Origin of the sequence: Paenisporosarcina sp. (assembly GCF_049671445.1) — a bacterium.
Classification (GTDB): domain Bacteria; phylum Bacillota; class Bacilli; order Bacillales_A; family Planococcaceae; genus Paenisporosarcina.
The window spans coordinates 1-55,404 of record NZ_JBATUX010000108.1; the positions used below are offsets into that span (position 1 = coordinate 1).

A 55,404-nucleotide genomic window follows, 5' to 3' on the forward strand; every position below is an offset into this window, starting at 1 on the left:
CTCAAGATGAGATTTCCCATTACGCAAGTAAGTAAGATCCCTCAAAGACGATGAGGTAGATAGGTTCGAGGTGGAAGCGCGGCGACGTGTGCAGCTGACGAATACTAATCGATCGAGGACTTAACCATAAATTTTGAATGGCTTTCAATGGCCCGTTTATCCAGTTTTGAGTGAACAAACACTCAATAAGTCTAGTGATAATGGCAAAGAGGTCACACCCGTTCCCATACCGAACACGGAAGTTAAGCTTTTTAGCGCCGATGGTAGTTGGGGGTCTCCCCCTGCAAGAGTAGGACGTCGCTAGGCAATTAAGAAGCCGGTACCGAAAGGTACTGGTTTTTTTGTATTTATTTTTTCGTTTTAGTCGAAGGTGTGTGAGAAAGAGGAGGAACAAAGAGTTCGAGGAAACAAGGGGGCGAGTCTCGGAGCGTATTTCATACGCGAGAAACGAGAAGCCCGCAGGTGACGAAGAAATCTGCCGTTCATCGTCTTTCGCAGCCCGAACAAGGAAGTTAAGCTCGTGCGCCGATGGTAGTTGGGGGTCTCCCCCTGCAAGAGTAAGACGTCGCTAGGCAAATAGAAACCGGTACCTGTTAAAAGGTATCGGTATTTTTGTGTGGTTTTTTATTGATTCAAAGATGCAACACAATATGAATTGACTGTATTTAGAGGGATCGCCAAAATATTATTCAGATTGTTGTATAATAAAGTCATATTGAAGGTGCGAGGGATTAGTAAATGGATAAAAGGCCAATTGTCGAAGCGATGCAACAGTTTTATGAAAACCAAAATATATCGTTTCATGTGCCAGGTCATAAGCATGGAGCATTATCAGAATTGCCTCGAGCGTTTATAGATGTGATGAAGTTTGATTATACTGAGCTCAGTGGACTCGATGATTATCATCACCCTGAAGGTATTATAGAAGAAGCCCAAGTATTACTAGCGAAAACTTACAGTGCCCAACATAGTTATTTCCTTGTAAATGGTTCTACCGTTGGAAATTTAGCGATGGTGTATGCTACATGTAGCGAGGGGGACCAAGTGTTGGTTCAACGAAATGCTCATAAATCAGTTTTTCATGCGTTAGAATTAGTTGGCGCGCATCCGATATTCTTAACGCCAGAATGGGATGAAGTGACACATACTGCTACACATATCAGCTTGGCAACGGTGACAGCTGCAATTGAACAATATTCTGATGTCAAAGCAATTATATTAACTCATCCAACTTATTATGGGGTTACCAATCCAACTATGTGTGACGTGATTCGTGTAGCACATTCATATGGGATTCCTGTACTTGTCGATGAAGCCCATGGTGCACATTTTATCGGCTCCGCGGAGTTTCCGATGTCTGCGCTTGAAATGGGTGCGGATGTAGTTGTGCAATCTGCGCACAAAACGTTGCCAGCAATGACAATGGGTTCGTATTTACATATTCAATCAAACCTAGTTTCGAAGGATAAAGTGAACCGTTATTTAAGGATGCTTCAATCCAGCAGTCCGTCATATATATTACTGGCATCACTCGATGATGCGAGACATTATATTGAAACATATTCGCGAGAGGATCTTCAGTTATTTCTCAAAACTCGTAAGCAGTTTGTAGATGGTTTAAGAACGATTAAATCTCTTGAAGTAATTGAAGTAGATGATCCATTGAAATTGCTATTAAGAGTGTCTAAATACACTGGCTATAGTTTGCAGAAGGAGATGGAGCACGAAGGTGTGTACGTGGAGCTAGCGGACCCTGTGCAAGTTCTATTGATACTCCCATTGTTAAAGGCGAGACACAAGTTTCCTTTTGCTGAAATACGAATGAAAATTAAATTAGCTGTAGAAAAATGCTTAAAGCTTCAAAGGGACAAAGTAGAGATAGATTACTCCCATGAATTACATGCCATTTCAACTTTAGCTGTTTCCTACCATGATTTACAGAACAAAGAAGATGAATATATTTTATATACAAAAGCTGCTGGACGCATTTGTGTGGGAATGGTTATTCCCTATCCACCGGGAATCCCATTATTCGTTCGTGGAGAACAAATTACAACGAATAAATTGAAAATGCTTGCGGATTATTTAGCAAGTGGAGCAATGATTCAAGGTGAGCATGATTTGGGCAGAAAACACTTGCTCGTTTTGAAGGAGGAAAAAAGATGAATAACCAAGGATTTTTTATTACGATTGAAGGACCAGAAGGCGCGGGAAAGACTACTGTTATGAGTGATGTGGTCGCACAATTGACGTCTGAAGGATATGAAATTGTCTCAACACGTGAGCCCGGTGGTATTCGGATATCAGAACATATACGTGAAGTAATTTTAAATAATACGTATACCGAAATGGATGGTCGTACTGAAGCTCTTTTATATGCTGCAGCCAGACGTCAACATTTAGTTGAGAAGATTGCTCCAGCATTGAAGGATAATAAAATCGTATTATGTGATCGTTTTATTGATGCTTCACTTGCTTATCAAGGATATGCACGCGGACTAGGAATTGATGAAGTACTTTCGATTAATGAATTTGCTATCGGGAAATTAATGCCGAATCTGACGTTATTATTTGATCTGGAGCCATCAATCGGTCTAAATAGAATCGCTCAGCATGATGCAAGGGAAAAGAATCGTCTAGACGCGGAGAGTTTAGCATTTCATGAATCGGTTAGGAAGGGTTATCAAGAGGTAGTAAAGCGTTACCCAAGTCGCATTCACGTAATTGATGCATCGAAATCTCAAAAAGAAGTAACGGATAATGTTCTGAAGGTTCTGAGAAATTCTCTTGATTCATGCATGAAATGATCCTTCTTTTCATGTTATAATAGTAGGAAGAACTTCCGGAAAAGGGGTCGAGCTGATGAAGCTTATCGTGGCTGTTGTTCAAGATCAAGATAGTAGCCGTTTATCGAGTGCACTGACAAAAAGTGATTTTCGTGCTACTAAATTAGCAAGTACTGGTGGGTTTTTACGTTCAGGAAACACAACGTTTTTGATAGGTACAGAAGATGAATTAGTATCTAATGCGCTTGATTTAATTCGCGATAATTGTCGTTCTCGTGAGCAAATGGTAGCTCCTGTATCGCCAATGGGAGGAAATGCGGATTCATATATTCCTTATCCAGTTGAAGTTGAAGTCGGTGGCGCAACAGTGTTCGTGCTTCCGATCGAACAGTTCCATCATTTTTAACAGATTTAATATGAAATAATTTTAGCCATACACGAAAATCCCGTGTCTCCCGGATACCTGGAGCACGGTTTTTTTTTGAAAGAAAGGGTGAGCAACGAAATGAATGCAAACCTCAAGGATGTTAGTAAGTTACAACCTGTTGTTATGAAGCAATTACAAACGGTTTATCAAAAAAACCGAGTTGCTCACGCATATCTTTTTGAAGGTGCAAAAGGTACGGGTAAAGTTGCAGTAATGAGATCTTTTGTGAAGTTATTATTATGCGAACAACCGACTCAAAATGTTTCATGTGAAACATGTCGAGGGTGTAGGAGATTTGAGTCTGGCAATCATCCGAACTTTATTCAAATTGAGCCAGACGGTCAAGACATTAAAAAAGATCAAATGTTACAACTAATTTTTGAAATGAATAAAACGGCCCTAGAAGCGGGTCGTAAAATATATGTGCTATACCGGGCCGACCGATTAAATGCTTCGGCTGCAAATACTTTATTGAAGTTTTTAGAAGAACCTGAAGGATTGGTCACAGCTATATTATTAACGGAGAAAGCACATGCGATTTTACCAACCATACGATCGCGTAGTCAAATTATTACTTTTCCTTCCATTCCTTATGAAGAACGAGTTAAAGTAATGATAGATGAAGGTCTTACGGCATCGATGGCGGCAACTGTTTCTATGGTAACTAATGATTTGGATGAATCTTTATTACTGGCAAAAGATGAGCAATTTGCACAGGTTCGAAAAACAGTGTTAAAATTGGTAGAGGCAGTCGAAACTAATGTACATGAAGCGATGCTAACGGTACATGAGGATTGGTTACCTTTGTTAAAAGAAAAAGAAGAAACAGAACAGGCATTGGATTTACTTTTATTCGCATACCGCGATTTAGTAGCAGTAAAGGCTAATAGTAATGCAACATATACGTATCCGGATTTCTTGCCCTTTTATCAACAACGTGCTCTTCATATATCTTTTGAGCACTTGTCAAATAAAATCGAGGCCATATTAAAAGCGAAGCAACAATTGCATCGTAATATGAATCGGACGCTGTTAATGGAGCAGTTAATGCTGAATTTGCAGGGGGGATATTCGTTTGTATAATGTGGTAGGTGTCCGCTTCAAAAAAGCGGGTAAAATATATTATTTTGATCCGACTGATTTTCCTTTGGAAAAAGATCAGTATGTTATTGTAGAGACAGCAAGAGGAATAGAGTATGGCAAGGTCGTAGTAGCTATTAAACAAGTTGAAGAGCATGATGTGGTTTTACCACTCAAACAAGTCGTGCGTCCCGCTGATGAACGAGATCGTCATCAAGTGAAAGAGAATCAACTTGAATCCCAGCATGCTTTTGAGCTTGGAACAGAAAAGATTGTTGAACACACGTTAGACATGAAGCTGGTAGATGTGGAATATACGTTTGATCGCAACAAAATCATCTTTTATTTTACAGCTGAGGGACGAGTAGATTTCCGCGATTTAGTTAAAGATTTAGCTTCAGTTTTTAGAACACGAATCGAGCTTCGTCAGATTGGTGTAAGAGATGAAGCGAAAATGCTTGGCGGAATTGGTCCTTGCGGACGTATGTTGTGTTGTTCTACATTTTTAGGCGATTTTGAACCAGTTTCAATTAAAATGGCGAAGGATCAAAATTTGTCTCTAAATCCTTCGAAAATCTCAGGTTTATGTGGACGATTAATGTGCTGTCTTAAATACGAAAATGATGAGTATGAAACAGCAAAAGAATTAATGCCTGACATGGGTGCACGTATTTTAACACCTGAAGGTAAAGGCAAAGTAGTAGGAATAAACTTGTTAGAACGTGTGATGCAAGTGGAATTAGCTGAGCAACAACGTGTGCTTGATTATACATTAGAAGAAATTCAACAATATGCAGCAACTCAAGTGTAGTGTAATGGACTGAACAATGAGGTGATTTATGTGAAAGATCGTAATTTTTTGGATACGGTCATGGAATTTGAACAGCAACTAGAATCATTGCAAGGACAGTTCCATGCACTTAAAGAATTCGTAGCTTTTATGATGGAGGAACATCAGTCTTTGCAACAAGAGAACTTTCTACTTCGCCAGCGGTTAGATGAAATTCATGCCGCCGAAGAAGAAGTTTTAAAACAGTCCGAACTGAATGCGAAAAAATTAAGCCGTCTTGATATTGGCGAAGGTTATGATAATTTAGCACGACTATATCAAGAAGGTTTCCATGTGTGCCATGTACATTTTGGAAGCTCACGAAAAGGCGAAGATTGCTTATTTTGCCTTGCCTTTTTAAATAAACAAAACGGGTGATGAAAGACTGATTCCACTGTACGTAAGTGGATGTCGGTCTTTTGTTGCGCTGATGGAAAAAATCAAATATCAAGATAAGAAAAGACATCAGCTTACACCTATGAGGGTGTAAGCTGTGTTTTTCTAGTGTCGGAGGGTAGACAAATGGACTTACAAGACGATGAGCGATTGGACTATTTGCTTGCAGAGGAGCTTCGTATCATTCAAAGTCCTTCGGTTTTTTCTTTTTCACTCGATGCGGTATTGCTTGCTAAGTTTACATATGTACCGATAAAAAAAGGAGCTATCGTGGATTTGTGTTCTGGAAACGGGGTCATCCCGTTATTTTTAAGTGCTCGAACACAGGCGAAAATTATTGGCGTTGAATTGCAACAACGATTAGCTGATATGGCAACTCGAAGTGTGGACTACAATGAATTGCAAGATCAAATTACCATTCTCGAAGGCGATGTTAAAACAATTCCAACACATTTGGGATTTGAAAAATTTGATGTGGTTACCTGTAATCCACCTTATTTCCCTGCTCATGAAGCAAGTAATAAAAATTTAAAAGAACATTTAGCCATTGCTAGGCATGAACTACATTTAACTTTAGATGAAGCGGTTCTATCAGCGAGTCAATTACTGAAGCAGGGTGGAAAAGCAGCATTTGTCCATCGTCCAGGTCGGTTGTTAGATATTGTGACGGCGATGAGAGCCAATCGATTGGAGCCTAAACGTATTCGTTTCGTGTACCCTAAAGAAGGGAAAGAAGCGAATACGTTGTTAATAGAAGGTATTAAAGATGGCAAACCTGATTTAAAGATCCTGCCTCCTTTGTATGTTTATGATGAACATGGGGAATACACAGAAGAAGTGCGAGAGATGTTATATGGAAAGAACTAATGAACATACTTTCTATGTGTTGGAATGTGTAGACGGTTCTTATTATGCTGGCTACACCAATGATTTGAACAACCGTGTGAGTGTTCATAATAGTGGCAAAGGGGCGAAGTATACGAGAGCTAAACGTCCGGTTTCTTGTATATATCAAGAAGTTCATGAAACGAAACAACTCGCAATGAAAGCAGAATATGCCTTTAAACAGTTACCGAAGAATAAAAAAATAGAGTATATAAGAAATGGATTGAGGGGTGAACAATAATGCAGACACAAAAAAGTTTTTCAGGACAATTTCCAACCGGAATCTTGTACTTAGTCGCTACTCCAATCGGTAATTTAGAGGATATGACTGTTCGTGCCATTCGGATGATGAAAGAAGCCGATTACATAGCAGCTGAAGACACCCGAAATACGAAAAAACTGTGTAATTACTTTGAAATTAATACACCGCTCATTAGTTACCATGAACATAATTTAGAGTATGGTGGAGAGAAGCTTCTTGAGCTACTTCGAGCTGGAAAGAATGTTGCTCTTGTTAGCGATGCGGGCTTACCTTGTATTTCTGATCCAGGCGCAGATATTGTAGCTAAAGCTGTGGCAGAAAATTTATCTGTTGTACCAATTCCTGGGGCTAATGCTGCGTTGAGTGCATTGATTTCATCAGGTCTTTCGACATTGGCATTTACTTTTCACGGCTTCTTGCCGAGACAAAAAAAGGACCGAAAAGCTGCACTCGAAGCCATTCAATATCATAAAGAAACCATGATTTTTTACGAAGCACCTCATCGATTAAAGGATACATTGCGAGATGCGCAACAAATTCTTGGGTCTTCTAGAAAAGTAGTGATGGCACGAGAAGTGACGAAAAAGTTTGAGGAATTTGTAAGAGGAACTTTGGAAGAAGCTGTTATATGGGCGGAAAACGAAGAAATCCGAGGCGAATTTGTCTTAGTATTTGCTGGTTCTAGTGAAGAAAATCCACTGGATAGTGAAAAATGGTGGATGGATTTATCGATTATTGATCATGTTGATCAAGTAATCGAAAAACGATCACTAACATCTAAAGAAGCAATTAAAGTGGTTGCTGTCGAGCGAGATTTACCAAAAAGAGATGTTTATCAAGAATATCATATTCAAGATTAAAAAAATCCGGAGTGACAAATAGTCGCTCCGGATTTTGAAATTATTTATTTTGGTTTGATTGAATTTCTTTTACTAACAAATCTGCGCCTTCTGGGCTTAAGATTAGTTTTCCGCCAACTAAACGGAAGTTATCATCTGAAACTTCACCAGTAACAGCACAAGTCATGTTTGGTAAATATTTTTTTAAGATGATTTTATCTTCATCAACATAGATTTCTAATGCATCTTTTTCTGCAATTCCTAAAGTACGGCGAAGTTCTATTGGAATAACAACGCGACCTAATTCATCAACTTTACGTACTATACCTGTAGATTTCATATTAGCACTCCTCTCGAATTATAAAGCTAATTCGTCAAATTTCGACATTTATTGCTGTCTGTTAATTATCATACCAAGTACTGCCATAAACGTCAATAATTATTCCTGCCAATTCAAAGTAATATTTGTTAAATTTATGATATTAGATAGATATTTTATAACATATTTGATAATGAGAATAAATTTATGTCTATTGGATGGCAAAAAATGAATAAAATTAGGTTTAAATTGACAGGAATATTATTCGACATTTTTCGCTAACCTTCTAGCATTGAAACAAAAGAAGGACTCAGATAGAATAGAATTACTACTTTATAGGAACGAAAGGGCGAATCTACGTGATCAACGAAAACAAATCATTTTATATTACGACTCCAATTTATTACCCAAGTGGAAAATTCCATATTGGAACTGCTTATACAACTGTAGCTTCTGATGCTATTGCTCGTTACAAGCGATTACGTGGATTTGATGTTCATTTCTTAACAGGAATGGACGAGCATGGTCAAAAAATTCAAGAAAAAGCTCAAGAAGCGGGGAAAGATCCGCAGTCCTATGTAGATGAAATCGCAGAAGCATCTAAAAAAGTATGGGAATTAATGGACATTTCATATGACGATTTTATTCGAACTACTGAACAACGTCATAAAGAGGGTGTCGAGAAGATTTTTCAACTGTTTTTAGAAAACGGTGATATTTATAAAGGAGAATACGAAGGGTGGTATTGTACACCTTGTGAATCGTATTTCACAGAAAGCCAATTAGAAGATGGGAACTGTCCAGATTGTGGACGTCCAGTAAATAAAGTCAAAGAGGAATCGTATTTCTTCAATATGAAGAAGTATGCAGACCGCTTAGTGAAATATTATGATGAGCACGTCGAATTCATAGAGCCTGAATCCAGAAAAAATGAAATGATTAATAACTTTATTAAACCTGGATTAGAAGATTTATCTGTGTCACGTACTTCATTTGATTGGGGAATTAGAGTACCAGGCGATGCAAAACACGTTATCTACGTGTGGGTAGATGCATTATCGAATTACATTACAGCACTAGGGTATAAATCTGATGATGAGTCGTTATTTAATAAATACTGGCCAGCAGATGTACATGTTGTTGGGAAAGACATTGTACGTTTCCATACGATTTACTGGCCTATTTTCTTAATGGCCTTGAACTTGCCTTTACCGAAAAAAGTGTTCGCACATGGCTTTATTATGATGAAAGACGGTAAAATGTCGAAGTCTAAAGGTAATGTTGTCACACCGGAATTACTGGTTGATCGTTACGGCCTAGATGCTACTCGCTATTTCTTACTGCGTGAGCTGCCATTTGGTGCAGATGGAGTCTTTTCACCTGAATCATTTGTAGAACGTACGAACTTTGACTTAGCAAATGACTTAGGCAATTTATTGAACCGTACTGTTTCAATGATGAATAAGTATTTTGATGGTGTCATTCCGACAGAACATAATGAACCAACAGAATTTGATGCGGTACTACACGACCATGCAAGAGAAGTGAAAGCAAAGTATGAAACAAATATGGAAAAAATGCAGTTTAGTATCGTCTTAAGCGATTTATGGTCTCTAGTTTCACGTACTAATAAATATATTGACGAAACGCAACCATGGGTCCTAGCAAAAGAACAATCGGACAAGCCAAAACTTGGCTCGGTTATGTGGAATTTAGCTGAGAGCCTTCGTCAAATAGCCATTTACTTACAACCATTTATGACAAATTCACCGAAACAAATTGCAGAGCAACTTGGTTTATCTGCTGAAGAATTGACGTGGGAGTCTTTAGAAAATACTTCAAGTATTGCTACTGGAACAAAAGTAATTGAAAAAGGTATTCCAATTTTCCCAAGACTAGAAGTGGAAACTGAAATTACTTACATTCAAGAACAGATGCGTGGCTCTGTAAAAAAAGAAGAACCTGAATTAGTAATAGAAGAGGCACCTGAAGTACCAGAAATTACGATTGATCAATTTTTAAATGTAGATTTACGAGTAGCTACCGTTACAGCATGCGAAGCTATGCCGAAAGCAGATAAATTGCTAAAACTACAAGTCGATTTAGGTTACGAACAGCGTCAAGTTGTATCAGGTATAGCAAAAAGTTATAAACCTGAGGAACTGGTTGGACAAAAAGTAATTGTCGTGGCTAACTTAAAACCAGTAAAACTTCGTGGAGAGTTATCTCAAGGGATGATTCTTGCTGGAGAAAAAGATGGATACTTAACTCTTGCTACAGTTGATGAAAAGCTTGAAAATGGAGCGAAAGTAAAATAAGTATCTTCTAATAAGCCTGTTTAGCCTTCGCTAAGCGGGCTTATTTCTTGTATTAAAGAATTAGAACATGCTATTCTATAGGGCAATTGTATGAAAAAGAGTAAAATTATTGAGATATAATTACTGATTTTAGGGAAATTGAACCGATTTATGTGTAAAAAAACATGACTTTGTCATCAAATTGTTACAACACTGAGATGTCAGAAAACTATTTAATATTTAAAATAGAGTATGTGAGGCGGATGATTATGTATATAGATACACATGTTCACTTAAATGCAGATCAATACGATGAAGATTTAGAAGAAGTGATTAAGAGAGCTCTAGATGCAAAAGTAGGGCATATGGTAGTTGTTGGATTTGATCGTAAAACGATAAAAAAAGCTATTTCATTAGCTGAACAATATGAATTTATTTATGCTGTTGTTGGTTGGCATCCTGTTGATGCAATTGATTGTACAGATGAAGATTTACTTTGGATTGAAGAGTTAGCTGCGCATCCGAAAGTCGTAGCGATTGGAGAAACTGGACTAGATTATCATTGGGATAAATCTCCGCATGATGTACAACAAGAGTTATTTAGGAAACAAATTCGATTGGCACAAAAAGTTGACTTACCTATTGTCATCCACAATCGAGATGCTACGGAAGATGTTGTCCGTATTTTGCAAGAGGAACATGCTGAGAAAACAGGTGGCGTCATGCATTGTTATGGAGGCAGTGTCGAGACCGCAAAAATATGCATTGATTTAAATTTCATGATTTCACTGGGTGGTCCTGTAACATTTAAGAATGCGAAAAAACCTAAAGAAGTGGCTACTGAAATTCCGTTAGATTACTTAATGATCGAAACAGATGCTCCATATTTAGCACCTCATCCATTACGGGGAAAACGCAATGAACCGGCTTTAGTGGTGTTAGTTGCGGAAGAAATTGCTCGATTGAAAAATATCTCTATTGAGGAAGTAGCGAAAGCAACAACTCAAAATGCTATAAAATTTTACAATATTCCTGTTTAAAATGTGGGGTGATATCCAATACTTGGATAGTGATTCTTCAATCAACCAGAATATTTAGATTAGTTTCGAATGGTTGACAGTCATTTTTGAAATCTATATAATCACACGAGTGATAAGGAGGCGTTTTTCATGTCAAATAATTCCATGAAAAACCTGTTTACATCATTGAGGAAGAAACAAACAGGAATTGCTATAATTGCAGTTATCTTGTTCATTTCAGTTATATCAGCCGTTCTTTTCGTTGGAACGAAAAATACTGTCGCGTTGACGGTTAATGGTAAACAACAAGAAATTCGTACCCATGCAGATACAGTCGGAGATTTATTAATTGAACAAAATGTTCAAGTTTCCGATGCTGATTTAGTATTACCCTCAGTGAACACGTCGATAAAAAATGGTATTTCAGTCGAGTGGGAACAGGCAAAAAAAATTACGATTACAGTTGATGGGAAACAACAAACCATCCACACGACTGCTGATCAAGTTAGTGAAGTCTTAAAAGAAGCAAACATAAAAGTTTCTGAGCATGATAAGTTATCACCTGAGCTAAATGCAAAGGTCGGATCTGATTCTAACATTGCGATTGAAAAAGCGTTCCAAGTTACGCTAATAGATGGTGTGAAGGAAAAGAAAATTTGGTCCACTTCGACTACGGTCGCTGACTTTTTAAAACAACAAGAGATTAAAGTGAAAAAACTTGATCGTGTAGAACAAAAAATGGAAGATGTATTGATTCCAAACGATGTTATACAAGTCGTTCGCGTAGAAAAAGTCACCGATGTAGTGGAAGCAAAAAAAAATTTTGCTGTGGAAACACGTAAAGATAAAGGTTTGTTAAAAGGTAATGAAAAAGTTGTGCAAGAAGGTAAAAAAGGTTTGACTAAAAGTACCTATGAAATTACTACTGAGAATGGCAAAGCTGTTTCTCGCGTTTTAAAGAGTGAGAAAGTAGTGAGTGCTCCCACTAAGAAAGTTATAGCAGTGGGAACGAAAGTAGTAACGGCTAGCGTTTCACGAGGGACAACAAGTTCAAATAAAGCAACTACTGCTAAAACGACTACTGCTAAAGCAACTACTGCTAAAGCAACTACTACTAAAACGACTACTGCTTCTGCTTCTCCATCTCCATCAGAAGGGAAAGAGTTTTATGTATCCGCTACAGCATATACGGCTTTCTGTAATGGTTGTTCAGGAATTACTGCCACAGGTATTAATCTTCGCGCAAATCCAGGATTAAAAGTAATTGCGGTAGACCCGAGTGTAATCCCTCTTGGTTCTAAGGTTTGGGTAGAAGGCTACGGATATGCAATTGCAGGCGATACTGGTGGAGCTATTAAAGGAATGAAAATTGACTTGTTTATGCCGAATAAGGATCAAGCATTTGGATTTGGTCGCAAACAAGTTAAGATTAAAATCTTGAACTAATTTAAATTTAAGCTTTCCCTTGTTTAGGGAAGGCTTTTTGTCATTACAATAGTATTAAGCAATTAAAGTCACTGAACGAGCTAGATTAGGCTTTTCCGCTTTTCTGTGTCTAGCTTCGCAGGTCAGCAGCACCTAAGCTTCAGGATTTCATGCGAAAGCGAGCTTTCGAATCAATCCTTCCAGCGCCGGTGTCGCGCTTTCATGGCCTTCTCAGCTTTTCTGTGTCTAGCTCCGAAGCCTAGATCGCACCTCCGCTTCAGAAAGTCATTCGAAAATAAATTTTCGATTCCTTTCTTCCACCGTCGGAGTCGAGCTAGATTAGGCTTCTCCGCTTTTCTGTGTATACATAAGGTCTTGGCGCAAGTAGAATAGTTAAAGAACCATTTAGAAAAGAGGCATTGAATCGTGTTTATTGAAGAAGTTATAGTGGTGGAAGGAAAAGATGATACGACAGCTATTAAACGTGCTGTTCGAGCAGATACTATCGAAACAAATGGATCTGCCATTTCGGCAGAAACTATTCGTCGAATCCAGCATGCTCAGAACAAAAGAGGCGTTATCGTATTTACGGATCCTGATTACCCTGGACGACGGATTCGTGCCATTATTGAGGAACAAGTACAAGGTGTGAAGCACGCATTTTTATCAAAAGAAAAAACCATTGCAAAAAATGGCAAAGGTTTAGGTATTGAACATGCGGCGGATGAAGATATACGTTTAGCTTTGCAAAATGTCTACACACCTAGAAATACATTAAATCAGACTGAAGAAATCCCACTTCATATATTGATGAAATCACAATTGATTGGTCATCCGGATGCTAAATTGCGACGTAATCGACTCGGTGAATTATTACAAATTGGCTATACTAATGGCAAGCAACTTCAAAAAAGATTATCAATGTTCCAAATTGGAATCGAACAATTTGAAAAAGCCTTAGCACAACTGGACCAGGAGGACTTAAATGAGTAAAGATATTGCAACTCCCAAACGCACTCAAGAAATATTAAAAAAATACGGATTTTCATTTAAAAAGAGTTTAGGACAAAACTTTTTAATTGATCCGAATGTTCTTCATAACATTGTAAGCCATGCAGATTTAACTAAAGAATCAGCAGCTATTGAAATAGGACCTGGAATTGGTGCGTTAACGGAGCATTTAGCTCGTACAGCGGGTCATGTTGTAGCTTTTGAAATCGATCAACGTCTACTTCCTGTTTTAGAAGATACACTGTCTCCATATGATAACGTAGACATCATCCATTCTGACGTATTAAAAGCCAATGTATCGGACATGATGAAAGAGAAATTGGCTGGTTACCAAGATGTTATGGTCGTTGCTAACTTACCGTATTATGTAACAACTCCAATTTTAATAAAATTATTAATGGAGAAACTTCCGATTCGCGGAATGATTGTGATGATGCAAAAAGAAGTAGCAGATCGGATTACAGCAAAACCTAGTACGAAAGCTTATGGTTCATTGTCGATTGCCATTCAATACTATATGAAGGCAGAAATTGCTATGACAGTTCCTAAATCAGTGTTCATTCCTCAACCAAACGTTGATTCTGCAGTTATTAAACTTACTCGTTATGATACGCCACCAGTTTCTGTTTTGGATGAAGATTTTCTATTCTTCATTTCTCGTTCTTCCTTTGCTCAACGCAGAAAAACAATCATAAACAATCTTCAATCTCAATTGCCGCACGGGAAAGAGAAGAAAGAATTGATTTTAGCAGCACTAGCAGAAGCAAATATTGATCCAACTCGTCGAGGCGAAACTTTATCGATTCAAGAGTTTGGAAAATTAGCGAATTTACTGCTTCCGAATTTCAAAGAAACATCTGACTTGTAACAAAAATATCACAATTAATTATAAAAAAGACAAATTAGTTGTGCGAAATTTATTGACAAGAGGTTTGCTTCATTGTTAAAATGTTTAATTCGGTTGACAAATATTTTCGTTTATGGTATCCTTATATTTAAGTGAGGTGTAAGCGAAATGCCAAAAACTTTAGCAGATATTAAGAAGTCTTTAGATTGTCATTTGGGTAAACGTTTGCAATTGAAAGCAAACGGTGGTCGTAAGAAAACGATTGAACGAGCAGGCGTTTTACGTGAAACGTATCATGCAGTGTTCGTAGTGGATCTTGATCAGGACGAGAACGCTTTTGAGCGTGTGTCTTACAGCTACACAGATATTTTAACTGAAGCAGTAGAAATTACAATTGTTGACGGAATGCAAGAACTTGTAGTCGTCAAATAATCTTACGTATTATTGAACTTATTTTATTTTATTAAAACACTCATGGATTTTATTATCCGTGAGTGTTTTTTTGTTTTTAGTACATACTACTTTTGTCAGTCCTCATGAGGAGGAAATACATGGCACGTAATCGTGTAATGTCCAATCATCTAAAAGAGGAAATTGCGAAAGAACTTGGATTTTACGAAGTCGTTGAGCGTGACGGTTGGGGAGGCATAACATCTCGTGATGCTGGTAATATGGTAAAACGAGCGGTTGAAATGGCACAAACCGGATTAATGAACGGGCAAAATCACTACAAGAAATAGTAACAATCTCTTCTGCGACGAGTAATCGCAAGTGAAAATTCATATGGGACTGACAGGGCGGAGAAATCCGCCTTTTATTGCGTTCATTTCTTCAGACTTTTCATCATCATAAGCTGTGGTAAAATAGGGAACAGCTATAAAGAGATAAAGGAGGCATTTTTATGCTTTATGTGAAAGCGCCCGCAAAAATCAATCTAACACTGGATGTCCTACACAAAAGACCGGATGGATATCATGAAGTCGAAATGATCATGACGACGGTAGATTTAGCAGATCGTATTGGATTGGAACCACGTACAGATGGTCAAATACGCATCATTTCAGCAGATCGCTATGTACCAGACGATCACCGAAACTTAGCCTACCAAGCTGCAAAGTTATTAAGAGATACATACAGAGTTAAAGAAGGCGTAACCATTACATTAGAGAAAAAAATTCCTGTCGCTGCTGGACTTGCTGGCGGAAGTAGTGATGCAGCTGCGACCTTAAAAGGATTAAATTATTTGTGGGATTTAAAGTTAACGGCAGATCAATTAGCTGAACATGGCGCTAAAATTGGTTCGGATGTGTCATTTTGTGTTTATGGTGGAACGGCACTGGCAACAGGTAGAGGGGAACATATTCAAGAATTACCTGCACCACCAAACTGTTGGATTATTTTAGCTAAACCCTCAATCGGAGTATCAACAGCGGATGTTTATGGAGGCTTAAAAATGAATGAAGTCGTTCATCCAAAGACGCAAGATATGATTCGTGCCATTCATGAAAAAAATTATGAATTAATGTGCGAGGCGATGGGGAATGCTTTAGAGTCGGTAACTTTAAAGTTGCATCCTGAAGTATCAATGATTAAAGAACAAATGATGAAATTCGGAGCAGATGCAGTGTTAATGAGCGGAAGTGGTCCTACGGTATTTGGGATTGTGCAGCATGAATCGAGAGTAAATCGAATCTATAATGGCCTACGTGGTTTTTGTGATGAAGTTTATGCAGTAAGATTGTTGGGAGAACGGGATTCACTTGCCTAAAACCGTATATTTGTTTAAACTTACGTATAAATCATTCGTGTTTAGGAGTGTGACCGATGAAGTGGAAACGCAGTGAGCGTCTCGTTGATATGACCCATTATTTATTAGACCATCCCCAGCAGTTAATACCCTTAACTTTGTTTGCGGATATGTATCAGTCGGCTAAATCTTCAATAAGTGAAGACTTAACGATTGTAAAAGAAACATTTGAAGAAAAAGGAATTGGATTATTAGTGACTGTTCCCGGAGCAGCGGGCGGTGTTAAGTATATGCCTAAAATGCGAGATGAAGCCGTCCGAGAATTGATTCAAGATTTGATGGAAGAGCTTGGTCACTCAGATCGCTTGTTACCTGGCGGATATTTATATATGACCGATTTGCTTGGCAACCCGGAAATGATGAATCGTGTAGGAAAAGTGTTTGCTTCTGCGTTTGCAAAAGAACCGATTGATGTCATCATGACGGTGGCAACTAAAGGTATTTCGATAGCACATGCTATTGCGCGTCACCTTAATGTGCCGGTGGTAGTGGTAAGACGTGATAGCAAAGTAACTGAAGGGTCCACTGTTAGCATTAATTATGTGTCGGGTTCTTCACGTCGTATTCAAACGATGGTATTGTCTAAGCGCAGTATGAAGAGTGGTCAACGCGTACTTATTACAGATGACTTTATGAAAGTCGGGGGCACGATGAATGGCATGAAAAATTTACTTGAAGAATTTAATTGTCAATTAGCAGGCGTTGCGGTGTTAGTAGAAACAGAACACGCTGACGAACAATTAATTGATAATTATCTTTCACTTGTAAAATTGCATGAAGTAAATGAAAAAGAACGCACAATTGCTTTAACAGAAGGTAATTATTTTTCGAAGGGTGGAAAAGAACAATGAAAGCAGTTTCGACAACTAAAGCTCCAGCAGCGATTGGACCTTACGTCCAAGGTATGATTTTAAATGGCATGTTTTATAGTTCTGGTCAAATTCCATTAACAGCTGAAGGTAATATGGTGGAAGGTTCAATAACAGAACAAACACATCAAGTATTTGCGAACTTGAAAGCTGTACTAGAAGAAGCGGGATCTTCACTCCAACAAGTTGTAAAGACAACGGTATTTATTAAAGATATGAACGACTTTGTTGCTTTTAATGAAATATATGGTCAACATTTTGGCGATCATAAACCTGCACGTTCGACTGTAGAAGTTGCACGTCTACCAAAAGATGCGCAAGTCGAAATTGAAGTCATAGCTGTAATTGCATAAATTAAGTTAAACCATAGAGAAATCCTCTATGGTTTTTTTATTTATATTTTTAATTTTTAAAATATTCTCTTAAAAAAGAAGGAAAAATATGATAAATGTAGAATATAGTTGTCAGAGTCTGTAAATCATCTATGAAGAAAGGTGGGTAAAGGAATGGAAGTAACTGATGTTAGATTACGTCGAGTACAAACCGATGGACGCATGCGTGCCATTGCTTCCATCACACTAGACAGCGAGTTCGTCGTACATGATATCCGTGTCATTGACGGCAACGCAGGCCTATTTGTGGCAATGCCAAGTAAACGAACGCCAGATGGAGAATTTCGAGATATCGCACATCCGATTAATACCGGTACGCGTACGAAAATTCAAGAGGCCGTTTTACTTGCATACCATCAGTCTAGCGAAGAAGACGTTATTGCATATGAAGAAGCTGGCGCTTAATAGAGTAATAGAAAAAATTAAGAGACTTGTCATAATCCATGATAGGTTTCTTTTTTATTGGAAAAAGCATGCGATTTAAGAGTGACGCTTTAAGACCAATTTCTATAATTTAATCAAAAAGCACATTGTTACTCGCCAATCCGACACAGGTGTTGTATAAGTTAAAGTAGAAACATATTCTAATAAAAAAGAAGGTGTGCCGAGTGAACTTTTTAACCAAATTTAGTTTGAAAAATGCAGCGGCGGTATTCATTATTTCATTTTTACTTATTGTGCTTGGTCTTTATTCCTTTAGTCGTTTGAAAATTGATTTGTTACCAAACATTGAATTTCCTCAATTGTCGGTACAAGTGGTGTATCCGGGTGCATCGCCAGAAGACGTAGACAATCTTGTCATCACACCGATTGAAGAAAAGTTGGAAGGTATTGAAGGAGCTACTGAAATTCAGAGCGTTTCCTATGAAACAATTGGCATCATTAATTTGCAGTTTCCTTTTGATACAGATTTAGATCGCGCCGAACAACAAACTGAATCGGCTATCCGTGGACTTGAATTACCAGAAGGTGCCGAAACGGGAATTAGCCGTTTATCATTTGGTTCATTTCCCATCTTCAATATTTCACTATTTGGTAAAAACCAAGATAATATTGAAGAACTGTTGAATAAAGAAGTCATTCCAGAGTTAAGTAAAATTCCAGGCATTAATTCGGTGTCTGTAGGTGGTTTGCAAGAAGAACTTTTACAAATCACTGTCAATCAAGAAAAGGCAGCTGAAGCGGGACTTTCTCTCGGTGAAATAAAAGAACAAATTGATCAACAAATCTTTTCGTTCCCAGCTGGAACCGTCAATGATAATGATATTAATATTCCAGTACGCGTAGAAGAAAAGCTCGAGTCGATTGAAAAGTTACAATCCCTTAGACTGACGTCTTCATTTAATCCACAAGCACCACCAGTAGAGCTACAAGATATCGCTACAATCGAAGAGGTATCTAAACAAAGCGAAATCACGCGTTATAACCAAGAAGAAGCTTTGTCGATGGCAGTAACGAAAAAACAAGATGCAAATACAGTAGAAGTAGCAAATCGAGTGATCGAAGTATTAGATCAATACGATGACCGTCTTGACTATGCAGTTGGTTTTGATTCTGCAGAAGGAATTGAAAAATCAGTAGAAACCTTAGTAAAAGAAGGGTTACTCGGCGCTTTATTTGCTTCACTTGCCGTGTTGATTTTCTTACGTAATTTCCGTGCAACGATTATTGCGATTATATCTATTCCATTATCGTTGCTGATTGCAGCTATTTTCTTAGCTCAACTCGATATAAGTTTGAACATCATGACACTTGGTGGGATGGCCGTTGCAGTCGGTCGAGTTGTCGACGATAGTATTGTGGTGATAGAAAATATCTTCCGTCGTTTGCGAAAATCAAATGAACCAATGTCGAATGAATTAGTAGCGTCATCTACTAAAGAAATATTACGTGCGATCACATCATCAACCTTGACCACGATTGTCGTGTTCTTACCAATTGGTTTCGTTAGTGGCATTACTGGTGAATTTTTCTTACCTTTTGCTTTAACTGTCATTTTCTCGCTAGCTGCTTCGTTGCTTGTGGCGATAACCATTGTACCGATTTTAGCGAGGTTTGCTTTTAAGAAAGTGAAACAAGAAGAAAAAGAAGATGCTTTGCAACGCTTCTATGAACGCGTTATTTTATGGTCACTAAACCGCAAAGCGATTATTTTGGTATTGTCTGTATTGCTCCTTGGTGGCTCATTTGCGCTTGTTCCAGGGTTAGGCTTCACATTCATTCCAAATGAAGAAACAAAGCTCGTCCAAGCAAGTGTAGAGCTTCCTCCGTCTACATCACTTGAACGGACAAATGAAGTATCCCTAGAAGTGGAAAAACTATTAGCCACATCAGAAGAAATTAAAGATGTCACAACCGCAGTTGGTTCTCGTGATTTTGCAACAGGTATTAAACTTGAAAACCGAGCGGGATATATTTTAACGTTAAATGAAAATGTGGATGTTACTGATTTTGTGGAGTCATTAGAGGAAGATGTGGGAAGTGTTGTTAATGACATTGCTCCAGACTCAACCATTTCAGTATCAGAGCTTTCAACTGGAGGACCGCCAACGAATAATAATGTCTCTGTTGATTTATTCGCAAGCGACTTAGAAGCACTCTCTAAAGCAGCTTCCGATGTAGAAGCTTATATGAATACAGTGGATTCATTAAAATATGTTTCGAATAATTTCTCGGAAAAACAGAAACAATTAGTCATTCAAATTGATTCGAATAAAGCGGATGAATTAGGAGTATCTGGCTTCCAAGTACTTGGGACTATTTCCGATCAGACAAAGCCGGTTTCGGTAGGAAACTTAAAGCTTGATGACATTGATCGGTCTGTTCAATTATCGTATGACGAATCATTAAGCAGTATTGACGAAATTCGCACACTACCTATTTTCACTGCTAGAGGACCTGTCGAAGTGCAAGACATTGCTACAATTGAAGAAATTGATTCAGTTACAGCCATTCAAAAACTAGATGGAAAAGTATTTGCTCGGATCGAAGCACAAATCGATGCAGAGAACATTCAAAAAGTTTCAGCCGAAGTAGAAGAAGGCGTTAAAGCGAATGTTGACTTGCCGGAAGGGGTAAGTTTAGCAAGTGGTGGAGGGAGTGATGATACAGTTGAGATTTTCCAACAACTCGGACTCGCCATTGCAAGTGCGATTGGACTCGTGTACTTAACAATGCTCATTACCTTCGGGCAAGCGCGCATTCCATTCATCATCTTGTCTTCTCTCATTTTCGTGCCAATAGGTGCGTTAATCGGATTAGTAATTGCACGTGAACCATTGTCTGTGAGCGTAATGATTGGGTTCTTGATGTTAATTGGTATTGTTACAACCAATGCGATCGTTTTGGTTGACCGTATTAACCAAAATAGAAATGACAAAGGAATGCTCATTCGCGAAGCACTTGTCGAAGCTGGGAAAACACGATTACGACCAATTTTAATGACTGCTTTTGCGACAATTGCGGCGCTTATTCCATTGGCATTAACGACTTCATCAGGCACGTTAATTTCAAAAGGATTAGCAGTAACGGTAATTGGTGGTTTAACTTCATCTACCTTACTAACATTGGTAATTATTCCTGTAATGTATGAGCTTTTTTATGTTCGCCAGGTAAAACGTGAAAAACATTTGAATTAACAAGAGAAGGACTTCCACCATTTGGGTGAGAAGTCCTTTTTCTGTGTCTAGCTCCAAGCGCCAACTCGCACCTCCGCTTGGTCCCACAGGATGTGGGTCATGAAGGCCCCGCGACAAAATTTCTTAGCAATTTATTTTGCGACGAGTAACCGCAGGAGCACGATGTCGCGAGTTTAGCCTTCCTTCCCTAACAGTTCGAAAACAGGTTTTCGATTCGTTTCTTCCACGGTCGGAGTCGAGCTTGAGTGGCGCATTGCGCATTTCATTTGGAAAATGAATAATCATAATGGTTTTGTCACTATTTTGTCAAGCGGGATTTCCTTGAATTACGGGTGTATTTCGGCTATAGTCAAAAGAGTAAATTGAACATATTGGAGGACTTACTAAATGACACATACATACGCAGTCGTATTAGCTGCAGGTCAAGGTACACGTATGAAGTCCAAATTATATAAAGTTCTGCACCCTGTTTGTGGCAAACCGATGGTTGAACATGTGGTTGATCACATTGAAGAGATTGGTGTAGAACGCATTGTGACTATCGTAGGTCATGGTGCTGAAAAGGTACAAGACCAGCTTGGAAGTCGCAGTGAATATGCGCTTCAAGAAGAACAACTTGGAACGGCACATGCTGTCTTACAAGCAGATGCAGCTTTAGGGAAGTTAGCCGGTACCACACTTGTTATTTGTGGTGACACACCCCTAATTCGTCCAGAAACGATGAAAGCATTACTTGCACATCATCAAGAAACTTCAGCTAAAGCGACGATTCTTACTGGAATCCCTGAAGACCCGACAGGTTACGGTCGTATTCTTCGTAATTCTGAAGGGCATGTTGAACGTATTGTGGAGCAAAAGGATGCATCAGCTGACGAACAACAAGTAAAAGAAATTAACTCAGGCACATACTGCTTTGATAATGAAGCATTATTTGCGGCATTAAAACTTGTGAAGAATGATAATTCACAAGGGGAGTTCTATTTGCCAGATGTGATCGAAATCTTGAAAAATCAAGGGGACATTGTGTCTGCTTTCGCAACAGATGATTTTGAAGAGACGCTTGGTGTTAACGATCGTGTAGCACTTTCACAAGCTGAAACGTTGATGCGCCATCGCATTATTGAAAAACATATGCGAAACGGTGTAACAATTATCAATCCAGCTAATACTTATATTAGTGCGGATGCAATTGTTGGTTCTGATACCGTGTTGCAACCAGGTGTTATGATAGAAGGAGCTAGTGAAGTAGGGGAAGATTGTTTAATTGGACCAAATAGCCAAATTACAAATAGTAAAATTGGACATCGCACAACCGTACATTCATCTGTCGTTACTGAAAGTGTTATTGGAGAAGATACGGCAGTTGGACCATTTGCTCATATCCGTCCAAATTCAGAAATTGGCAATGAAGCAAAAATCGGTAATTTTGTAGAAATTAAAAAAACAAAATTAGGAAACCAATCGAAAGTATCACATTTAAGTTATATTGGAGATGCAGAAGTTGGGGAACGTGTGAATATTGGTTGTGGAACGATTACTGTGAACTATGATGGTAAAAATAAATTCTTAACGACGATTGAGGATGACTCCTTTGTCGGATGTAATTCAAACTTAGTTGCTCCTGTAAAAATTGGTCAAGGTGCATACGTCGCAGCTGGATCGACCATTACAAAAGATGTACCCGCACAAGCTTTGTCGATTGGTCGAGCACGCCAAGAAAACAAAGAAGGATACGTACAAAAACTAAAATTAAAATAACAGGAGGAACATCATGTCTTACCAATACGAAAATACGAAATTAAAAATTTTCTCATTAAACTCAAACGAGTCACTTGCTAGAGAGTTAGCGGAAGAAGTGGGTTTACCACTTGGTAAAATTTCCGTTAACCGTTTTAGCGATGGTGAAGTTCAAATTAACATTGAAGAAAGTATTCGTGGGTGTGATGTCTTTATCATCCAATCAACTTCTTCTCCTGTAAACGAAAACTTAATGGAACTTTTAATTATGGTAGACGCTGTGAAACGTGCTTCTGCACGTACAGTAAACGTTGTTCTTCCTTACTATGGTTATGCTCGTCAAGACCGTAAAGCACGCGCTCGTGAACCAATTACAGCGAAACTCGTGGCAAATTTATTAGAAACTGCTGGTGCAACTCGTGCTATCGTCTTAGATTTACATGCTCCTCAAATTCAAGGGTTCTTTGATATTTTGATTGATCACTTGATTGCAGTTCCAATTTTGTCTGATTATTTCTTAGAGAAAAACATTGATCCTTCTGAAATTGTGATTGTTTCACCTGATCATGGTGGAGTAACACGTGCACGTAAGATGGCAGACCGTTTGAAAGCGCCAATTGCGATCATTGATAAACGTCGTCCCCGTCCTAACGTTGCAGAGGTTATGAACATTGTCGGAAATGTAGAAGGTAAAATTTGTATTCTTATTGACGATATTATTGATACTGCAGGGACCATTACAATTGCAGCTAACGCACTTGTTGAAAGCGGAGCGAAAGAAGTATATGCATGTTGTACCCATCCAGTATTATCAGGGCCAGCAATTGAACGTATCGACAACTCTTGTATTAAAGAATTAGTCATCACAAACTCAATTGAATTATCTGAAGAAAAAACTTCACCGAAGATCAAAACTTTATCAGTTGCTCCATTATTAGCAGAAGCAATCATCCGTGTATTTGAAGAGAAATCGGTTAGTACTTTATTTGATTGATAGCTCCATGTTTCATTTTTGAATATGTTGGGTAAACATAGAAATAGAATGAATTAAACAGGAGAGTGACTATAGATGACTACAACAGTAAAAACACAAACACGTGACATTGCTCAACAATCTAATTTAACTAAATTACGCGGCGAAGGTTTCGTACCTGCAGTCGTTTATGGTTATAAAACAGATACTTCTTCAATCGCAGTAAGCGAAAAAGATTTATTGAAAACATTACGTGAAGTAGGACGTAACGGTGTTATGAGCCTAGACGTTGATGGGAAAAAAGTGAATGTTGTATTAAGTGATTATCAAATGGACGTATTAAAAGGGAAATTTGTTCACGCAGATTTCTTGGCTATCAACATGACTGATGAATTAGAAGTAAGTGTAACAGTTGTACCAACAGGCGATTCTGTAGGAGTTAACGAAGGCGGCGTGTTGAATCAATCAAACCGTGAAGTAACAATTAAAGTAAAACCTTCTGCAATCCCAGAGTCAATTGAAGTAGATGTTACTGAACTTGCTATTGGTGATACGTTAACTGTTGGCGACATTCGTGAAAAATCAGAATTCAACATTTTAAACGAAGATGACTTCGCTTTAGTATCAATTACTGCTCCACGTTCAGACGAAGAATTGGAAACTACTGCTGACGAACCAGCTGTAGCTGAAGATGAAGATGCTGAACAAGAAAACACTGATGAAGCTACTGAAACAAAAGAATAAGTTATCCATAAAAAAGGGATTGTCATTTGACAGTCCCTTTTTTTATGCATTCCTTTATTTGTGGTAAAATGTAAAGTATTCAGTAAGTAAAGGAAGTATCGCTTATGAAAATGATAATCGGACTAGGCAATCCCGGAAAACCGTATGAACATACAAGGCATAACATTGGCTTTGATGTGATAGATGAACTGGCAAAACGTTTCAACTCGCCATTAAACCAAATGAAATTTAAAGGGATGTACACAATTATTCATCGACCAGAAGGTAAGGTCTTGCTAGTAAAACCTCTAACTTACATGAATTTGTCTGGTGAATGTATTGTCCCTATGATGGATTATTTTGAAATTGCAGAAGAGGATATTGTAGTCATTTACGATGATTTGGATCTCGCAGTTGGCAAGTTAAGACTACGTCAAAAAGGTAGCGCTGGCGGTCATAATGGAATTAAATCCATGATTCAACACCTTGGAACACAGGAGTTTAATCGTATTCGGGTGGGAGTTGATCGACCACCAGCTGGTATGAAAGTACCTGATTATGTATTATCTAGGTTTAAAACAGACGAAAAACCTTTGGTAGACGAAGCTATTACGAAAAGTGCGGATGCATGTGAAGTTTGGTTATCCTCACCATTTCTTGAAGTAATGAATCGTTTTAATGGCGCATAAGGAATAATTTCAGGTCGACCGGTCTATACTTTGAAAAAGGAGGCCGGTCCGTATTATGGCAATTCGAGTAAAGTGTCGGCATTGCAAGACAGAAATGGGGCATTTATCAGGCCAATCCGCTCTGCAACATGGTCGAGTAAAGCAAATGAGAGAAGAATTTGCAGAAGAGTTTATCACACAGGATGAAGAGGGAACACTAACCGTAACCAGTATTTGTGAGCATTGTGAAAAATCTTTACGGGATAACCCAAACTACTATGCTATACAAAAGTGGATACAATAAGAAATAGCTTTGGCGCGGGTTTCGCGCACAAAGCCTTTTTCTGTTTTCTAGGGCATAGGCTATAATTTATCGTTCTAGCTCCGAAGCCCAGCTCGCTCCTCCGCTTCAGAAACTCATTCGAAAACAAGTTTTCGATTCGTTTCTTCCACCGGCGGAGTCAAGCTAGAGTAGGCTTCTGCGCTTTTCTTACAAGGAGGTTCATATGGAACCATTACATCAATTATTAATGAAAGATCATCATATAAACACGTTGCTTGCAGACATTCAACAAGGAATCGATCAGCAACTGGTAACTGGACTCGTTGGAGGAGCACGTCCGCTTTTCATCCAATCGATTGCAAAAGAGACGGAGAGACCGATTTTAATAGTTTCACCAAATTTATTACAAGCTCAGCGATTATTTGAGGATATGGTGAAGCTACTCGGAGAAGAAGCAGTGCGGTTATATCCAGCGGATGAGTTGATTGCAGCAGATTTGTCAGTTTCAAGTCCTGAACTTCGAGCAGAGCGTATTGAAACGCTTGAATTTATGCACTCACAGAAGCGTGGCGTCGTGATAACGCCGATTGCCGGACTTAGACGTCACATGCCGAACTTAAAGCAATGGCGAGCTAGTCGTCTTGAAACGTCCATTGGACAACAAGTTGTGATGGACGAGTGGCTCGATCAATTGGTGGCAATGGGTTACTCAAGGCAAGCTATGGTGACGGCACCTGGAGAGTTTGCATTACGTGGAGGTATTTTAGATATTTACCCCATTTATTTGCAACATCCAGTACGTCTTGAATTTTTCGATACCGAAGTTGATTCGATTCGTACTTTTTCAGCGGAAGATCAACGCTCGATTGAAAAACTACAAGAAATCTGTATTCTTCCAGCTACCGAGTTTGTTTGGACGCGACAACAACTTCTGATTCTTGCCGAGAAATTAGAAGATTCATTGGCTACTAGTTTGAAAAAATTGAAGAAGTCTGAAACGAAGGAACTCCTTCTGCAACATATGAATCATGACATCGAATTGCTTAGACAAGGTGATGTGCCTGAACAAATGACGAAGTATGTTTCCGTACTAGAAGACCACCCTACTTTCTTAGGCGATTATTTTGCACAAGATGGTTTGGTGTTATTTGACGAGCTCGGACGGATTCAAGAAACGACAGATTCGCTAGAACGAGAAGAAAAAGATTGGTATATATCATTACTTGAAGAAGGAAAAACCGTTCATGATGTAAAATTGTCATTTAGTTTTAAAGAGATTCTTGCCATGTTAAATCAGCGTAAAATTTATTTTTCGTTGTTTGCACGCTCATTTTCAGGTATTAAATTAAAAAAATCAATTGCATTTTCATGTAAACAAATGCAACATTTCCACGGGCAAATGAACCTTTTGAAAAATGAAATGGAACGTTTTGAAGTGGGTAAATTCTTTGTGTTTATATTGGCTGATGGTGAAGAGCGCCAGAAGAAAGTGAAAGATGTTCTCGAAGACTACGGCATGATTGGTCATGTTTTAGGGGAACAGAGTGCACCTGAACAACCTGGTATTTATATCGTCGAAGGTGAAATGTCGAGTGGTTTTGAATTGCCTCTTCAGCGCTTAGCCGTTTTGACAGACGAAGAGCTGTTTAAGCAACGTCCGAAAAAGAAAGCACGTCCTCAAAAAATGACAAATGCTGAGCGGATTAAAAGTTATTCTGAAATCAAACCGGGCGATCATATCGTTCATATCCATCATGGTATAGGGAAGTATATAGGGATAGAGACGCTTGAAATTAACGGGATTCATAAAGATTACTTACACATTCGCTATCGTGCGGAAGACAAATTGTTTGTTCCGGTTGATCAAATTGATCAAATTCAAAAATATGTCGCCTCTGAAGAAAAAGAACCAAAGCTTCATAAACTAGGTGGAGCCGAGTGGAAGAAAACAAAAATTAAAGTTACGGCTGCGGTGCAAGATATTGCAGACGATTTAATAAAACTATATGCAAAACGCGAATCTGAAAAAGGGCATGCTTTCGAGCCGGACCAAGACATGCAACAAGCATTTGAATCGGCGTTTGCTTATGAAGAAACAGATGATCAATTACGTTCAATTGAAGAAGTTAAGCGTGATATGGAAAAAGAACGCCCAATGGATCGCTTGATTTGTGGAGACGTAGGATACGGCAAAACGGAAGTAGCCATTCGAGCTGCCTTTAAAGCTGTGCAAGAGAGCAAACAAGTAGCCTTCCTGGTACCGACAACCATTTTAGCGCAACAACATTACGAAACCATGAAAGAACGATTTGCAGATTTCCCAGTAGAAGTGGGATTATTAAGTCGTTTTCGTTCGAAAAAAGAGCAAACCGAAACGACTAAAGGCTTAAAGGCAGGAGCGGTAGATGTAGTGGTTGGGACACATCGCTTACTGTCAAAAGACATTGTTTATCATGATTTAGGATTGCTTATTGTCGATGAAGAACAACGTTTTGGTGTGACACACAAAGAGAAAATCAAACAGTTAAAGACGAATGTTGATGTTTTAACATTGACTGCTACTCCAATCCCAAGAACTCTTCATATGTCGATGATTGGGGTTCGTGATTTATCCATAATCGAAACGCCGCCAGCCAATCGTTTTCCTGTTCAAACATATGTAATGGAACAAAATGGGTCACTTGTTCGAGAAGCAATTGAACGTGAGATGGCTCGAGGTGGACAATCGTTTTATTTATATAACCGAGTGGAAGATATGGCACGTAAAGTGGATGAAATACAGATGCTTGTTCCAGAAGCACGTGTTGGTTTTGCACATGGCCAAATGGCGGAACGTGAGCTAGAATCAGTCATTCTATCATTTTTAGAAGGTGACTATGATGTACTCGTAACAACGACCATCATCGAAACTGGGATTGATATCCCTAATGTGAATACACTTATTGTTCAAGATGCTGATCGTATGGGTCTGTCTCAATTGTATCAATTAAGAGGTCGTGTAGGCCGTTCAAATCGTGTGGCTTATGCTTACTTCATGTATCAACGTGATAAAGTGTTAACTGACGTTGCTGAAAAACGACTACAAGCCATTAAAGAGTTCACAGAATTGGGTTCAGGATTTAAAATTGCCATGCGCGATTTATCGATACGTGGAGCAGGGAATTTACTTGGCTCACAACAACATGGCTTTATTGATTCAGTCGGCTTTGATTTGTATGCTCAAATGTTGCAAGAAGCAATCGAAGAAAAACAAAGTGGAATTATTAAAGATGAAATCATTGATGTCGAGATTTCGTTACCATTTGATGCTTATTTACCCGATGCTTATATTCCAGATGGGTTCCAAAAAATACAGATGTATAAGCGCATTAAAGCAGTGGAAAATGAGAAAGATTACGAAGATTTAGTGGATGAATTGATTGACCGTTTTGGAAATATGCCAATTGAGGCAGAGAGATTAATGAAAATTTCACGAATGAAAGTTTGGGCTAAAGAAGCTAATGTAGAATCAATTAAAGAACAGCATAAACAACTGGTTGTGAAATTTTCGAAAAGTGGCACTCAGACAACGAATGGTGCCATGTTAGTAGAGTCCTCAATGGTTTACGGGCGAGCAGTAGGTTTCCAGATGAATTCGAACCAACAATTACTAATGTCTATTGATGAAAAGAAAACAGGAACACATCATCCATTTGATGTTTTAGAAGCGATGATGAAGATTTTACCTCAAGCTCAAAAGAAGTAGATTCCTTTTTTGGTGAGCAATGACGCACTTGCATATTTTGCCCAATCTTGATGCATACTAGGGGAGAAATCAAAGAAATTTGAATTCTGTCGAAAGTGAGGCAACAAGGATGAAAGCAACAGGTATCGTCAGACGAATTGATGACCTCGGCCGTGTCGTCATTCCAAAAGAAATTAGAAGAACGTTACGAATTCGCGAAGGTGACCCGCTTGAGATTTTTACGGACCGAGATGGCGAAGTCATATTAAAAAAGTACTCCCCAATTAGTGAACTCGGTAGTTTTGCACAAGAGTATGCAGAAACGCTGTATGCGACACTTGGCACACCCGCTTTTATTAGCGACCGGGATGAAATGATTGCAGTAGCAGGTGTATCGAAAAAAGATTATTTAAATCGTCGATTATCCTCTCAAGCAGAAGAAATTTTGCAAGCGAAAACCATTGTTTCGGAAAAAATGGAAAAAGCGGTGGAATGGATTCCAGGTCAAGTGGAACAAGTGAAATCGTATTGTGTTGCACCGATTATTGTCGATGGCAACCCAATTGGTGCTGTTTACTTGATTTCAAAAGTTCATTTTATCGGAGATTCAGAAACAAAAGCAGTAGAAACCGCTGCACATTTTCTAGCCAAACAAATGGAACACTGAAAAGTGCAGTACGCCGTTTAGACCGATATCGGTGCTGGAAGGCTCGACTCGAAAACTTGTTTTCGCAGGAGAGACTGAAGCTAAGGTGCGAGCTGGTGCTTGTAGCTAGACACTGAAAAGTGCAGAACGTCGAAAATTCATAAAGAAAAACGTCTTCTTAATCACATAAGAAGACGTTTTTTTTCGTGTTATAATAGAACTCATAAATCCGTGCTAGTTATTGCTTGATTGGAATGAGGAACTACTATGAACAATGAATGGAACATGCAAAAATTTATGAAAGGTGCAGTCTTATTGACGATTGCCGCCTTAATCGTCAAAGCCTTAAGTGCAGTATACCGAATTCCTTTTCAAAATATTGTAGGGGATCAAGGTTTTTACATATATCAGCAAGTCTATCCATTTATCGGGGTATTAACTGTTTGGACCTCATATGGATTTGCTGTCGCTATTTCAAAACTTTTAGCAGATGCACATGATCATGCAAATCTAAATCAGCGATCGACCATCTTACGTATAGCATTTATCTATTTAAGTGTCATTTCAATTATTAGTTTTACGTTGTTGTTCGCAGGAGCAGATGTATTAGCACGATGGATGGGTGATAAAGAACTTGCTCAACTTCTGCGTACCGGCTCATTTGTGGTGTTACTAATGCCTATGCTGGCGTTACTAAAAGGTTCATTTCAAGCTGAAGGACGAATGGAACCTATTGCATATGGACAAGTTATTGAACAGATGGTGCGCGTGACCGTTATTTTAGTAGGTACATATGTTGTCGTGAAGACTGGCGCATCTTTATATACGGCAGGGAGTACCGCCTTATTAGGCGCCATCGTTGGTGAAATTGCGGGGATTATCTTACTTCTTTTATTTGTACGAAAACAATTTTCGTATAATTTATTGAAGAAAGGGACGAAAAGAGTTGCTGTTGGTCCAATTATCAGGGATTTAACCATTATTAGTTTAAGTGTCAGTATGAGCTCCCTTATCTTATTATTTTTCCAACTAGTCGACTCTTTTACGGTTTTTAGTAGTTTAACTGAAACGGGAATGAATCGACTAACAGCGATGGAAACAAAAGGGACCTATGACCGAGGCTTACCACTTGTTCAAATGGGGATATTAATCGCTTCGACTTTGTCCCTCTCCATTGTTCCGTTAATTGCACATACTACGCAAAAAAAGACAGGTAGAAATGCTGTTCCTTATGCACAATTAACGTTTAGGATTGCCTTATTGTTTGGAATTGCAGCAACACTAGGTCTGATTTTAGTGTTGCCATCGGTAAATGAAATGTTGTTTGAAACAAGAGACTTGTCAGCGACATTAATGGTTTTCTGTATACAAATCTTTTGGCTGTCGTTAATTTTGACGATGACGTCTGTGTTGCAAGGTTTAGGAAAAGTGATTCTTCCCGCCATTTTTCTGATCACTGGTCTTATTCTAAAATGGCTATGTAACGCTTGGTTACTTCCTATGTATGGAATAATGGGAGCAGCCGTTGCTAGTAATATCGGCTTTGCTTTTATTACCATAAGTTTATATCTCTATGTATACTCTATTTGGAAGATTCGTTTCGCAACCGCTAGATTTTATGGTCATTTGGCCGTAGCTTCGTTATTGATGATTGTCAGCGTGTTGACGTGGGGGATGGTCGCGGATAGTTGGATATTTGATGGACTGTCAAGTCGCTTGAGTGCGATGTTTACTTCCTTAACCAGTGTGGGATTAGGTGCGACCGTCTTTTTATTGTATATAGCAAAGAGTCGAATTATTGCAGAGAAAGAATGGTTTTTATTGCCCCTTGGGCGAAGAATGGCCATGGTTCAATTGTGGCTACACAGTGAAAAAAGAGAGGGGTGACGTTTGTGAATACGATTACAGTTCTTGGTTTGGGAGCGGGAGATTTAGAGCAGTTACCACTAGGTGTCTATAAAAAATTACTAAAAGCACAACGACTTTATGTGCGAACTGCTGAACATCCAGTGTTACAAGAATTAGTGAATGAAGGAATTTCGTTTGAAAGTTTTGATGCGATTTACGAAAAACATGATGCTTTTGAAGCTGTATATAAAGAAATTGTTGAGACCTTGATTAAGTTAGCCCAATCAGAATCTTTATTTTATGCAGTTCCAGGTCATCCCTTAGTTGCCGAACAAACTGTTCAGTGGTTAGTGGAAGCGGAAAGAAAAGGACGCATTCAACTTGAAATAGTGGGAGGTCAAAGCTTTTTAGACCCTATTTTTAATGCCTTACGCATTGACCCAATCGAAGGTTTTCAATTGCTGGATGGAACGATGTTTAAAAGAGACGATGTTCAAATGTCTCAACACGTATTAATCGCTCAAGTGTATGACTCATATAGTGCGTCTGATGTGAAGTTAACATTAATGGAGAAATATCCAGAAGATTATCCCGTAACGATTGTTACAGCTGCTGGTTCGGCGGATGAAGTGTTGAGAGTCGTACCTCTTTACGAACTCGACCGTGCTGCAGAACTGAACAATTTGACGACGATTTATGTACCACCAACAAATAAGCGTGAAGATCGATTAAAAGAATGGTCAACATTTAGAGAGATTATCGCTATGCTTCGCGCACCTGAAGGTTGTCCATGGGATCGTGAACAAACTCATGAAACTTTAAAAAAATATCTAATAGAAGAAGTGCATGAATTTTTACAAGCTGTAAATGACCAAGATGATGATAGCATGATTGAAGAGTTAGGGGACGTAATGCTCCAAGTGTTCTTACATGCTCAAATTGGGGAAGATGAGGGATACTTTAGCTTAGAAGATGTGCTCGAAAGCGTTTCTTCTAAAATGATTCGTAGACATCCACATGTCTTTGGGGACGTGAAAGTTGAAAGTTCAGAGGATGTATTGCGCAACTGGCAACAATTGAAATCAATTGAAAAAGGCAATCATAATACACGGATTTTGGATGGACAAGAACGTTCAGAATCATCCCTATTAACATCTTATAACTTCCAAAAAGCCGCAGCGAAAGTTGGTTTTGACTGGCCAAATGCTGAAGGTGCATGGATGAAATTTGAAGAAGAGTGGCAAGAATTCAAACAAGAAATTAACGAAGGCACTACAGAATCACAACTCGACGAACTAGGCGATGTGCTATTTACAATTGTGAATGTAGCTCGGTTCTATGGACTTTCTCCTGAAGAAGCCATGATGCATGCAAATAGGAAATTTAAAAGCCGTTTCCAATACGTTGAAAACAGTGTAGGACAAGGTAAGGGTGATTTTAGTGGGTATACACTAGATGAACTCGAAGCATTTTGGCAACAAGCCAAACAATCCAAAGGGGATGAATGACATGAGATTAGATAAATTTTTAAAAGTTTCACGTTTAATTAAACGACGTACACTTGCGAAAGAAGTGGCAGATCAAGGCCGTATAACAGTCAATGGCAAGGTGAGTAAAGCCAGTTCAGTCATTAAAGTGGGCGATGAATTAGCCATTCGTTTCGGACAAAAGGTTGTAACTGCTCGTATTGAGATGCTGAAAGAAACAGTAAAAAAAGAAGAGTCAACGATGATGTATACCATTTTAAAAGAAGAGAGACTTGAAAAGGTTGATCCTGAATTTGTCGATGACGAAGATTAATTAATTGATGAGCATGACCAAAATATGGTCATGCTTTTTTGTTTGGCTGCATATAGTTAATGGACTGGACAAGTAAAGGAGGAATTTTATGCAATATCAAGCCGAACATGCATCCATCACGATTCCATCAGGAGATCACGTAGTTAGTTTACGAAATCGTAAGCGTATGGACTTAACATCTGTTAAATCCATAGAGCGTTTTGACGCAGAAGAGTTTGTAGTAAGAACTTCACAAGGACATTTAAATATTAAAGGTGAAGAGTTACGCATTGTTCATTTAGATGTGGACAAAGGGTTACTAACACTTGAAGGTCTTGTGCGAACTTTCCAATACGATGATGAAGATCGTGAACCTAGCCGTAATTTCCTGCATAAATTGTTTGGATGACGATTTCATATCAATTCTTAAGTCTGTTGGCCATGATTTTAAGTGGCGTGGCCACAGGTTTTTTAGTTGAAAGTTTTCGTGACAGTTGCCAAGCTCTCCGTCCAGGTGCAATTCTTAGACGTTACCAAAGATTTTTTGAAATTCTGTTATGGCTAGGACTCGGTTTCGCGAGTTTCTACTTATTATTTCAAATAAGAGATGGAACATGGAGAATATACGACCCGTGTGCTCAAATTGTTGGCATCCTTTGTTATGAATTGTGGTTTCGAAAGCCAATGCTACTAGGGAGACATGTGTTTATGCGATTAATTGTTCAACCAATATGGTGGGTTATTCATTTAATTGTGACGATTATTCGTAATATTGTGCGTGTCCTAGTTAAGCTATTTATGGTCATACTATGGCCTTTGATTATACTAGTTAAAAAAATAGTTAAAAAAATACCCCGAAGGACCCTTCAAAAAAAATGATTTATCAGTTATAATAGCAACTACTAGTGAGTTGACAAATTATGGCTGGGAGTGAACGACATGGGTGTGAATAATCGTAATACTGAGGAAAAGCGTAATATTTCGTCTATAAATAAGGATTATGTCCGCTCAGTTGAACGCCAAGAAAAGCGTGATAAAGCGCATAAAGTCCGTTTGTTTAGACGATTAGGTGCCTTTGCTGTCATCGTAGTAGTGGTGATGGGTTGGCTAACCCTTACAATGTTTGATAAATCACAAGCGCTGGCTGCTAAAGAAACCGAAAAAGCAGAAGTTGTTCAAGCGTTAGAAGAAGTTAAAGAAGAACAAGACATGTTGAAATCTCAAATTTTAAAATTAAATGATGATGAGTATATTGCAAAGCTTGCAAGAAAAGAATATTTCCTTTCAGAGGATAATGAAATTATATTTTCTATCCCTGAAAATGAAGAAAATGATGATAAAAACATTGATTCAAAAGAGTAGTCTTATTGACACTCTTTTTTTGTTGGCTATAATTAAGAGTGGAGATCTTTATTTTCGGATCCGATTTTACTATTACAAGGCTTCTAAAGAAGCCGGCTTAATTTTTAAGGAGGAGCATTTTTTTTATGTCAATTGAAGTAGGCAGCAAGGTACAAGGTAAAGTAACAGGAATCACAAATTTCGGAGCATTCGTCGAACTACCAGGTGGATCAACAGGTCTTGTTCATATCAGTGAAGTCGCTGACAATTATGTAAAAGATATCAATGAGCACTTGAAAGTCGGCGATACGGTTGAAGTAAAAGTGATGAATGTGGAAGCTGACGGCAAAATCGGCTTATCTATTCGTAAAGCCAAGCCACAAGCTGAGCGACCAGAACGTCCTCAACGTCCACGCCCGAATAATCGTCCAAACGATCGAGATCGTCCGTTTAAAGAGAATTTTGAGCAAAAAATGGCGCGTTTCTTGAAAGACAGTGAAGAACGTTTGACCACTTTAAAACGCGCAACTGAAACTAAACGTGGCGGTCGCGGAGCTAAACGAGGATAATTTGCTGGCTGTTTTGATCGTAGAAAAAGTGTTTTTAACAACATCCCTGCTGATATGCAGGGATGTTTTTTTGTTGTTATAAAAAATTTCAAGTTTATTAGAACTACCTTCGAAGTTGGATATTGGTTATCGTCCATTCACTGTGGGTTATCGTCCATTCAACTTGGGTTTCTGTCCACTCACTAGAGGTTATCGTCCATTTAATTTGATTTTCGTCCACTCGCGTAACGTAATCGTCCATTCGCTTGGAGAAAGACACCATTCTTCCCCAAAGGGACAGCGATTTTCTATGAGTGACTTAGAGTTATTTTTATTAGTCTTAACTTGATAAATTACTTTCTGGATAAAAGAAATCTGTCATATGCGAAGCGAAAGGAAGACCGAAAAATCTTAATGCTCATTAAAATGAAGAATAATGAACTTTTTGCAACGGCTGGTCTAAGGGAATCTTGGAAGTCGCCGAACCTGGAGATTGTTCCGTTGCGGAATAAAGGAATTGTCGAGTGTGGTAGCGAAAAAGACTGAAAGGAGTGTGGGGTATGAGTAGCAAACAACAAATATTAGGAACACATAAAAATTATCAAACGTGGTTGGATTCATTATTAGAACTGACACCTGAACAAGCAATGAGTCCATACGCGGCAGGGAAATGGTCTCCAAATGAAATTATCATGCACTTGGCTGAATGGGATCGCTTCACTTCTGAAGATCGGCTTCCTGTCATGAAAGAAGGTGCAAAACTTGAAAGGTTTCCAGCTTTCGAAGAATTTAATGCAAGAGCTGCAGCACGTGCTGCTGAACAAACATTTGAAGAAACCATCGCTTATGCGAAAAATGAACGTCAGCGCATTACGCAAAAACTTGAAGAACTAGATGAAAGTGAATGGAACAAAGAATTTCAAATTGGTGATCATACTTTGTCGATTATGAGCTATTTCACTGATTTTTGGGAACATGATGAACATCATAAACGACAAATTGAGCGCGTAAGAAACAGATAACAGAAATAATAAAAACAAAAAAACTCACAAGAGAATATCTCTTGTGAGTTTTTTAGATGACCCCTACGGGATTCGAACCCGTGTTACCGCCGTGAAAGGGCGGTGTCTTAACCGCTTGACCAAGGGGCCTAGGAAAAGCAGAAAGCGCCAAAGTGGCGCTTTCTGCTTTTCTTAATATGGCGGCCGAGGGGATCGAACCCCCGACCTCACGGGTATGAACCGTACGCTCTAGCCAGCTGAGCTAGGCCGCCGTTTTTAAAGAACATTTATAATAATACAAGTGAACATATGCGACTGTCAAGCTATCTTTTAAAAATTTATACCGTTTCTTCTGATATTTCGTCGAAATGTTTTTTGTTTGCGTTGTCACGAATAGACAAACTTTAAACAATCCTTCTCCTATAATGAGAAACATCGTATGGGAAGGGAATGGTTTCATGAAGTCGTTAACAACTGATGGTGTGAAGAAAATGCCTGTTTGGAGCCGTTGGATGCTCTTAGTTAAAACGAAAAAGTTGAAAATCACACTATCTGCATTGATTTTATTCTTCGCATTTTTCTTATCGAAGGCGGTATTGTTTGAAGCAGCGGTGCCTTTCTTTCTACCTATTTGGGCGATCGTGGCCAGAAGGTATCCTCGTTATCTACCGTTTGTATGGATTGGGGGTCTCAGTGGGAGTTTAACCCTGGGGATAGGACAAACTGTTCTTCATGTTTTGCAAATAGGTGGCTATCAAGCCGTGAGCCAAGTTTTCAAAAACAAAAAGTTCATTCCGTTTCAAGTGGCGATGGTCATCTTGCTTGTCCAATTTGGTTGGCAGTGGGTATCGTATAGCGGCGACATACCGTTGTCGGTTTCTTTACTTGTTTTGTATGAAAGTATTTTGTCGGCTATAATGACTGTATTTTTATTCCAATTATTTGTTCCTATGCATGCTTTAATGACAGCGAAATGGACGTTTGAGCGTATTGGAGCAGCCGTAATGGTGAGTGCTTTAATGTTAACTGGAATGGGAGGTTTATTATTTGGGCTCATTTCAGTACCTCTTGTACTCGTTCATGTTGTACTGTTTGGAGCGGTGAGTGTAGGAGGGGTATTTGTCGGAACGGCGGTCGCCACAATTATGGGGACCATTCTTAGTTTGTCGCAACTGTCGTTTAGCGGGATGATCGCGGTTTATGCCTTATCTGGATTGTGTGCGGGGCTGTTTCAAAATAAAAACAGGCTATGGATTGCTGTAGGTTCTTTCGGAGCTGCGCTATTCTTCACTGTATATGACACGACGTTACCGCTCGATAAAGTTTATTTTGCTTCTCTTGCTTGTGCGAGCATGATCTTTTTTATAATGCCGACTTCTTGGATAAACTATGCTCAGAATCAGTTTTTCCCAAAACCATCATCTGTTCTTTTTAAACGACAACAATGGTTAACAGATAAAGTAAATACACAACTATTCGATTTTCAACAGTTTGTAGAATTTATTACCCAACTTGTCAACGATCGCTTTCCGACACACAAAGAAACTGCTTCAACTAGCCAAACACCCGACTATTCTGTGTGTGGAACTTGCTTTAGGCAAGATAAATGTTGGGGTGTCTCTGGTCAAGGAATGTACCCAGTAATAGAGGAATGGAAAGAAACGAGAGCTCATACCAAATCAGGTGTCCGCTACCGGTTAAATGACCGAATTCAAGAAAAGTGTGTCCGTTCAAATGGCTTGGTTGATGCGCTTGAAGAAGAGTACGCAAACAACAAACTCGCTGGTCACTATGCCCATGGGAAAAAGATGCTAGCCTACCAATTACGTGATATGAGTCAGCATGTCAGTGACCTTATGGCAGATCTTCAAATGAATGAAGCAAATCACGAATCAGAAGAAGAGAAAATTTCCAAACGCTTTGATGATGCCAAAATCGCACATTTTCAAATTGATATGCTTTCCGAAGAACAAGGAGCAAGAAAAATTGTCTGTTGTTTGCCAATCAAACAAGCAGAGTGGGAAACGAATCAAATGATAGGTGAGCGACTTATCATTCCAATTCTTCATGAATTATATGATGAACCATTCGAAATTAGTCGCACTTCTGAAATTAAGGATCCATTTCCGCACCTTCAAATCACTTTTCAGTCGGCTGTTAGATTTACGTATGATTACGGTGTATTTACGAGGTCCTATCAAAATACGGTCTATTCTGGAGATGCCCATAGTGTCATTCCTTTGCATAGCGGGCTAGTTGCATTTGTTCTATCCGATGGAATGGGCCAAAATATGGAAGCTTATCATGAGAGTAGAAAAGTAATTCGATTATTAAGAGAGTGCTTACAACATCAAATGAACCCAGAAACGGCCATGCATACGTTACATTATGTCATGTCACTTAAACACCATTCTGATTTATACGCAACGGTGGATTTGGCGTTACTTGATTTACAACAAGGTAAACTGTGGTCATTTAAAGCAGGTAGCATGTCCACATATTTACTCCGAGGGAAAGATTGTGTGAAAATTGATAGTCAGAGTGTGCCTATTGGCTTCTTACCAACTATGTCGGTAGACGCAGAAGAGCGGATTGTAAAAGCAGGAGATATTTTAGTTATGTTGTCGGACGGAATGTTTTCACCAGATTATTCATTAGAAGAACAAGAAAACGAATTGATTAGGTTAATGAGAAAGCATGAATCAACACCTACTGCTTCTCTCGCTGATTTATTAGCTGCAGAATTTAATCGTAAATATCCAGCTGCAGAAGATGATCGAACGTTAATTGTAGTCAAGCTTAAGCACGCTGTACCAGAATGGTCACTCTTTTCTCCATCTTATCGAAATATTTCCCGGGAAAGAATGATAAAATAGAATAAAAGCTAGGAGGTGACAAGAAGTTGGGTTTTCGCGAAGAGGTTTTAACATATAATCAAAGACACCAATTAATAAGCGAAGGGGATCGACTTCTTGTCGCATGTTCTGGGGGCGCAGATTCAATTGCGCTCCTCACTTTTTTGCACCAACAAAAAGATTTTCTCGCTATTGAAATAGGTTGTATTCATGCCAACCACGGTCTTAGAGGGGAAGAGTCAGACGAGGATGAACGTTTTGTAAAGAAAATATGTGATAGCTGGAACATTGAGTTTCATAGTAAAACCTTACCTATCCAAAATATTCTCCTTCAAGAAAATGGGAACTTGCAAGATGTTTGTCGCAGTGAACGGTATCACTTTTTTGAACAAGTGATGGAGGAGCGTCATTACAACAAACTGGCAGTAGCCCACCATGCGGATGATCAAGTAGAATCTGTATTTATGGGTTTGACAAGAGGAACGAGATCAAATGGGATGTATGTAAAGCGCAACATTGGAAAAGCTGAATTAATTCGTCCTTTCCTATCTGTTACACGAAAACAAATAGAACAATATTTGAATGAACAGCACTATACATATCGCGAAGATTCGAGTAATAAAAAGGATACTTATACGCGTAACCGATTCCGCCACCATATCGTACCGCTCGTCTTGGAAGAAAATCCAAACGTGGCAGCGGCTATTACTAAATGGACACACCAACAACAACAAGATGAGCAATTGTTGAAGAAACTTTCCATGGTGGAATATGAAAAAATTATTCTTTCATCGGATTCACATGGACTATCTATAGATCTTCAACAATTTCAAGGTATCGAGGTTGCTTTACAAAAAAGAGTAGTTCTACTACTATTAAACTATCTATACCCTAATGAAAGTTTATGGTTAAGCCATTCACTTATTGAACAAGTCCATAGCCAGTGTCTCGAACGTGATGGTTCAAGTGAGATTCATCTTCCAGACGGGAGAAAAGGGTTCCGCCATTACTCGACGATGCTGTTTTCTATTGATGAAACGAACGCAACGACACCCGCCACAGAAAGCATAGTTGTCATGGGGGAGTGGGTATCAGTTGGTTTGGGCTTACGGATAAAGATGATTAATCGAGAAGATGCGATTAATATGGACAATGGATGGTATGTAACACTTAATCTAAGTGAACTACCTATTCATGTTCGAGGAAGACAATCAGGAGACCGATTGTTGTTAAAAGGAATGAAAGAACCTAAGCGTTTGTCTCGCTTAATGATTGATGAAAAAGTTCCTCGACATACCCGTCAGGCCGTTCAATTGATCGAAACACATCAACGGGAGATAATTGGTGTACCAGGCGTACGATTAGGTTCGCGTTTTACTAAACAACCACATGAAGGTTGGACGCATCAGTTCATGATTGAAAAAGAGAGCCACTAAGCTCAAGGAGGAACCCATATGTTAGAAAAAGATATTCAAGAAGTATTAATTTCTGAAGAACAACTACAAACAAAAATTCGTGAATTAGGCGAAGTCTTAACGGCTGATTACAACGACAAATTCCCACTCGCAATTGGCGTACTAAAAGGCGCGATGCCATTTATGGCTGATCTTATGAAACGTATGGATATTTACATGGAGATTGATTTCATGGACGTTTCAAGTTACGGGAACGCTACAGTTTCTTCAGGTGAAGTGAAAATTGTAAAAGATTTAAACACAAGTGTTGAAGGTCGTGACGTGTTGATTCTAGAAGACATTATCGACAGTGGGTTAACACTTAGCTATTTAGTGGACCTTTTTAAATACCGTAAAGCAAAATCGATTAAAGTCGTTACATTACTAGACAAACCAACAGGTCGTAAAGTTGATTTACAAGCGGACTATGTTGGGTTTATTGTTCCTGATGCTTTTGTAGTAGGATACGGTTTAGACTACATGGAAAAATATCGTAACCTACCTTACGTAGGAGTTTTGAAGAAAGAAGTTTATTCGTTTTAATAAAGTGAATTTGATTTCCGACATAAATTAAAGAATAACGTGTAAAAGGCAAGGCATATCGTTGTACCCTTTTTTCTTGGTATGATAAGATTATCAATAGTTTTTCTGTATATTTCTTGAGGGGGTTCATGATGAATCGAATATTTCGATACACCATATTTTATTTATTAATTTTCCTCGTAATTATTGGGATTTTTGGAACGTTTAACAGCGGGAAAGAGCCAACCAAAGATATCAATTATAGCGAGTTTCTTAAGGCGTTAGAAAGTGGCGAGGTTACTGAATTGACCATGCAGCCTGATCAAGGTGTGTATGAAATTCGAGGTAAAATGGAAGGGTATAAAGAGGACGAGGAATTCATTACAGCCATTACGATGGATGATCCTACAGTCCTGAAAACCATTCGAGACGCTGCTCAAACCAATAATGTAGAAGTTTTGCCAGCACCTGAAACAAGTGGGTGGGTTCAATTCTTTACTGGTTTAATTCCATTCATCATTATCTTTATCCTGTTCTTCTTCTTGTTGAACCAAGCTCAAGGTGGCGGTAATAAAGTCATGAGTTTCGGGAAAAGTAAAGCGAAATTATATGATAACGAAAAGAAAAAAGTTCGTTTTGAAGATGTAGCTGGAGCGGACGAAGAGAAACAAGAACTTGTAGAAGTGGTTGAATTCTTAAAAGACCCTCGCAAATTCGATGCAATTGGTGCTCGTATTCCTAAAGGGATTCTATTAGTAGGTCCTCCGGGTACTGGTAAAACGTTGCTTGCACGTGCTGTTGCAGGCGAATCAGGCGTTCCTTTCTTCTCAATCAGTGGTTCCGATTTCGTGGAAATGTTTGTTGGGGTTGGTGCATCTCGAGTACGTGACCTTTTCGAAAATGCCAAGAAAAATGCACCATGTATCATCTTTATTGATGAGATTGATGCAGTAGGTCGTCAACGTGGAGCAGGTCTAGGTGGTGGACACGATGAGCGTGAACAAACCTTAAACCAATTACTTGTTGAAATGGATGGCTTCGGAGCGAATGAAGGTATTATTATCGTCGCTGCAACGAACCGCCCAGATATTTTAGATCCAGCTCTTCTTCGTCCAGGTCGTTTTGACCGTCAAATTACGGTCGGTCGCCCAGACGTTAAGGGTCGTGAAGCTGTCCTTAGAGTCCATGCCCGTAACAAACCTTTAGATGAGCATGTAGACTTTAAAGCAATCGCACAACGCACACCAGGATTTTCTGGTGCGGATTTAGAAAACCTTCTTAACGAAGCAGCTTTAGTGGCTGCTCGTAGTAACAAGAAGAAAATTGATATGTTTGATATTGATGAAGCAACTGACCGTGTTATTGCAGGTCCTGCAAAAACAGGTAAAGTCATTTCAGTAAAAGAACGCAAAATTGTTGCTTACCACGAAGCGGGACACGTAGTAATTGGATTAACTTTAGATGATGCAGAAATTGTACATAAAGTAACCATCGTTCCACGTGGTCAAGCTGGCGGATATGCAGTTATGTTGCCAAAAGAAGATCGTTACTTCATGACAAAACCAGAGTTACTTGATAAAATTTCTGGTTTACTTGGTGGGCGCGTAGCTGAAGATGTAGTCTTCGGTGAAGTCTCAACTGGTGCTCATAATGACTTCCAACGTGCGACGAGCATTGCTCGAAGCATGGTAACAGAATACGGAATGAGCGATAAACTCGGACCGATGCAGTTTGGTCAAGCGCAAGGCGGAAACGTCTTCTTAGGTCGTGACTTTAACTCTGAACAAAACTATTCAGATGCGATTGCATACGAAATTGACCAAGAAATGCAAACAATGATTAAAGAGCAATACGCGCGTACAAAAGAAATTTTGACGGAAAAACGTGAATTGCTTGAGTTAATTGCAACCACACTTCTTGAAGTGGAAACGCTTGATGCTGGTCAAATTATGCACCTTAAAGAACACGGTACTTTACCGGTTCGCCCGGTTAAGGATTCTGTAACTGAAGTAGTGGACGCGGAAACGACTAAAGTTGACGAAGTAACACCAGACGTTACAGGCGCACCAAACGATCCGTCAATTGGTGATCTACCGAAGGAAGAAACAACCGTTGAACCTTCTCACGACATTAAAGAAGATCGTAAGTAAAATTAGTGCACATAAAGCTGAGTGACCTCCCTATGTGGAAGTCGCTCAGCTTTTTTATGGATAGATAATTATGGTATGATGACTTACAGAAAAGCACAGGTGCGAACTTTCTACCGAACGACGTGAAAAGTGAAGTCCAGAAGATCAGCGTAAGCAGACTGCAATACTAGAGCAATTTATTAATCGAATTTGTGGGGGACAATAATGATACTCGTTTTAGATACTGGAAATACGAATATTGTGCTGGGTGTATACCATTCAGACGAATTAATTCATCATTGGCGCATGGAAACCGACCGTTACAAAACGGAAGACGAATACGGTATGCAAGTGAAGGCTTTATTTAATCATGCAGGTATCGACTTTAGTCAAATTCATGGCATCATCATTTCATCCGTTGTCCCGTCCATCATGTTTTCGTTAGAACGCATGTGTCAGAAATACTTTGGCATCAAACCGCTAATAGTAGGTCCAGGTGTAAAAACGGGATTAAATATAAAATATGAAAATCCTCGTGAAGTTGGCGCGGACCGTATTGTCAACGCGGTGGCGGCGATAGAAGAATATGGACCACCACTCATTATTGTCGATTTCGGAACGGCCACAACCTATTGTTATATAAATGAAAAAGGCGAATATATGGGAGGCGCGATTGCTCCCGGTATAGGAATTTCAACTGAAGCGCTATTTACTAAAGCTTCTAAATTACCACGTATTGAATTAACGAAGCCTGAAAGCGTAGTTGGGAAAAATACAGTCTCAGCCATGCAAGCTGGTATTGTTTATGGATATGTCGGGCAAGTTGAAGGTATTGTATCTCGTATGAAAGCTCAAAGTAAATTACAGCCAACTGTCATTGCTACTGGTGGAATGGCTAATCTAATTGCAGCGGAATCGACCGTGATCGATAAAATTGACCCATATTTAACATTAAAAGGTTTGCACTTAATATACGAACGTAACCAATAAGAAAAGAGGGAATCAAGATGAATGATTATTTAATAAGAGCTTTAGCATTTGACGGCAAAGTGAGAGCCTTTTCGGTTCGCACAACAGATACCATAAGTGAAGCACAGCAACGTCACGCAACGTGGCCAACTGCTTCAGCGGCACTAGGCCGTTCGATGACAGCTGGTGTTATGATGGGGGCAATGCTCAAAGGTGAAGATAAACTGACAGTTAAAGTAGAAGGTAAAGGTCCACTTGGTGCCATTGTCGTCGATAGTAACTCAAAAGGTGAAGTACGAGGATATGTTTCACAACCACAAACGCACTTTGACTTAAATGAGCACGGTAAACTTGATGTTAAACGTGCTGTCGGTACTGATGGGATGTTGACGATTGTTAAAGATCTTGGGATGCGAGACTTCTTTACAGGTTCAGTGCCGCTAGTATCTGGTGAACTAGGCGAAGATTTCACGTATTATTTCGCGGCATCAGAACAAGTGCCGTCTTCAGTTGGGTTAGGAGTATTAGTAAATCCAGATAATTCAATTTTGGCTTCTGGCGGATTTATCATTCAGTTAATGCCAGGAATTGAAGATGACACGATTTCAATTATTGAAGAAAAACTAAGTTCTATGGAGCCTGTCTCTAAGTTAATTGCAAAAGGTTTGTCTCCTGAAGAATTATTGCAAGAGATTTTAGGTGAGGAAAATGTCCAAGTACTAGATAAAATGCCGGTGTCATTTGAATGTAATTGTTCAAAGGATCGTTTTGGTACAGCGATTTTAGCTTTAGGTGTAGATGAAATTCAAGAAATGATTGACGATGACGGCAAAGCAGAAGCTCAATGTCATTTCTGTATGGAAACATATGAATATTCACAACAAGAACTGGAATCTTATATCGATGAAATCAAATCATAATAATATGGGTCGCCCGCAAGAAGGGCGATCCACTCAGAAAAAATTGAAAACTAAACCAGTACTTATTGTTCTTGGTCTATTATTGCTGGGCAACTTGTTATGGTTTATCGCTTGGTTAATTCCAAACGGACCAACTGGTGGCAATGAAGTAGTGGCATCCGTAGGGAAAGAGAAAATTTCCCGTGAGGACTGGATGGTCGCTATGGAAGAACAGTATGGAAAAGAAACATTACTAGAATTGGTAAACGCCCAAGTAATGAATGCCGCTGCTAAAAAGTACGAAATTAAAGTGACTGATAAAGAAATAAATTTAGAACTATCTTTAATAAGAACTGCTCAAGACAGCACTGGGTCACAAGGTCTTTCTTTAAACAGTGATATGCAACGTCAAAAAATGCGTGCCCAGTTAATACTAGATAAAGTGTTAACAAAAGACGTGGTGATTGAAGATGCGCAAATTCAAACATTCTATGATGAAAATCAGTCCTTATATAATATTCCTACTACATATCAAGCGAGTTTAATTGTTTTACAGACTAAATCAGATGCGCAAGAGGCAGTAAATGAACTCGAAAATGGCTCTTCATTTGATGTGTTAGCTCGTGAACGTTCAGTTGATACTTCTTCGGCTAGTCTAGGCGGAGATATTGGGTTTATTTCGGAAGGGCAAGAGAACGTGGATTCCTCAGTTGTGGAAGCAGCTAGTAAACTAGAGGTAGACCAATGGAGTAGTCCCGTTTCTCTATCAGACGGTCGATACGGTGTCGTTTACTTACAAGATATTGCGGAAGGTCAAGATTTCTCGTATGAAGATGTGAAAGATCATATCAAACGTGAATTGGCGTTAGAGCAACTACCACAATCCGTTTCGCCAGAAGCATTTTGGAATGAATTTAACACCGAATGGTTTTATGGTGAATGACATTGTGAAACGAAGGTGCGAGCTGAGTTTGAAGCTGGTCACGCTCCTCAAACTTCATAATTAGACATAGAAAAGCACAAAGTTACGTATGATAACGGTATACCAAAGCAGTTTTCTGATTCGTTCAGGTGGCTGCTTTTAGTTTGCGAAAAGTCAGAAAAATTGGTAGGATTAAGAAGAAATAAAAACCAATTGAACTACTAGGGATTAGGAGTGAGAAAATGACACGAGTAGGTAATTCAGTAGCAGATTTAGTAGGAAAAACCCCGATTGTGAAATTAAACCGTCTGACAGGACCCGAAGATGCCGAGGTTTATTTAAAATTAGAATTTTTTAACCCAGGTAGTAGTGTGAAAGATCGTATTGCACTTTCAATGGTTGAAGCGGCTGAACGTGATGGGAAGTTAAAACAAGGTGATACAATTATTGAACCAACAAGTGGTAACACTGGAATAGGGCTCGCTATGATTGCTGCAGCTAAGGGGTATAAATCTGTACTTGTTATGCCTGAAACAATGAGCATGGAGCGACGTAATTTATTACGTGCATACGGCGCAGAATTAGTGTTAACTCCAGGTCCCGATGGAATGAAGGGTGCTATAGCAAAGGCGAGTGAACTAGCAGAAGAAAAAGGCTGGTATATGCCTCAACAATTTAATAACTTAGCAAATCCCGAAGTACATCGATTAACAACTGGTCCCGAAATTGTAGAAGCGATGGATCAATTAGATGCTTTTATTTCAGGTGTTGGTACAGGTGGAACAATCACAGGTGCTGGGGAAGTATTGAAAAAGAATTTTCCGGGTATTGAAATTGTGGCGGTTGAGCCAAAAGATTCGGCAATTTTATCAGGAGGGCAACCAGGACCTCATAAAATTCAAGGGATTGGTGCAGGCTTTGTGCCTGAAGTATTGAACACAGAAATTTACGATAGTATCATTCAAGTTTCAAATGAAGATTCTTATGAAACCGCACGAAAATTAGCGCGTGAAGAAGGAATTCTTGGTGGTGTTTCATCTGGAGCCGCTGTTCATGCAGCGTTAGAAGTAGCTCGTAGACTCGGTAAAGGCAAAAAAGTTTTGGCTATTCTTCCTTCAAATGGAGAGCGCTATTTAAGTACACCACTATATCAATTTGAAGACTAACCATAATAGATGAAGAGAGAGCGGAGACGTTCTCTCTTTTTTGTGGCGTTTAACTAGTCATTCACGATAAGATGTAAGCGATACTTGTTATTCAGGGGGAGAATGGACATGCAGGATGTTCAATTACATACAACAACAATTTCATTCACTAAAGATGAATTTTATTATGCTTATAAAGAACTTACACAAACTGAGTCTCATCATATCTTGATGGAAAGTGGACGTGGAGGACAATTTAGTGTGGCTGCTTGGAATCCATTAGCCGTTATCGAATCAACAAAAAGTGGTTTACTTATCAAATGGCGTGATGGGAAAGTAGAAGAAAGACACGGAGAAGCTCTACAATTAGTCGAAAAGGTAGTGGAAGAATATCAATTCGCGCATATTGCTGACTTACCAGATTTTCAAGGTGGTGCAGCGGGCTTCATTACGTATGACTATGCTCGACAAATTGAAGCGTTACCAAATGACACTGAAGATGATTTACATATTCCAGACTTGTACTTCTACTTGCTTGATCAATGGGCAGTTTTAGATATAGAGAAAGAAGAAGTGCATATTATGCATATCTCAACGGTTGATGTTGATTTGCAGGCGGAAAGTGAAAAATGGAGACAAGCTGCTAAAAAAGGTTTAGCGACTCGAGTATTTATCGCGGGTGGCGCAACTGAAGTTCTTGACGACCAGACTGAGCTTCACGTTTCAATGACTGGAGAAGTTTTTGAGGAAGCAGTGCGTAGCATTCAGGCTTATATTAGCCAAGGGGATGTGTTCCAAGTAAACTTGTCCGTCCGTCAATCAAAGGAGCTAAGCGTATCTCCGGTAATATATTATGAAGCGTTACGTTCGTTTAATCCTTCTCCGTACATGGCCTTTATTCAATCGCCCGATTTTGCCGTGGTATCAGGATCGCCTGAGTTGTTGGTGAAGAAAAAAGGCGATGAATTATCAACACGTCCTATTGCAGGTACACGTCCTCGTGGTAAAAATGAAAATGAAGATGAGCGTCTGGCGAAAGAATTAATCGATAACGAAAAAGAACGTGCTGAACACGTTATGTTGGTAGATTTAGAACGCAATGATTTAGGGCGTGTCTCGGCATATGGTTCAGTTGAAGTAAACGAGTTCATGGTTATCGAAAAATATTCACACGTCATGCATATTGTATCGAACGTCAGAGGAACACTAGCTGCAGACACGTCTAATGCGGAAGTCCTTCGCGCTGTATTTCCTGGAGGAACCATTACAGGAGCGCCTAAGATCAGGACGATGGAAATTATTGAAGAACTTGAACCCGTCAGACGTGGTTTATATACAGGTTCTATTGGTTGGCTCGGGTATACAGGTGATTTAGAATTCAATATCGTTATCCGTACAGCTTTTGTGAAAGATGGCATAGCACATATCCAAGCGGGAGCGGGTATTGTTATTGACTCAAGTCCAGCAAATGAGTACATGGAATCGTTAAACAAAGCAAAAGCACTATGGCAAGCAAAAGCAATGGCGGAGGGAGTGGGGAACAAATGATTTTAATGATCGATAACTACGATTCATTTACCTATAACTTGGTTCAATATTTTGGCGAGCTTGGAAAAGAGTTAGTCGTTAAGCGCAATGATGAATTGACTCTTGCTGAAATTGAATCGTTAAAACCAGAAATGATTGTGGTCTCTCCAGGACCTTGTACGCCAAATGATGCAGGCATCAGCCTGAATGTCATTACTCACTTTGCTGGAAAGATCCCACTTTTCGGTGTGTGTCTTGGCCATCAGTCGATTGGACAAGCATTCGGGGGAAATGTCATTCGAGCGGAGCGCTTAATGCATGGTAAAACGTCACCTGTCCATCATGATGGAAAAGGTGTAAATACGGGAATGCCAAATCCATTTCAAGCTACGCGTTATCATTCGTTAATTGTTGAAAAAGAATCGTTTCCCGATTGTTTAGAAGTGACATCTTGGACGGCTGAAGGCGAAATCATGGGTCTTCGTCATCGTGAGTTTGCTATTGAAGGTGTACAGTATCATCCTGAATCAATCATGACTGAAGAAGGCAAACAGTTACTTAAGAATTTTATTCAAACCTATTGCCAGCCGGCAAGTAAGCAGGAAGCGTAATGTGGGCTTGGATGAATGGGGAGTTTGTGAAAGCAGACGAGCTGCGCATTTCACCTTTCGACCACGGGTTTTTATATGGGTTAGGCTTTTTCGAAACATTTCGTACGTATAAAGGAAAACCTTTCTTACTCGAAGAACATATAGAGCGCTTGCGCAAGGCGCTCGATGAATTTCGAATAGATGTCGAATTGGATGTAGATTTATTGACAGCGACTATAGTGGAGCTAAATGCACGAAGTGGTGGAGAAGACGGGTATTTTCGATTGAATGTGTCAGCTGGTGCGCATGATATTGGCTTGGCTCCTTCTGTTTATGAAAAACCGACTGTGATTTTGTTCAGAAAAACCTTGCCTCCATTGACTCGTGGGAAAGAAAAATCAGCCGTGTGGTTAAAAACTCGACGCAATACACCAGAAAGTGAGCACCGTTATAAGTCACATCATTATGCAAATAATGTGCTGGCGCGCTTAGAATTACCATCTCTTGCTGAACAAGAAGGCTTTTTTTTAACAGAACAAGGATATGTAGCAGAAGGAATCACTTCTAACATTTTTTGGGTAACAGACAGTATTTTGTACACTCCTGCACTCGAAACGGGCATATTAGCTGGAATTACACGCAATACGGTGAAGCGGATAGCGGAATCACTCGGAATAATTCTAGTTGAAGGGCTATTTACTCCTGACAAGCTTGAGAAGGCAGATGAAGTCTTTGTGACGAATGCTATTCAAGAGTTGGTACCAATTCAACTACTTGGGTCGAGTCGGTTTGACGGAAAGAATGGATTAGTTTACATGAAGTTGCACGAACACTATGTGAATCAAGTGGCGCAGACGAGCAAGGAGCGATAAAGGTGAATTTAAAACACTATACTAAAGCCTTCGAAGTAAATGGAACGGTTTTTGATTTTCATAAAGAAACCATTATTATGGGGATATTAAATGTAACGCCAGACTCATTCTCAGATGGCGGCAAATATGATGCAGTAGAAGCGGCAGTTGATCATGCGAAGAAAATGATTGCTGACGGAGCGAAAATTATTGATGTCGGTGGAGAATCAACACGACCAGGTCATGCGGCTGTCAGTCTCGAAGAAGAACTTTCTCGCGTCATTCCTGTTATCCAGGCTTTATCGAGGGAACTCGATGTGGCTATTTCAATTGATACATATAAAGCAAAAGTAGCTGAAGCTGCCATACAAGCTGGTGCACATATTATTAATGATGTGTGGGGAGCTAAACGTGAACCTGCTATAGCGGAAGTGGCAGCAAGGCTCGGTGTGCCGATTTTATTAATGCATAATCGTGACAATAAAGACTATAGCGATTTTTGGCTGGACGTACGTAAGGATTTAGAAGAAAGTGTTCAAATTGCCAAAGACGCAGGTGTTCCAAATCATCACATTTGGCTAGATCCAGGTATTGGATTTGCTAAAACAACAAATCAAAATATTTTAATGATGCAACATTTAGAAAATCTTGTGGAGATGGGCTATCCGGTGTTATTAGCGACTTCTCGCAAGACTATGATTGGCAAGGTTTTAGATCTACCAGTTGAAGAACGTCTAGAAGGAACTGCAGCAACGGTTTCCTTTGGTATGATGCATGGATGTCATATGATGCGAGTACATGATGTGAAAGAAATTGCTCGCACTGTGCGCATGATGGATGTAATGACTGGTAAACAACCTTATATAGAAAGTTAAGAGGGGCGATATAAATGGATTATATTCATGTGAATGATATGGAGTTTTGGGGAAACCATGGTGTATTTGCTGAAGAAACAAAACTCGGACAGCGATTCCGTGTAACACTTTCACTAGCTGTTGAATTACAAGAAGCCGGTCAAACAGATAACTTAGACAAAACAGTTAACTATGCAGAAGCATTTTTCATTTGCCAAAAAATTGTTGAAGGTGAACCAGTTCAGTTAGTGGAGACTGTGGCAGAGCGCATTGCAACAGAAATCTTAAAGACGTTCAAAGGTCGCGTAAAAGGGTGTAAAGTAATCGTTATTAAACCTGATCCCCCAATTCCTGGTCATTATCGTTCGATTTCTGTTGAAATTACGAGAGGCGACTATGTATGAATACCGCATATTTATCGTTAGGTTCAAATCTTGGAAACCGATTTGAAATGTTACAAGATGCGGTTCGTATGTTGCAAGAGAAACCTAACTTAAAAGTTACTCAAATTTCGTCAGTTTATGAAACAGATCCTATAGGATATACTGAACAAGCAACGTTTTTAAATATAGTCGTCGAAATACAGAGTTATTTATCTGCAGAAAAAATCCTTTTAATTTGCTTAGATACCGAGCAAACTCTAGGTAGAATCCGCGAATTCCGCTGGGGACCTAGATGTATAGACCTTGACATTTTGCTTTACAATGACGAAAATATAGAGTCAGAGAAACTGACTGTCCCTCATCCGCGACTGCATGAGCGAGGGTTCGTTCTCGTTCCGTTAATGGAATTGGTGCCACAAGGCATTCATCCACTAACGGGTGTGTCTTTTAGCGAGTATGCAGAAGGACAGAAAGAAGGCGTTCACGTATGGAAAACAATCGATGGGGTAGACGCATTCGTGCGTTTAGAAAGCTAAAAGCGATGAAACAACTCGACTTTGCCCATAAAATCGGCATGTCAACATCGGTTTTAGGTCAAATCGAGCGTGGAACTCGAGTACCAACCACAGAACAACTTGATAATATGGCATCCGTGCTACATATAGAGGTAGAAGAGTTAATAGGTGAAACAAATTCATAAGAAAGGAGGATGAACAATGACGAAGATGAATGATAAGCCATTTCAAATAGGTAAGCATGTAATGGATAACCGTGTAGTGTTAGCGCCAATGGCTGGTATATGTAACTCAGCTTTCCGTTTAACGGTAAAAGAGTTCGGTGCTGGGCTTGTTTATGCAGAGATGATTTCAGATAAAGGGATTGTGCAAAAAAACGAAAAAACGATGAACATGTTATACATTGATGACAGAGAAAATCCATTGTCGTTACAAATTTTTGGTGGAGACAAAGACACACTCGTTGAAGCTGCGAAATATGTAGATCAAAACACTACAGCAGATATTATCGATATCAACATGGGATGTCCAGTATCGAAAATTATCAAATGTGAAGCGGGCGCGAAGTTATTGCTCGATCCAGAAAAAATTTACGAAATGGTTGCCGCAGTTGTCGACAATGTAAAAAAACCAGTCAGTGTGAAAATGCGTACGGGTTGGGATCTCGATCATTTATATGCAGTTCAAAATGCACAAGCAGTTGAACGTGCGGGCGGATCAGCAGTTGCTGTTCACGGACGTACACGTGTACAAATGTATGAAGGTCACGCAGACTGGGATATTATTCGCCAGGTGAAAGAAAACGTCAAGATTCCCGTTATCGGTAATGGTGATGTAGAAACTCCTCAAGATGCGAAGCGTATGCTAGATGAAACAGGCGTTGATGGTGTCATGATTGGTCGCGCGGCATTGGGTGACCCATGGATGATTTACCGCACCGTGGAATATTTGGAGTCTGGTGAATTGAAACCAGAACCATCTGTTCGTGAGAAAATGGATGTATGCTTACTTCACTTCGAACGTTTAATGGCTCTTAAAGGTGAACACGTTGCCGTTCGAGAAATGCGTAAACATGCTTCATGGTATCTAAAAGGCATCCGTGGAAACGGTAAAGCCCGTAATCTAATTAATCAAACTGAATCTGCACTTGAACTACGCACATTCATTAACGACTTTGCAGAAGAGCAAATGGCCCTTGGTGGTCGTGAACTAGAAGCAAGCGTTATGTAATACAAAATGAGCTGTCACTTTTCGTGATAGCTCTTCTTTATATAGAAGGAACTTTTCAGAATTATGGAAATACATCCAAATTTAATCTAAAAATGCGATAAGACGTGAAGACGATTGTGAAATTGTGTACAATAGGTTCATTATGAATGGCTAGCGATGACGAACAAATGGTATTTTTAATCAATCAAATACGGCCTATTGAGTTCTTCTTAGCTTTCCGTTAAATGGTTAAACGGAGCTATCAAAAGAAAAGGGAGTGAAATGAATATGTCACATTTAGATGAAACAGAAACAAATGATCAACTTTTGGTGAGACGCCAAAAGATGACTTCAATAAGTGAAAGTGGACTAGATCCATTTGGTGGTCGTTTTGAACGTTCACATTTGTCCGAAGGAATTCATGAAGAGTTTGAACAATTTTCAAAAGAGCAATTGGATGAAGAACCACGCGAAGTTACGATTGCTGGAAGAATCATGACAAAACGCGGAAAAGGCAAAGCTGGATTCGCGCATCTTCAAGACTTCGGTGGTCAAGTTCAAATTTATGTACGTAAAGATGCAATTGGTGACGAATCTTACCATTTGTTTACTACGGCTGACTTAGGTGATATCGTCGGTGTTCGTGGGAATGTTTTCCGTACACAAGTAGGAGAGCTTTCTGTAAAAGCAACTGAATTTACATTCTTAACAAAAGCACTCCGTCCGATGCCGGAAAAATTCCACGGATTAAAAGATGTTGAACAACGTTACCGTCAACGATACTTAGACTTGATTTCTAGTCAAGAAAGCAAAACCACATTTATCACACGTAGCCGAATCATACAATCAATGCGTCGTTATTTAGATGGGCAAGGGTTCTTGGAAGTGGAAACACCACTTATGCATGCAATCGCTGGCGGAGCCGCAGCACGACCATTTATTACACACCACAATGCATTAGATATGACATTATATATGCGTATTGCAATAGAACTACATTTGAAACGCTTAATCGTGGGTGGTTTAGAAAAAGTTTATGAAATCGGTCGTGTATTCCGAAATGAAGGAATTTCTACGAGACACAACCCTGAATTCACTATGCTTGAGTTATATGAAGCGTATGCGGATTACAACGACATCATGGAGTTAACTGAAAATGTAATTGCACACGTAGCACAAGATGTTCTTGGTACTACAAAAGTGATGTACGGAGAAGATGAAATTGATTTATCTCCTGGTTGGAAACGTCTACACATGGCAGATGCTGTTAAAGAAATGACTGGCGTTGATTTCTGGGTAGAAATGACGAAAGAACAAGCACACGCTTTAGCGAAAGAACACGGAGTAGATGTTAAACCTTCTATGGAAGTTGGACATGTGCTAAACGAATTCTTTGAGCAAAAAGTCGAAGAGTCATTAGTTCAACCTACATTTATTTATGGACATCCGGTGGAAATCTCGCCATTAGCTAAGAAGAATCCACAAGATGGTCGTTTCACAGATCGTTTTGAGTTATTCATCGTTCGTCGTGAACACGCAAATGCTTTCACGGAACTAAACGATCCTATCGATCAACGCGAACGTTTCGAAGCACAGCTCGTTGAAAAAGAAGCAGGTAATGATGAAGCTCATGAAATGGATGATGATTTTATCGAAGCGCTTGAATACGGAATGCCGCCAACAGGTGGACTGGGAATCGGGATTGATCGTTTAATTATGTTGTTAACGAATTCTCCTTCGATTCGCGATGTACTGTTATTCCCACAAATGCGTCACCGTGATTAAGTTAATGATACAAGAAAGAAGTCGGGTTTCGTCCCGGCTTCTTTTTCATTTGTAGGGAAGAATCTAAGGTTTATTAATTTAATAATCTTTTAATTTTAAAAGGGCTTGTGTGGTCTTTTGGATGGTGGTATAGTAATCAAGTCGCCAAAACGAGCGGCAAACAAAATTGAAAAAGCAAAACTTTTTGTTGACATGACAAACTAGATTTGCTAAGATATAAAAGTTGCTGTCGCGAGAGTGACCAACGAAATGAACCTTGAAAACTGAACAGCAAAACGTCAACTAACAAGCGGAACGCACTTCGGTGCCGGAAGCATAAACGTTTTCTTCCGCCGACACCTGTCGGTATCGAAAACAAACTTGAACTTAATTGTTCATTATAAACGTCAAATTTTT

54 protein-coding genes, 2 tRNA genes and 2 rRNA genes are annotated in these 55,404 nt (G+C 39.2%); 55 read left to right on the forward strand and 3 right to left on the reverse strand.

Features of this window, described 5'->3' with window-relative positions:
- The 11 genes from WBG45_RS12950 to rsmI all read left to right on the forward strand — a co-directional run.
- Positions 1-128: ribosomal RNA gene (locus tag WBG45_RS12950) — 23S ribosomal RNA — on the forward strand; the annotation flags it as partial.
- 62 nt (positions 129-190) lie between these two features.
- Positions 191-306: ribosomal RNA gene (gene rrf / locus WBG45_RS12955) — 5S ribosomal RNA — on the forward strand.
- A gap of 432 nt (positions 307-738) precedes the next feature.
- Positions 739-2,166, forward strand: coding sequence for an aminotransferase class I/II-fold pyridoxal phosphate-dependent enzyme (locus tag WBG45_RS12960; protein ID WP_424415176.1), 1,428 nt, complete (start codon positions 739-741; stop codon positions 2,164-2,166).
- Positions 2,163-2,807: a dTMP kinase gene (gene tmk / locus WBG45_RS12965; protein WP_424415178.1), complete on the forward strand. Its 645-nt coding sequence runs from the start codon at positions 2,163-2,165 to the stop codon at positions 2,805-2,807. Before WBG45_RS12960 ends, tmk begins: the two co-directional genes overlap by 4 nt.
- Before the next feature lie 55 nt (positions 2,808-2,862).
- Positions 2,863-3,192 carry a cyclic-di-AMP receptor gene (locus tag WBG45_RS12970; protein WP_024536320.1) on the forward strand — a complete coding sequence of 110 codons (330 nt, stop codon included), beginning with the start codon at positions 2,863-2,865 and terminating at the stop codon, positions 3,190-3,192.
- A 99-nt stretch (positions 3,193-3,291) separates the two neighbouring features.
- Positions 3,292-4,296 (forward strand): DNA polymerase III subunit delta', encoded by a 1,005-nt coding sequence (holB, locus tag WBG45_RS12975; protein WP_424415180.1) that lies wholly within the window; start codon positions 3,292-3,294, stop codon positions 4,294-4,296.
- Positions 4,289-5,104 (forward strand): PSP1 domain-containing protein, encoded by an 816-nt coding sequence (locus WBG45_RS12980; RefSeq protein ID WP_424415181.1) that lies wholly within the window; start codon positions 4,289-4,291, stop codon positions 5,102-5,104. Before holB ends, WBG45_RS12980 begins: the two co-directional genes overlap by 8 nt.
- 30 nt (positions 5,105-5,134) lie before the next feature.
- Positions 5,135-5,500, forward strand: coding sequence for a DNA replication initiation control protein YabA (gene yabA, locus WBG45_RS12985; protein WP_024536323.1), 366 nt, complete (start codon positions 5,135-5,137; stop codon positions 5,498-5,500).
- A 144-nt stretch (positions 5,501-5,644) separates the two neighbouring features.
- Positions 5,645-6,385, forward strand: a complete 741-nt coding sequence (locus tag WBG45_RS12990; RefSeq protein ID WP_424415182.1) for a tRNA1(Val) (adenine(37)-N6)-methyltransferase — start codon at positions 5,645-5,647, stop codon at positions 6,383-6,385.
- Positions 6,372-6,644 (forward strand): GIY-YIG nuclease family protein, encoded by a 273-nt coding sequence (locus WBG45_RS12995; protein WP_424415184.1) that lies wholly within the window; start codon positions 6,372-6,374, stop codon positions 6,642-6,644. The genes WBG45_RS12990 and WBG45_RS12995 overlap by 14 nt, the downstream gene beginning before the upstream one ends.
- Complete coding sequence (gene rsmI, locus WBG45_RS13000; protein WP_424415186.1) at positions 6,644-7,525, forward strand: 16S rRNA (cytidine(1402)-2'-O)-methyltransferase; 882 nt, start codon at positions 6,644-6,646, stop codon at positions 7,523-7,525. Before WBG45_RS12995 ends, rsmI begins: the two co-directional genes overlap by 1 nt.
- Before the next feature lie 40 nt (positions 7,526-7,565).
- On the opposite strand, the gene WBG45_RS13005 is transcribed toward rsmI, so the two are convergent.
- Complete coding sequence (locus WBG45_RS13005) at positions 7,566-7,844, reverse strand: AbrB/MazE/SpoVT family DNA-binding domain-containing protein (RefSeq protein WP_024536327.1); 279 nt, start codon at positions 7,842-7,844, stop codon at positions 7,566-7,568.
- A 341-nt stretch (positions 7,845-8,185) separates the two neighbouring features.
- On the opposite strand from WBG45_RS13005, the gene metG reads away from it, so the two are divergent.
- The 27 genes from metG to WBG45_RS13140 all read left to right on the forward strand — a co-directional run bounded on the left by metG (position 8,186) and on the right by WBG45_RS13140 (position 36,420).
- Positions 8,186-10,141 (forward strand): methionine--tRNA ligase, encoded by a 1,956-nt coding sequence (gene metG / locus WBG45_RS13010; RefSeq protein WP_424415254.1) that lies wholly within the window; start codon positions 8,186-8,188, stop codon positions 10,139-10,141.
- A gap of 248 nt (positions 10,142-10,389) precedes the next feature.
- Positions 10,390-11,160, forward strand: a complete 771-nt coding sequence (locus WBG45_RS13015; RefSeq protein ID WP_424415188.1) for a TatD family hydrolase — start codon at positions 10,390-10,392, stop codon at positions 11,158-11,160.
- A 129-nt stretch (positions 11,161-11,289) separates the two neighbouring features.
- The gene (locus WBG45_RS13020; RefSeq protein WP_424415190.1) at positions 11,290-12,585 is read left to right on the forward strand and encodes a ubiquitin-like domain-containing protein; all 1,296 of its coding nucleotides are present in this window, start codon (positions 11,290-11,292) and stop codon (positions 12,583-12,585) included.
- A 405-nt stretch (positions 12,586-12,990) separates the two neighbouring features.
- On the forward strand, positions 12,991-13,557 hold the full coding sequence (gene rnmV, locus WBG45_RS13025) for a ribonuclease M5 (RefSeq protein WP_424415192.1): 567 nt from the start codon (positions 12,991-12,993) through the stop codon (positions 13,555-13,557).
- The gene (rsmA, locus tag WBG45_RS13030; RefSeq protein ID WP_424415194.1) at positions 13,550-14,443 is read left to right on the forward strand and encodes a 16S rRNA (adenine(1518)-N(6)/adenine(1519)-N(6))-dimethyltransferase RsmA; all 894 of its coding nucleotides are present in this window, start codon (positions 13,550-13,552) and stop codon (positions 14,441-14,443) included. Before rnmV ends, rsmA begins: the two co-directional genes overlap by 8 nt.
- A gap of 147 nt (positions 14,444-14,590) precedes the next feature.
- The gene (gene veg, locus WBG45_RS13035; RefSeq protein WP_016429962.1) at positions 14,591-14,854 is read left to right on the forward strand and encodes a biofilm formation stimulator Veg; all 264 of its coding nucleotides are present in this window, start codon (positions 14,591-14,593) and stop codon (positions 14,852-14,854) included.
- A gap of 119 nt (positions 14,855-14,973) precedes the next feature.
- Positions 14,974-15,162 carry a small, acid-soluble spore protein, alpha/beta type gene (locus tag WBG45_RS13040; RefSeq protein ID WP_108587506.1) on the forward strand — a complete coding sequence of 63 codons (189 nt, stop codon included), beginning with the start codon at positions 14,974-14,976 and terminating at the stop codon, positions 15,160-15,162.
- 161 nt (positions 15,163-15,323) lie between these two features.
- Positions 15,324-16,190, forward strand: coding sequence for a 4-(cytidine 5'-diphospho)-2-C-methyl-D-erythritol kinase (gene ispE, locus WBG45_RS13045; protein ID WP_424415197.1), 867 nt, complete (start codon positions 15,324-15,326; stop codon positions 16,188-16,190).
- A gap of 56 nt (positions 16,191-16,246) precedes the next feature.
- The gene (purR, locus tag WBG45_RS13050) at positions 16,247-17,080 is read left to right on the forward strand and encodes a pur operon repressor (protein ID WP_024536335.1); all 834 of its coding nucleotides are present in this window, start codon (positions 16,247-16,249) and stop codon (positions 17,078-17,080) included.
- Positions 17,077-17,451, forward strand: coding sequence for a RidA family protein (locus tag WBG45_RS13055; protein ID WP_424415199.1), 375 nt, complete (start codon positions 17,077-17,079; stop codon positions 17,449-17,451). Before purR ends, WBG45_RS13055 begins: the two co-directional genes overlap by 4 nt.
- Positions 17,452-17,604: 153 nt before the next feature.
- Positions 17,605-17,895 carry a septation regulator SpoVG gene (gene spoVG / locus WBG45_RS13060; protein ID WP_424415201.1) on the forward strand — a complete coding sequence of 97 codons (291 nt, stop codon included), beginning with the start codon at positions 17,605-17,607 and terminating at the stop codon, positions 17,893-17,895.
- 203 nt (positions 17,896-18,098) lie between these two features.
- On the forward strand, positions 18,099-21,128 hold the full coding sequence (locus tag WBG45_RS13065; protein ID WP_424415203.1) for an efflux RND transporter permease subunit: 3,030 nt from the start codon (positions 18,099-18,101) through the stop codon (positions 21,126-21,128).
- 387 nt (positions 21,129-21,515) lie between these two features.
- The gene (gene glmU, locus WBG45_RS13070; protein ID WP_424415204.1) at positions 21,516-22,886 is read left to right on the forward strand and encodes a bifunctional UDP-N-acetylglucosamine diphosphorylase/glucosamine-1-phosphate N-acetyltransferase GlmU; all 1,371 of its coding nucleotides are present in this window, start codon (positions 21,516-21,518) and stop codon (positions 22,884-22,886) included.
- Between the two features lie 13 nt (positions 22,887-22,899).
- Positions 22,900-23,859, forward strand: coding sequence for a ribose-phosphate diphosphokinase (locus WBG45_RS13075; protein ID WP_424415206.1), 960 nt, complete (start codon positions 22,900-22,902; stop codon positions 23,857-23,859).
- A 75-nt stretch (positions 23,860-23,934) separates the two neighbouring features.
- Entirely contained in the window at positions 23,935-24,582 is a 648-nt protein-coding gene (locus WBG45_RS13080) for a 50S ribosomal protein L25/general stress protein Ctc (RefSeq protein ID WP_424415208.1), read from the forward strand.
- Positions 24,583-24,686: 104 nt separating this feature from the next.
- Positions 24,687-25,250, forward strand: a complete 564-nt coding sequence (pth, locus tag WBG45_RS13085; RefSeq protein WP_024536342.1) for an aminoacyl-tRNA hydrolase — start codon at positions 24,687-24,689, stop codon at positions 25,248-25,250.
- Between the two features lie 55 nt (positions 25,251-25,305).
- Positions 25,306-25,533 (forward strand): anti-sigma-F factor Fin, encoded by a 228-nt coding sequence (locus tag WBG45_RS13090; protein ID WP_024536343.1) that lies wholly within the window; start codon positions 25,306-25,308, stop codon positions 25,531-25,533.
- A 202-nt stretch (positions 25,534-25,735) separates the two neighbouring features.
- Positions 25,736-29,257 carry a transcription-repair coupling factor gene (gene mfd, locus WBG45_RS13095; protein WP_424415211.1) on the forward strand — a complete coding sequence of 1,174 codons (3,522 nt, stop codon included), beginning with the start codon at positions 25,736-25,738 and terminating at the stop codon, positions 29,255-29,257.
- Between the two features lie 109 nt (positions 29,258-29,366).
- A complete protein-coding gene (gene spoVT, locus WBG45_RS13100) occupies positions 29,367-29,903 on the forward strand; it encodes a stage V sporulation protein T (protein WP_024536345.1) in 537 nt (178 codons plus the stop codon).
- 246 nt (positions 29,904-30,149) lie between these two features.
- Positions 30,150-31,769 (forward strand): putative polysaccharide biosynthesis protein, encoded by a 1,620-nt coding sequence (locus WBG45_RS13105; RefSeq protein WP_424415213.1) that lies wholly within the window; start codon positions 30,150-30,152, stop codon positions 31,767-31,769.
- Positions 31,770-31,774: 5 nt separating this feature from the next.
- Positions 31,775-33,238, forward strand: a complete 1,464-nt coding sequence (gene mazG / locus WBG45_RS13110; RefSeq protein ID WP_424415215.1) for a nucleoside triphosphate pyrophosphohydrolase — start codon at positions 31,775-31,777, stop codon at positions 33,236-33,238.
- Between the two features lies 1 nt (position 33,239).
- Complete coding sequence (locus WBG45_RS13115; RefSeq protein WP_024536348.1) at positions 33,240-33,530, forward strand: RNA-binding S4 domain-containing protein; 291 nt, start codon at positions 33,240-33,242, stop codon at positions 33,528-33,530.
- Between the two features lie 88 nt (positions 33,531-33,618).
- Positions 33,619-33,918 (forward strand): sporulation protein YabP, encoded by a 300-nt coding sequence (gene yabP, locus WBG45_RS13120; protein WP_024536349.1) that lies wholly within the window; start codon positions 33,619-33,621, stop codon positions 33,916-33,918.
- Positions 33,915-34,388 (forward strand): spore cortex biosynthesis protein YabQ, encoded by a 474-nt coding sequence (gene yabQ / locus WBG45_RS13125; protein ID WP_424415218.1) that lies wholly within the window; start codon positions 33,915-33,917, stop codon positions 34,386-34,388. The genes yabP and yabQ overlap by 4 nt, the downstream gene beginning before the upstream one ends.
- A 60-nt stretch (positions 34,389-34,448) precedes the next feature.
- The gene (locus WBG45_RS13130; RefSeq protein ID WP_424415220.1) at positions 34,449-34,871 is read left to right on the forward strand and encodes an FtsB family cell division protein; all 423 of its coding nucleotides are present in this window, start codon (positions 34,449-34,451) and stop codon (positions 34,869-34,871) included.
- A gap of 125 nt (positions 34,872-34,996) precedes the next feature.
- Positions 34,997-35,419 carry a S1 domain-containing RNA-binding protein gene (locus WBG45_RS13135; RefSeq protein WP_424415222.1) on the forward strand — a complete coding sequence of 141 codons (423 nt, stop codon included), beginning with the start codon at positions 34,997-34,999 and terminating at the stop codon, positions 35,417-35,419.
- A 539-nt stretch (positions 35,420-35,958) separates the two neighbouring features.
- Entirely contained in the window at positions 35,959-36,420 is a 462-nt protein-coding gene (locus WBG45_RS13140; RefSeq protein ID WP_424415224.1) for a DinB family protein, read from the forward strand.
- Positions 36,421-36,477: 57 nt separating this feature from the next.
- Here the strand turns inward: WBG45_RS13140 and WBG45_RS13145 are convergent.
- Positions 36,478-36,549: transfer RNA gene (locus tag WBG45_RS13145), tRNA-Glu, on the reverse strand.
- Between the two features lie 48 nt (positions 36,550-36,597).
- Positions 36,598-36,671: transfer RNA gene (locus tag WBG45_RS13150), tRNA-Met, on the reverse strand.
- Positions 36,672-36,824: 153 nt separating this feature from the next.
- Between WBG45_RS13150 and WBG45_RS13155 the strand changes: the two genes are divergently transcribed.
- From WBG45_RS13155 to lysS, 17 genes are all read left to right on the forward strand, one after another.
- Positions 36,825-39,275, forward strand: a complete 2,451-nt coding sequence (locus WBG45_RS13155) for a SpoIIE family protein phosphatase (protein WP_424415226.1) — start codon at positions 36,825-36,827, stop codon at positions 39,273-39,275.
- A gap of 26 nt (positions 39,276-39,301) precedes the next feature.
- Positions 39,302-40,690, forward strand: coding sequence for a tRNA lysidine(34) synthetase TilS (tilS, locus tag WBG45_RS13160; protein ID WP_424415228.1), 1,389 nt, complete (start codon positions 39,302-39,304; stop codon positions 40,688-40,690).
- A gap of 18 nt (positions 40,691-40,708) precedes the next feature.
- Positions 40,709-41,251 carry a hypoxanthine phosphoribosyltransferase gene (gene hpt / locus WBG45_RS13165; protein ID WP_024536356.1) on the forward strand — a complete coding sequence of 181 codons (543 nt, stop codon included), beginning with the start codon at positions 40,709-40,711 and terminating at the stop codon, positions 41,249-41,251.
- A 131-nt stretch (positions 41,252-41,382) separates the two neighbouring features.
- The gene (gene ftsH / locus WBG45_RS13170) at positions 41,383-43,380 is read left to right on the forward strand and encodes an ATP-dependent zinc metalloprotease FtsH (protein WP_424415230.1); all 1,998 of its coding nucleotides are present in this window, start codon (positions 41,383-41,385) and stop codon (positions 43,378-43,380) included.
- Between the two features lie 204 nt (positions 43,381-43,584).
- Positions 43,585-44,349 carry a type III pantothenate kinase gene (locus WBG45_RS13175; RefSeq protein WP_424415232.1) on the forward strand — a complete coding sequence of 255 codons (765 nt, stop codon included), beginning with the start codon at positions 43,585-43,587 and terminating at the stop codon, positions 44,347-44,349.
- 17 nt (positions 44,350-44,366) lie between these two features.
- Positions 44,367-45,248 (forward strand): Hsp33 family molecular chaperone HslO, encoded by an 882-nt coding sequence (gene hslO, locus WBG45_RS13180; protein ID WP_424415234.1) that lies wholly within the window; start codon positions 44,367-44,369, stop codon positions 45,246-45,248.
- Positions 45,232-46,170: a peptidyl-prolyl cis-trans isomerase gene (locus WBG45_RS13185; protein WP_424415236.1), complete on the forward strand. Its 939-nt coding sequence runs from the start codon at positions 45,232-45,234 to the stop codon at positions 46,168-46,170. Before hslO ends, WBG45_RS13185 begins: the two co-directional genes overlap by 17 nt.
- Before the next feature lie 221 nt (positions 46,171-46,391).
- Positions 46,392-47,315, forward strand: coding sequence for a cysteine synthase A (gene cysK / locus WBG45_RS13190; protein ID WP_424415238.1), 924 nt, complete (start codon positions 46,392-46,394; stop codon positions 47,313-47,315).
- A gap of 108 nt (positions 47,316-47,423) precedes the next feature.
- Positions 47,424-48,842 (forward strand): anthranilate synthase component I family protein, encoded by a 1,419-nt coding sequence (locus WBG45_RS13195; protein WP_424415240.1) that lies wholly within the window; start codon positions 47,424-47,426, stop codon positions 48,840-48,842.
- Entirely contained in the window at positions 48,839-49,432 is a 594-nt protein-coding gene (gene pabA, locus WBG45_RS13200; RefSeq protein ID WP_424415241.1) for an aminodeoxychorismate/anthranilate synthase component II, read from the forward strand. Before WBG45_RS13195 ends, pabA begins: the two co-directional genes overlap by 4 nt.
- Complete coding sequence (pabC, locus tag WBG45_RS13205; RefSeq protein WP_424415242.1) at positions 49,432-50,283, forward strand: aminodeoxychorismate lyase; 852 nt, start codon at positions 49,432-49,434, stop codon at positions 50,281-50,283. Before pabA ends, pabC begins: the two co-directional genes overlap by 1 nt.
- Before the next feature lie 2 nt (positions 50,284-50,285).
- Complete coding sequence (gene folP, locus WBG45_RS13210; protein ID WP_424415243.1) at positions 50,286-51,137, forward strand: dihydropteroate synthase; 852 nt, start codon at positions 50,286-50,288, stop codon at positions 51,135-51,137.
- Positions 51,138-51,151: 14 nt separating this feature from the next.
- Positions 51,152-51,520 carry a dihydroneopterin aldolase gene (folB, locus tag WBG45_RS13215; RefSeq protein ID WP_424415245.1) on the forward strand — a complete coding sequence of 123 codons (369 nt, stop codon included), beginning with the start codon at positions 51,152-51,154 and terminating at the stop codon, positions 51,518-51,520.
- A complete protein-coding gene (folK, locus tag WBG45_RS13220; RefSeq protein ID WP_424415247.1) occupies positions 51,517-52,035 on the forward strand; it encodes a 2-amino-4-hydroxy-6-hydroxymethyldihydropteridine diphosphokinase in 519 nt (172 codons plus the stop codon). The genes folB and folK overlap by 4 nt, the downstream gene beginning before the upstream one ends.
- Positions 51,987-52,199, forward strand: a complete 213-nt coding sequence (locus tag WBG45_RS13225; RefSeq protein WP_424415249.1) for a helix-turn-helix domain-containing protein — start codon at positions 51,987-51,989, stop codon at positions 52,197-52,199. Before folK ends, WBG45_RS13225 begins: the two co-directional genes overlap by 49 nt.
- A 16-nt stretch (positions 52,200-52,215) precedes the next feature.
- Positions 52,216-53,244, forward strand: coding sequence for a tRNA dihydrouridine synthase DusB (gene dusB, locus WBG45_RS13230; protein ID WP_424415251.1), 1,029 nt, complete (start codon positions 52,216-52,218; stop codon positions 53,242-53,244).
- Positions 53,245-53,511: 267 nt separating this feature from the next.
- Positions 53,512-55,008 (forward strand): lysine--tRNA ligase, encoded by a 1,497-nt coding sequence (lysS, locus tag WBG45_RS13235; RefSeq protein WP_424415252.1) that lies wholly within the window; start codon positions 53,512-53,514, stop codon positions 55,006-55,008.
- Positions 55,009-55,404 lie beyond the last annotated feature (396 nt).

Bases quoted from the DNA above. Each gene is read 5' to 3' on its own strand.
- WBG45_RS12960 (WP_424415176.1), top strand. From the start codon at position 739: ATGGATAAAAGGCCAATTGTCGAAGCGATGCAACAGTTTTATGAAAAC.
- tmk (WP_424415178.1), top strand. From the start codon at position 2,163: ATGAATAACCAAGGATTTTTTATTACGATTGAAGGACCAGAAGGCGCG.
- WBG45_RS12970 (WP_024536320.1), top strand. From the start codon at position 2,863: ATGAAGCTTATCGTGGCTGTTGTTCAAGATCAAGATAGTAGCCGTTTA.
- holB (WP_424415180.1), top strand. From the start codon at position 3,292: ATGAATGCAAACCTCAAGGATGTTAGTAAGTTACAACCTGTTGTTATG.
- WBG45_RS12990 (WP_424415182.1), top strand. From the start codon at position 5,645: ATGGACTTACAAGACGATGAGCGATTGGACTATTTGCTTGCAGAGGAG.
- WBG45_RS12995 (WP_424415184.1), top strand. From the start codon at position 6,372: ATGGAAAGAACTAATGAACATACTTTCTATGTGTTGGAATGTGTAGAC.
- rsmI (WP_424415186.1), top strand. From the start codon at position 6,644: ATGCAGACACAAAAAAGTTTTTCAGGACAATTTCCAACCGGAATCTTG.
- WBG45_RS13005 (WP_024536327.1), bottom strand. From the start codon at position 7,844: ATGAAATCTACAGGTATAGTACGTAAAGTTGATGAATTAGGTCGCGTT.
- WBG45_RS13015 (WP_424415188.1), top strand. From the start codon at position 10,390: ATGTATATAGATACACATGTTCACTTAAATGCAGATCAATACGATGAA.
- WBG45_RS13020 (WP_424415190.1), top strand. From the start codon at position 11,290: ATGTCAAATAATTCCATGAAAAACCTGTTTACATCATTGAGGAAGAAA.
- rsmA (WP_424415194.1), top strand. From the start codon at position 13,550: ATGAGTAAAGATATTGCAACTCCCAAACGCACTCAAGAAATATTAAAA.
- veg (WP_016429962.1), top strand. From the start codon at position 14,591: ATGCCAAAAACTTTAGCAGATATTAAGAAGTCTTTAGATTGTCATTTG.
- WBG45_RS13040 (WP_108587506.1), top strand. From the start codon at position 14,974: ATGGCACGTAATCGTGTAATGTCCAATCATCTAAAAGAGGAAATTGCG.
- ispE (WP_424415197.1), top strand. From the start codon at position 15,324: ATGCTTTATGTGAAAGCGCCCGCAAAAATCAATCTAACACTGGATGTC.
- purR (WP_024536335.1), top strand. From the start codon at position 16,247: ATGAAGTGGAAACGCAGTGAGCGTCTCGTTGATATGACCCATTATTTA.
- WBG45_RS13055 (WP_424415199.1), top strand. From the start codon at position 17,077: ATGAAAGCAGTTTCGACAACTAAAGCTCCAGCAGCGATTGGACCTTAC.
- spoVG (WP_424415201.1), top strand. From the start codon at position 17,605: ATGGAAGTAACTGATGTTAGATTACGTCGAGTACAAACCGATGGACGC.
- glmU (WP_424415204.1), top strand. From the start codon at position 21,516: ATGACACATACATACGCAGTCGTATTAGCTGCAGGTCAAGGTACACGT.
- WBG45_RS13075 (WP_424415206.1), top strand. From the start codon at position 22,900: ATGTCTTACCAATACGAAAATACGAAATTAAAAATTTTCTCATTAAAC.
- WBG45_RS13080 (WP_424415208.1), top strand. From the start codon at position 23,935: ATGACTACAACAGTAAAAACACAAACACGTGACATTGCTCAACAATCT.
- pth (WP_024536342.1), top strand. From the start codon at position 24,687: ATGAAAATGATAATCGGACTAGGCAATCCCGGAAAACCGTATGAACAT.
- WBG45_RS13090 (WP_024536343.1), top strand. From the start codon at position 25,306: ATGGCAATTCGAGTAAAGTGTCGGCATTGCAAGACAGAAATGGGGCAT.
- mfd (WP_424415211.1), top strand. From the start codon at position 25,736: ATGGAACCATTACATCAATTATTAATGAAAGATCATCATATAAACACG.
- spoVT (WP_024536345.1), top strand. From the start codon at position 29,367: ATGAAAGCAACAGGTATCGTCAGACGAATTGATGACCTCGGCCGTGTC.
- WBG45_RS13105 (WP_424415213.1), top strand. From the start codon at position 30,150: ATGAACAATGAATGGAACATGCAAAAATTTATGAAAGGTGCAGTCTTA.
- WBG45_RS13115 (WP_024536348.1), top strand. From the start codon at position 33,240: ATGAGATTAGATAAATTTTTAAAAGTTTCACGTTTAATTAAACGACGT.
- yabP (WP_024536349.1), top strand. From the start codon at position 33,619: ATGCAATATCAAGCCGAACATGCATCCATCACGATTCCATCAGGAGAT.
- yabQ (WP_424415218.1), top strand. From the start codon at position 33,915: ATGACGATTTCATATCAATTCTTAAGTCTGTTGGCCATGATTTTAAGT.
- WBG45_RS13130 (WP_424415220.1), top strand. From the start codon at position 34,449: ATGGGTGTGAATAATCGTAATACTGAGGAAAAGCGTAATATTTCGTCT.
- WBG45_RS13135 (WP_424415222.1), top strand. From the start codon at position 34,997: ATGTCAATTGAAGTAGGCAGCAAGGTACAAGGTAAAGTAACAGGAATC.
- WBG45_RS13140 (WP_424415224.1), top strand. From the start codon at position 35,959: ATGAGTAGCAAACAACAAATATTAGGAACACATAAAAATTATCAAACG.
- WBG45_RS13155 (WP_424415226.1), top strand. From the start codon at position 36,825: ATGAGAAACATCGTATGGGAAGGGAATGGTTTCATGAAGTCGTTAACA.
- hpt (WP_024536356.1), top strand. From the start codon at position 40,709: ATGTTAGAAAAAGATATTCAAGAAGTATTAATTTCTGAAGAACAACTA.
- ftsH (WP_424415230.1), top strand. From the start codon at position 41,383: ATGAATCGAATATTTCGATACACCATATTTTATTTATTAATTTTCCTC.
- WBG45_RS13175 (WP_424415232.1), top strand. From the start codon at position 43,585: ATGATACTCGTTTTAGATACTGGAAATACGAATATTGTGCTGGGTGTA.
- hslO (WP_424415234.1), top strand. From the start codon at position 44,367: ATGAATGATTATTTAATAAGAGCTTTAGCATTTGACGGCAAAGTGAGA.
- WBG45_RS13185 (WP_424415236.1), top strand. From the start codon at position 45,232: ATGAAATCAAATCATAATAATATGGGTCGCCCGCAAGAAGGGCGATCC.
- cysK (WP_424415238.1), top strand. From the start codon at position 46,392: ATGACACGAGTAGGTAATTCAGTAGCAGATTTAGTAGGAAAAACCCCG.
- WBG45_RS13195 (WP_424415240.1), top strand. From the start codon at position 47,424: ATGCAGGATGTTCAATTACATACAACAACAATTTCATTCACTAAAGAT.
- pabA (WP_424415241.1), top strand. From the start codon at position 48,839: ATGATTTTAATGATCGATAACTACGATTCATTTACCTATAACTTGGTT.
- pabC (WP_424415242.1), top strand. From the start codon at position 49,432: ATGTGGGCTTGGATGAATGGGGAGTTTGTGAAAGCAGACGAGCTGCGC.
- folB (WP_424415245.1), top strand. From the start codon at position 51,152: ATGGATTATATTCATGTGAATGATATGGAGTTTTGGGGAAACCATGGT.
- folK (WP_424415247.1), top strand. From the start codon at position 51,517: ATGAATACCGCATATTTATCGTTAGGTTCAAATCTTGGAAACCGATTT.
- WBG45_RS13225 (WP_424415249.1), top strand. From the start codon at position 51,987: ATGGAAAACAATCGATGGGGTAGACGCATTCGTGCGTTTAGAAAGCTA.
- dusB (WP_424415251.1), top strand. From the start codon at position 52,216: ATGACGAAGATGAATGATAAGCCATTTCAAATAGGTAAGCATGTAATG.
- lysS (WP_424415252.1), top strand. From the start codon at position 53,512: ATGTCACATTTAGATGAAACAGAAACAAATGATCAACTTTTGGTGAGA.